Source organism: Cryobacterium sp. 10I5 (assembly GCF_035019865.1).
Lineage (GTDB): Bacteria > Actinomycetota > Actinomycetes > Actinomycetales > Microbacteriaceae > Cryobacterium > Cryobacterium breve_A.
Window position 1 is genome coordinate 1 of record NZ_JASJVI010000023.1, and the last position, 45,883, is coordinate 45,883.

At 64.8% G+C, this 45,883-nt stretch carries 37 protein-coding genes, 1 tRNA gene and 1 pseudogene; 19 read left to right on the forward strand and 20 right to left on the reverse strand.

Annotated features, from left to right (window positions below):
* Positions 1 to 60: 60 nt before the first annotated feature.
* The 7 genes from pknB to QN350_RS08310 form a co-directional block, all read right to left on the reverse strand.
* Positions 61 to 1,758, reverse strand: a complete 1,698-nt coding sequence (gene pknB, locus QN350_RS08280) for a Stk1 family PASTA domain-containing Ser/Thr kinase (RefSeq protein ID WP_322138508.1) — start codon at positions 1,756 to 1,758, stop codon at positions 61 to 63.
* 79 nt (positions 1,759 to 1,837) lie between these two features.
* The gene (locus tag QN350_RS08285) at positions 1,838 to 3,571 is read right to left on the reverse strand and encodes a protein kinase domain-containing protein (RefSeq protein ID WP_323516102.1); all 1,734 of its coding nucleotides are present in this window, start codon (positions 3,569 to 3,571) and stop codon (positions 1,838 to 1,840) included.
* On the reverse strand, positions 3,568 to 5,019 hold the full coding sequence (locus tag QN350_RS08290; RefSeq protein ID WP_322138506.1) for a penicillin-binding protein 2: 1,452 nt from the start codon (positions 5,017 to 5,019) through the stop codon (positions 3,568 to 3,570). The genes QN350_RS08285 and QN350_RS08290 overlap by 4 nt, the downstream gene beginning before the upstream one ends.
* A complete protein-coding gene (locus QN350_RS08295) occupies positions 5,019 to 6,419 on the reverse strand; it encodes an FtsW/RodA/SpoVE family cell cycle protein (RefSeq protein WP_323503227.1) in 1,401 nt (466 codons plus the stop codon). The genes QN350_RS08290 and QN350_RS08295 overlap by 1 nt, the downstream gene beginning before the upstream one ends.
* Complete coding sequence (locus QN350_RS08300; RefSeq protein ID WP_281533579.1) at positions 6,412 to 7,641, reverse strand: PP2C family protein-serine/threonine phosphatase; 1,230 nt, start codon at positions 7,639 to 7,641, stop codon at positions 6,412 to 6,414. The genes QN350_RS08295 and QN350_RS08300 overlap by 8 nt, the downstream gene beginning before the upstream one ends.
* A gap of 4 nt (positions 7,642 to 7,645) precedes the next feature.
* Entirely contained in the window at positions 7,646 to 8,269 is a 624-nt protein-coding gene (locus QN350_RS08305; RefSeq protein WP_322138504.1) for an FHA domain-containing protein, read from the reverse strand.
* Positions 8,266 to 9,030 (reverse strand): DUF3662 and FHA domain-containing protein, encoded by a 765-nt coding sequence (locus tag QN350_RS08310; protein WP_322138503.1) that lies wholly within the window; start codon positions 9,028 to 9,030, stop codon positions 8,266 to 8,268. Before QN350_RS08310 ends, QN350_RS08305 begins: the two co-directional genes overlap by 4 nt.
* A 281-nt stretch (positions 9,031 to 9,311) precedes the next feature.
* On the opposite strand from QN350_RS08310, the gene QN350_RS08315 reads away from it, so the two are divergent.
* A tRNA-Leu gene (locus QN350_RS08315) sits at positions 9,312 to 9,395 on the forward strand.
* A gap of 243 nt (positions 9,396 to 9,638) precedes the next feature.
* Here QN350_RS08315 and QN350_RS08320 read toward each other — a convergent pair.
* Both QN350_RS08320 and QN350_RS08325 read right to left on the reverse strand, forming a co-directional pair.
* Positions 9,639 to 11,408: a hypothetical protein gene (locus tag QN350_RS08320; protein ID WP_322138502.1), complete on the reverse strand. Its 1,770-nt coding sequence runs from the start codon at positions 11,406 to 11,408 to the stop codon at positions 9,639 to 9,641.
* A complete protein-coding gene (locus QN350_RS08325) occupies positions 11,405 to 12,286 on the reverse strand; it encodes a hypothetical protein (protein WP_322138501.1) in 882 nt (293 codons plus the stop codon). The genes QN350_RS08320 and QN350_RS08325 overlap by 4 nt, the downstream gene beginning before the upstream one ends.
* A gap of 137 nt (positions 12,287 to 12,423) precedes the next feature.
* Here QN350_RS08325 and QN350_RS08330 point away from each other — a divergent pair, with 137 nt between their 5' ends.
* Complete coding sequence (locus tag QN350_RS08330; RefSeq protein WP_322138500.1) at positions 12,424 to 12,702, forward strand: helix-turn-helix transcriptional regulator; 279 nt, start codon at positions 12,424 to 12,426, stop codon at positions 12,700 to 12,702.
* A 1,409-nt stretch (positions 12,703 to 14,111) separates the two neighbouring features.
* Positions 14,112 to 14,639: a hypothetical protein gene (locus QN350_RS08335; protein ID WP_322138499.1), complete on the forward strand. Its 528-nt coding sequence runs from the start codon at positions 14,112 to 14,114 to the stop codon at positions 14,637 to 14,639.
* 82 nt (positions 14,640 to 14,721) lie between these two features.
* Here QN350_RS08335 and QN350_RS08340 read toward each other — a convergent pair whose 3' ends face one another.
* Entirely contained in the window at positions 14,722 to 14,967 is a 246-nt protein-coding gene (locus tag QN350_RS08340) for a helix-turn-helix domain-containing protein (RefSeq protein WP_322138498.1), read from the reverse strand.
* A gap of 96 nt (positions 14,968 to 15,063) precedes the next feature.
* On the reverse strand, positions 15,064 to 15,924 hold the full coding sequence (locus QN350_RS08345; protein WP_323516104.1) for a hypothetical protein: 861 nt from the start codon (positions 15,922 to 15,924) through the stop codon (positions 15,064 to 15,066).
* 137 nt (positions 15,925 to 16,061) lie between these two features.
* Here QN350_RS08345 and QN350_RS08350 point away from each other — a divergent pair, with 137 nt between their 5' ends.
* Positions 16,062 to 16,376, forward strand: coding sequence for a hypothetical protein (locus tag QN350_RS08350; protein ID WP_322138496.1), 315 nt, complete (start codon positions 16,062 to 16,064; stop codon positions 16,374 to 16,376).
* On the forward strand, positions 16,366 to 16,743 hold the full coding sequence (locus tag QN350_RS08355; RefSeq protein WP_322138495.1) for a hypothetical protein: 378 nt from the start codon (positions 16,366 to 16,368) through the stop codon (positions 16,741 to 16,743). The genes QN350_RS08350 and QN350_RS08355 overlap by 11 nt, the downstream gene beginning before the upstream one ends.
* A 16-nt stretch (positions 16,744 to 16,759) precedes the next feature.
* Here the strand turns inward: QN350_RS08355 and QN350_RS08360 are convergent, their stop codons facing one another.
* Together QN350_RS08360 and QN350_RS08365 are read right to left on the reverse strand one after the other, a co-directional pair.
* Complete coding sequence (locus QN350_RS08360) at positions 16,760 to 17,536, reverse strand: hypothetical protein (RefSeq protein WP_322138494.1); 777 nt, start codon at positions 17,534 to 17,536, stop codon at positions 16,760 to 16,762.
* 113 nt (positions 17,537 to 17,649) lie between these two features.
* Positions 17,650 to 18,042, reverse strand: a complete 393-nt coding sequence (locus QN350_RS08365; RefSeq protein ID WP_322138493.1) for a hypothetical protein — start codon at positions 18,040 to 18,042, stop codon at positions 17,650 to 17,652.
* 1,407 nt (positions 18,043 to 19,449) lie between these two features.
* Between QN350_RS08365 and QN350_RS08370 the strand changes: the two genes are divergently transcribed.
* The 6 genes and pseudogenes from QN350_RS08370 to QN350_RS08390 all read left to right on the forward strand — a co-directional run bounded on the left by QN350_RS08370 (position 19,450) and on the right by QN350_RS08390 (position 27,506).
* The gene (locus QN350_RS08370; RefSeq protein WP_322138492.1) at positions 19,450 to 19,842 is read left to right on the forward strand and encodes a helix-turn-helix domain-containing protein; all 393 of its coding nucleotides are present in this window, start codon (positions 19,450 to 19,452) and stop codon (positions 19,840 to 19,842) included.
* 34 nt (positions 19,843 to 19,876) lie between these two features.
* Positions 19,877 to 20,956 carry a DUF3039 domain-containing protein gene (locus QN350_RS08375; RefSeq protein ID WP_322138491.1) on the forward strand — a complete coding sequence of 360 codons (1,080 nt, stop codon included), beginning with the start codon at positions 19,877 to 19,879 and terminating at the stop codon, positions 20,954 to 20,956.
* 81 nt (positions 20,957 to 21,037) lie between these two features.
* Positions 21,038 to 21,658, forward strand: coding sequence for a hypothetical protein (locus QN350_RS08380; RefSeq protein WP_322138490.1), 621 nt, complete (start codon positions 21,038 to 21,040; stop codon positions 21,656 to 21,658).
* Between the two features lie 215 nt (positions 21,659 to 21,873).
* A complete protein-coding gene (locus QN350_RS08385; protein ID WP_323516106.1) occupies positions 21,874 to 25,158 on the forward strand; it encodes an RHS repeat-associated core domain-containing protein in 3,285 nt (1,094 codons plus the stop codon).
* A 1,482-nt stretch (positions 25,159 to 26,640) separates the two neighbouring features.
* A pseudogene (locus QN350_RS19975) lies at positions 26,641 to 26,784 on the forward strand (RHS repeat-associated core domain-containing protein); the annotation flags it as partial.
* A gap of 593 nt (positions 26,785 to 27,377) precedes the next feature.
* A complete protein-coding gene (locus QN350_RS08390; protein ID WP_322138488.1) occupies positions 27,378 to 27,506 on the forward strand; it encodes a hypothetical protein in 129 nt (42 codons plus the stop codon).
* Between the two features lie 264 nt (positions 27,507 to 27,770).
* Here the strand turns inward: QN350_RS08390 and QN350_RS08395 are convergent, their stop codons facing one another.
* A complete protein-coding gene (locus QN350_RS08395) occupies positions 27,771 to 29,096 on the reverse strand; it encodes a ferredoxin reductase family protein (protein WP_322138487.1) in 1,326 nt (441 codons plus the stop codon).
* Positions 29,093 to 29,311 carry a hypothetical protein gene (locus tag QN350_RS08400; protein ID WP_322138486.1) on the reverse strand — a complete coding sequence of 73 codons (219 nt, stop codon included), beginning with the start codon at positions 29,309 to 29,311 and terminating at the stop codon, positions 29,093 to 29,095. Before QN350_RS08400 ends, QN350_RS08395 begins: the two co-directional genes overlap by 4 nt.
* 316 nt (positions 29,312 to 29,627) lie before the next feature.
* Between QN350_RS08400 and QN350_RS08405 the strand changes: the two genes are divergently transcribed.
* A complete protein-coding gene (locus tag QN350_RS08405; RefSeq protein WP_322138485.1) occupies positions 29,628 to 30,176 on the forward strand; it encodes a DUF6611 family protein in 549 nt (182 codons plus the stop codon).
* A gap of 25 nt (positions 30,177 to 30,201) precedes the next feature.
* On the opposite strand, the gene QN350_RS08410 is transcribed toward QN350_RS08405, so the two are convergent.
* Both QN350_RS08410 and QN350_RS08415 read right to left on the reverse strand, forming a co-directional pair.
* Complete coding sequence (locus QN350_RS08410) at positions 30,202 to 31,917, reverse strand: ABC1 kinase family protein (protein WP_322138484.1); 1,716 nt, start codon at positions 31,915 to 31,917, stop codon at positions 30,202 to 30,204.
* Between the two features lie 37 nt (positions 31,918 to 31,954).
* Positions 31,955 to 32,524, reverse strand: a complete 570-nt coding sequence (locus QN350_RS08415; RefSeq protein ID WP_281533575.1) for a PadR family transcriptional regulator — start codon at positions 32,522 to 32,524, stop codon at positions 31,955 to 31,957.
* A gap of 224 nt (positions 32,525 to 32,748) precedes the next feature.
* Between QN350_RS08415 and QN350_RS08420 the strand changes: the two genes are divergently transcribed.
* The 5 genes from QN350_RS08420 to QN350_RS08440 all read left to right on the forward strand — a co-directional run bounded on the left by QN350_RS08420 (position 32,749) and on the right by QN350_RS08440 (position 39,372).
* A complete protein-coding gene (locus QN350_RS08420; protein WP_281533574.1) occupies positions 32,749 to 34,053 on the forward strand; it encodes an MFS transporter in 1,305 nt (434 codons plus the stop codon).
* Complete coding sequence (locus tag QN350_RS08425; RefSeq protein ID WP_322138483.1) at positions 34,050 to 34,826, forward strand: TIM barrel protein; 777 nt, start codon at positions 34,050 to 34,052, stop codon at positions 34,824 to 34,826. Before QN350_RS08420 ends, QN350_RS08425 begins: the two co-directional genes overlap by 4 nt.
* Positions 34,827 to 34,836: 10 nt before the next feature.
* Complete coding sequence (locus QN350_RS08430) at positions 34,837 to 35,814, forward strand: sugar kinase (protein WP_322138482.1); 978 nt, start codon at positions 34,837 to 34,839, stop codon at positions 35,812 to 35,814.
* Between the two features lie 18 nt (positions 35,815 to 35,832).
* Positions 35,833 to 36,903 carry a D-2-hydroxyacid dehydrogenase gene (locus QN350_RS08435; protein WP_322138481.1) on the forward strand — a complete coding sequence of 357 codons (1,071 nt, stop codon included), beginning with the start codon at positions 35,833 to 35,835 and terminating at the stop codon, positions 36,901 to 36,903.
* A 66-nt stretch (positions 36,904 to 36,969) separates the two neighbouring features.
* Complete coding sequence (locus QN350_RS08440; RefSeq protein WP_322138480.1) at positions 36,970 to 39,372, forward strand: excinuclease ABC subunit UvrA; 2,403 nt, start codon at positions 36,970 to 36,972, stop codon at positions 39,370 to 39,372.
* Positions 39,373 to 39,422: 50 nt separating this feature from the next.
* Here the strand turns inward: QN350_RS08440 and QN350_RS08445 are convergent, their stop codons facing one another.
* Entirely contained in the window at positions 39,423 to 39,833 is a 411-nt protein-coding gene (locus QN350_RS08445; RefSeq protein ID WP_322138479.1) for a nitroreductase/quinone reductase family protein, read from the reverse strand.
* A 60-nt stretch (positions 39,834 to 39,893) separates the two neighbouring features.
* On the opposite strand from QN350_RS08445, the gene QN350_RS08450 reads away from it, so the two are divergent.
* A complete protein-coding gene (locus QN350_RS08450) occupies positions 39,894 to 40,919 on the forward strand; it encodes an aldehyde reductase (RefSeq protein ID WP_322138478.1) in 1,026 nt (341 codons plus the stop codon).
* Between the two features lie 126 nt (positions 40,920 to 41,045).
* Here QN350_RS08450 and QN350_RS08455 read toward each other — a convergent pair whose 3' ends face one another.
* Both QN350_RS08455 and QN350_RS08460 read right to left on the reverse strand, forming a co-directional pair.
* Positions 41,046 to 43,565 carry a glycoside hydrolase family 65 protein gene (locus tag QN350_RS08455; protein ID WP_322138477.1) on the reverse strand — a complete coding sequence of 840 codons (2,520 nt, stop codon included), beginning with the start codon at positions 43,563 to 43,565 and terminating at the stop codon, positions 41,046 to 41,048.
* Positions 43,562 to 44,371, reverse strand: coding sequence for an HAD-IA family hydrolase (locus QN350_RS08460; protein WP_322138476.1), 810 nt, complete (start codon positions 44,369 to 44,371; stop codon positions 43,562 to 43,564). The genes QN350_RS08455 and QN350_RS08460 overlap by 4 nt, the downstream gene beginning before the upstream one ends.
* A 256-nt stretch (positions 44,372 to 44,627) precedes the next feature.
* On the opposite strand from QN350_RS08460, the gene fucO reads away from it, so the two are divergent.
* The gene (gene fucO, locus QN350_RS08465) at positions 44,628 to 45,767 is read left to right on the forward strand and encodes a lactaldehyde reductase (protein WP_322138475.1); all 1,140 of its coding nucleotides are present in this window, start codon (positions 44,628 to 44,630) and stop codon (positions 45,765 to 45,767) included.
* The last annotated feature ends 116 nt before the right edge of the window (positions 45,768 to 45,883 follow it).

Sequence of the window (45,883 nt, forward strand, 5' to 3'; positions counted from 1 at the left end):
GCCGTCGGTCAGCTCCGCTCAGACCGACGGCTCACCCGCTTTCGCGGGCCGGGTCGTGGACTACTTGGCGCAGTATGTGAGTGCGACTTCGGACTTCTGTTGCACGTCGCCGGGGGCCTGGGATTGCTTGGTGATGGGTGAACCCGGCTGGCTCGCACAGCTGGTGTCCGGGGTCGGCATCGGTACAAGCTGGACGCTCGGGCTCTGCAGGAGTTCACTCGCTGCCGTCAGAGACTGGCCGACGAGGTTCGGCAGGGTGACGAGGCCGCTGGAGATGAAGAGATTGATGGTGTCGCCGGTCTGGGCACTCGCTTGCAGAGCCGGGTCGGTGCGCAGCACGAGGTTGGGTGCGATCGTCGCCGAGTTCTCCTTGGTGATCGACCCTGGCAGGAGCCCGAGAGCACTGATCGCGGACTGGGCGTCGGCGGTCGGCAGGTTCGTGACATCGGGCACGGTCACGGGCTGCGGACCCGTTGAGACGTAGACCTTGATCACATCGGTCGGCTGGGCGATCGTTCCGGCCGGCGGATCTGTACGGGTGACCTTGTCCTTGGGCACCGTGGCGCTGGCCTCCTGGGCCATGGTGGCCGCGAGGTCCGATTCGATCAGGGTGTTCTGGGCGGTCTCGTAGCTCTGGCCGACCAGCGAGGGCACCTTCCGGGAGCTGTCCGGAAGGTCGCTGCTCGGAGTAAGGCTGAAGGCCCAGATCATCACGGAGAGCACGATCACGATCACACTGAGGATGCCGGCCCAGATCCAGATGATGGGAGGTCGTCGCTGGGTGCGCACCATCGTGGCGTCCTCGGCGAGCTGTTTGAGGGCGAGCTCGGATCCGGAGGTTGCCGTCGGCGGAGTGCCGAAAAGGCTCGCGGTGGCTTCGTCGACGGGGCGGTGCAACGGAATCACGCCCGACCCGGCGATCTCGACATCCGTTCGGAATTCAACGGCACTCTGATAGCGGGCGAAACGGTCCTTTTCGAGGGCGCGCATCACGACGACGTCGAGGGCCGGGGACACCTTGGGGTTGATCGAGCTCGGTACTACCGGGGTCTCGCTGACGTGCTGGTAGGCGACGGCGACCGGGGTGTCGCCGCGGAAGGGCGCACGGCCGGCGAGCATCTCGAAGAGGACGACGCCCGTGGAGTACAGGTCGGTGCGGGCGTCGACGGATTCGCCCTTGGCCTGTTCCGGGGAGAAATAGGAGGCGGTGCCGAGGATCGCGGTGGTCTGTGCGACCGTCGTGGAGGAATCGGAGATAGCTCTGGCGATGCCGAAGTCCATCACCTTGACCTGGCCGGTCTTGGTGATCATGATGTTGCCCGGCTTGATGTCGCGGTGCACGACGCCCGCGCGGTGCGAGTACTCGAGCGCCGTCAGTACACCGTCGATGATGCGCACGGCCTCGGTGGCCTGGACAGGGCCTTCGCGGATGATGTCCTTGAGCAGGCGTCCGTCGACGAATTCCATGACGATGAACGGAATCTGCGACTCGAGGCCGCCGGGTTCTCCGACGGTCTCCTCGCCGGCATCGAAGACGCGCACGATCGTGGGGTGCGCCATCCGTGCTGCAGCCTGCGCCTCCTGGCGGAAGCGGGTGCGGAAAGCGGGATCGGCCGCGAGGGAGGACTTCAGGAGTTTGATAGCCACCGTGCGGCCGAGCCGCGCGTCGGTGCCGATATGGACGTCGGACATGCCGCCGCGACCAATGAGTGCCCCCACTCGATAGCGGCCTGCGAGCAGGCGGCCTTCATCACTCACAGACTCACTCCCACTCTTGTCGACCAGCGTCCCCGGTCACCCAGATCTTGGCTATTTTACCTGAAGTACCCAAGCTCGCTTACGGGGCGACCGTGACCGGCGTTGAGGACGGTGACCAGCCGGAAGCAACCTGGCCGCAGTAGTACAGGAACTTGACCGTCACCGGCCCCGGCGCCGCGCCCGCGGTGACCGTTGCGGTGGTGACATCGGCAGGCGTCGGGTTCGCTGACGCTACGGCGCCGCCGGTGGCCTCGAGCTTGTACCCGGCCAGCGTCTGCCCGGCAGGGCAGGACTGGGCCGCCCAGGTGTACGTGACCGTGCCACCGGGGGCGACGGTGACCTTGTCCGCCTTCGGGGCTGCGGTCGGGGTGTCCGGGACGAGGGCCGGTGCGTAGACCGTGACGGTGATCTTCTCACCCTTCTTGACCGGGCCGGTCGGGTTGACCTTGTAGACCGTGTCGACAACCTGAGTGGCCGGGTCGACTGAGGCGTTACCCGTGACGACGTCGGCGACGAAGCCCATTTGCTGGAGAATTGTGCGGGCCTCCCCGCTCGTCTTCCCGAGGAAGTCGGCCTCGGTCACCTCCGCCGTTGTGGGCGTCGGTGTCGGTGTCGGCGTCGGCGTGGTCGTCGGTGTCGGAGAGGGTGTCGGCGTCTTCGATGGCGTGGGCGCCGGGGTGCTCGACGTGCTCGACGTCGTGACCGGGGTGTTTCCGCTGTTCTGCTGGGAAACGAACGCGATGATGCCACCGATGAGCACGAGGGCGAGGAGCGCGATCAGTGCGATGAGAGGCCAGGTCCACGGGCTGCGCTTCTTCTTCGCTGCCTCCTCGGCCTCCGCCGCTGCCGTCGACGCGCGCGTGACAGGGGGCAGGCCGGAGGGAAGCAGCGTGGTGGCCTGGGCGTTCGCGCCGGCACCGGGCATCAGCATGGTCGCCATGGTGGGGGTGACCCCGTTCATGACGGCAGGAACGGAAGCGGCCGCGAGTGCGACATCACCGCGGCGCAGGGCCGTTGCAGCCCGCGCGAGGTGGGCCGCAGAAGCCGGGCGATCCGCCGGGTTCTTGGCGAGACACGAGATGACGAGGTTGCGGACCGGCTCGGAGACGGTGTCCGGCAGGTCGGGCGCGATTTCGTTGATCTGCGCCATCGCGATGGCGACCTGAGACTCTCCCGTGAACGGGCGGCGTCCGGCGAGGCACTCGTATGCGACGATGCCGAGTGAGTAGATGTCCGTCGTCGGGGACGCCGAGCGACCGCTCGCCTGCTCGGGCGAGAGGTACTGCACGGTGCCCATGACCTGGCCGGTTGCGGTCAGGGGAACCTGGTCCGCGATGCGGGCGATGCCGAAGTCGGTGATCTTGACGCGGCCGTCCGGGGTGATCAGCAGGTTTCCGGGCTTGATGTCCCGGTGTACGAGTCCGGCGGCGTGGGCCGCGTGCAGGGCGGATGCCGTCTGCGCGACGATGTCGAGGACCTTATCGGTCGGCAGGACGTGCTCGCGTTCGAGGATTGTGGACAGGGCTTCGCCGGGAACGAGTTCCATGACGAGGAACGCGCTGCCGTCTTCTTCTCCGTAGTCGAAGACATTGGCGATGCCTTCGTGGTTGACGAGAGCGGCGTGACGGGCTTCGGCGCGGAAGCGCTCGAGGAAGCCCGGGTCACCGAGGTACTCGTCTTTCAAGATCTTGATGGCGACGGTACGACCGATTACGAGGTCGACGGACTGCCAGACCTCGCCCATTCCGCCGATGGCGATCCGGGACTTCAGTTCGTAGCGTCCCCCGAAGGTGAGCCCTGCTGTGGGTCTCATTTGTTCAGCACCGCCTCTAGTACCTGCTTTGCAACGGGTGCGGCGAGCAAATTGCCGTACCCCTTCTGGCCAAGACCTCCGCCATCCTCGACGAGGACGGTGATCGCGTATTTTGGATCTTCTGCGGGAGCAAAACCGGTGAACCAGAGTGTGTATGGCTCGTTAGTTCCGTTCTCGGCCGTGCCCGTCTTTCCCGCCACGTTGACCCCGTCTATTCTTGCATTGCTCGCCGCGCCATCCGCGACGTTGTTGACCATCATCTGGGTCATCGTGGCCGCGGTTGCGGCGCTGATCACCTGTTTCACTGTCTTCGGCGTAAAGCTTTCGAGCGGGCTGAGATTGGGGGCGATGATTTCCTCCACGAGGTTCGGCGCCATCTGCATTCCGCCGTTCGCGATTGTCGCCGACACCATCGCCATCTGTATGGGCGTTGCGCGCACTTCGTACTGTCCGAACGCCGACAGTGCGGTCTGTGCGTCGTCGAGGACCGTGGGGTACACGCTCGTCGCGACATCGAGGGGTACCGAGTAGCTCGTGTTGAACCCGTACTTCTCGGCCATCTCCCGGATGGCCGTCGACCCGAGCTGCAGCCCGAGCTCGGCCATGGGAATGTTGCAGGACAGGCGCAGCGCGGTGGCGATCGTGACCGTGTCACCGCCGCCGCAGGTGCCGCCGCCGGAGTTGATCACGATCGACGAGCTGCCCGGCAGCGTGAAGGTTGCCAGGTTCGGGAAGGCACTGTCGGGGGTGAACTTGCCCGATTCGATCGCAGCGGATGCGACGACGAGCTTGAAAACGGACCCCGGAGGGTTGAGCGCATCGATGGAACGGTTGATCAGTGGGTTACCCGGATCGCTCACGAGGCTCTGGTAGGTGTCGGTGACGGCCTGGTTGTCGTGCACGGCGAGCAGGTTCGGGTCATAGCTCGGCTTGGACACCATGGCCAGGATCCGGCCGGTCTTCGGCTCGGTGACGATGACCGAACCGGTGAGGTTCCCGAGGGCATCCCAGGCGGCCTGCTGGGCGACGGGGTCGATCGTGACCTCGACCGATGCGCCCTTGGACGCCTGCCCGGTGACGAGGGAGTTCATCTGGTCGAAGAACTGGGAGTCCGAGGTTCCGCTGAGTTCGCCGTTGAGTGCTCGCTCGAGCCCCGTCGCGGCACCGTTGATGGGCAGGAAGCCCGTGACGGGGGCGTAGAGCGCGGCGTTGCTATACGTGCGCAGGTACTTGTAGTTGTCGTCTGTCGGGACCGACTGTGCGATCGGGGTGCCGGCGACCAGGATGGAGCCGCGCTGGACCATGTAGCTGTCGTACAGTGTGCGGGTATTGCGGGAGTCCGCGGACAGGCTTTCGGCCTGGAAGACCTGGATGATCGTCGTCGAGGTCAGCAGGGCGACGAACATCAGCATGACGACGATGCTGACGCGCTTGAGTTCGCGATTCATCAGACCACCAGCCGGGGTTGGTTACGAATGGTGTCGGACAGGCGCAGCAGGAGCGCGACGATGATCCAGTTGGCGACGAGCGATGACCCGCCGGCCGCAAGGAACGGCGTTGTGAGCCCCGTGAGCGGAATGACCCTGGTGACACCGCCGATCACGATGAAGCACTGCAGGGCGACGACGAAGGAGAGCCCGACGCCGAGGAGCTTGCCGAAGTCGTCGTGCCCGGCGAAGCCGATGCGGATGCCGCGGGCGACGAAGAGCAGGTACAGGGCCAGGATCGCGAACAGCCCGGCGAGGCCGAGTTCCTCGCCGAGGCTCGCGATGATGTAGTCGCTCTGCGGAACCGGGGTGATTTCGGGGCGCCCCTGGCCGAGGCCGGTGCCGAGAAGCCCGCCCTTGGCGAGCCCGAACAGGCCCTGGACGAGCTGGTAGCTGCCGCCGTCCGCGTTGTACACGTCGGGGTTGAGCGCATCGAGCCAGTTCTGGAACCGGCCGTGCACGTAGTCGAGGGTCTGGCTGGCGATGATCGCGCCGCCGATGAAGAGGGTCATGCCGAGCAGCACCCAGCTGAGGCGGCCGGTCGCGATGTAGAGCATGACGAGGAACAGCCCGAAGTAGAGCAACGCCGTTCCGAGGTCACGCTGGAAGATGATGACCGACATCGACAGGGCCCAGAGCACCAGGATCGGACCGAGGTCGCGCAGCCGCGGGAACTTCATCCAGAGCACCCGGCGGCCGACCATCGACAGGCTGTCCCGGTTGCGGACCAGATACCCGGCGAAGAAGATCGCAAGGGCGATCTTCGCGATCTCACCGGGTTGGAAGGTTGCGAAGGAGCCGATGCCGATCCAGACCCTGGCACCGCTGACCTCGCGGCCGAGGCCGGGGACGAGAGGGAGGAGGAGCAGGACGACCGCGACGAACCCGGACACGTAGGTGTAGCGGAAGAGGACCCGGTGGTTGCGGATGACGAGCATCACCGTGATGGCGCAGGCGATCGCAAGGCCGCTCCACACGGTCTGGCGCACAGCGGCGCTGTTCCAGCCGGCGTCTCCGTTGGCGATGTCGATGCGGTAGATCATCGCAATCCCGATGCCGTTCAGGAGCGTCGCGATCGGCAGGATGAACGGGTCGGCGTCGCGCGCGACGAAGCGCAACACGATGTGCAGGCAGAGCACGAGCCCGGACAGCCCGGCGCCGAGCACGACGAGGGTCGTGTCGATGTGCCCGAGCGCTCCGAGCTGGACGAGCACGACGGCCGAGGCGTTGATCCCGCACGCGACGATCAGCAGGAACAGTTCGACGTTCCGCATCTTCTGCGGCAGGTGCAGTCGCCTCGTGCTGCCGGGCTTGGACCTCGGCGCGCGCGCGGGGGCATCCGCTGCCCGGGAGTTACTCATTCTTGGCCTTTGTCAGGCGATCGATCACGAGGCGGGCCTCATCGAGCGAAGCGGCGCTGATGGTCTGCTCGACCTGCTGCCGGTCGTAGACCCGCAGGTCTGTGACCTGGAGCGGGGTCTCTTCGTAGACGGAGTGGAGGGAGATGGGCCCGAGGTCCTGTTGCACGCCGCGGAAGATGGCGACCGTGCTGCCCTCGACGCCGACGTAGTAGCGGGTCTGGGTCCACTGGTAGCCGAGGATGCCGCCGCCGACAAGCGCGACGATCAGCAGGATCACGCCGGCGAGCCACGTGGCCTTGCGACGGCGGGCGCGGCGGGCGTCCTCCTCGATGAGTTCGGTGAGGTAGTCCTGAGAGTCGGGTTCGAAATGGGTCTCGCGAACGGGGTGCAGGCGCAGGCTCGACATCCGCAGGGCGCGGCTGCGTCCGGGCTCCTCCCCGAAGGCCAACGGGGCGGATGCCGACCCGACGACGACGGGGGTGTCGACGCGTTCGTCCGGCGCACCGATGTCGACGACGACGATCGTGACATTGTCCGGGGCTCCGCCGTCGAGGCTCTCCTTGACGAGACGATCGGCGACGCCCTGCGGATCGAGTTCGCTCGAGAGTGCGGCGGCGATGCTCGTGTTGGAGACGACGCCGCTCAGTCCGTCAGAGCAGATCAGCCAGCGGTCGCCTGCAAAGGTCGCGAGGATCGAGGTATCGATCTCGGGGGCGGCCTCGACGTCGCCGAGTACGCGCATCAGGACCGAGCGGCGCGGGTGCACCATCGCCTCCTGCTCGGTGATGCGGCCGCTATCGACGAGACGCTGTACGAAGGTGTGGTCGATCGTGATCTGGGAGAGCTCGCCCTCGCGCAGCAGGTAGATCCGTGAGTCGCCGATGTGGGCGATCGCGACCTCGTCGTTCAGCACGATGAGGGCGCTGACGGTCGTGCCCATTCCGGTCAGCTCGGTGTGCTCGTAGACCGTCTCTGCGAGGAGCGAGTTTGCCGCGATCAGGGCGGCCTGGAGGGCGAATTCTGCGTCCTGCGGGCTCTGGAAGTCCCGGTCGGCCTCGATGATGCGCTTGGTGGCGATCGCGGAGGCGACGTCGCCGCCGGCGTGCCCGCCCATGCCATCGGCGACGAGGAACAGGTGCTGGCCAGAGTAGCCGGAGTCCTGGTTGTTGGACCGGATCCTTCCAACGTGGGACGCGGCCGCGCTGTGACTGACTGTCGCCATGGACCTACCGCCGAAGCTCGAAGCTGGTCGCGCCGATCTTGACGGTGGTGTTCAAGGGGACAGGAGTCGGAACCGCGAGGCGAACGCCCGCGAGGAAGGTGCCGTTTGTCGAATCGAGATCCTGGATCATCCACTTGTCATTCCACAGCATCAGCCGGGCATGGTGGGTCGACGTGTAGTCGTCGCGAATGACAAGACTCGAATCGGCGGACCGACCGATCGTCACAGAATCGACGGTCAGGGGGAATTCGGTGCCGGCCTTCGGGCCGGAGGTGATCACGAGCCTGGTCGCGTTCTGGGCGGTGGCCTTGTCGCCGGGGCCGAGGTCACTCTTCGCGGCCTGCGCCGAGAACTGTTCCGTCGGTGCAGCAGCGGATGCCGGCGGCGGCTGGACGAAGGCGGGGGCGGGGCCGGCCTGCATCACCGGCGCCGCGGCCGGAATGGCAGAGGGGAAAGCTGCGGCGAGTCCCGCGGACGCCACGGCGGGGGCGCCATCCTTGGGCTGCTTGCGCACGCGCTGGCCGAAGAGGTCGCTGCGGAGGGCATAGACGATGCCGAAGATGAAAAGCCAGAGCACTAGCAGGAAACCGAGCCTCAGGACGAGCAGGGTCAGCTCGCTGACATTCATGCGGAGGGCCCCCAGAATCCGCCCATGTCGTGGCGCTCGTGTGGTGCGGCGGGAAGGTCGGTGCGTTGCCCTGCGGAGGCGGCGGGGGCATCCGCGTGCGCCTGGGCGAGCACCCGGAAGACGATGCGGGTGCGGCCGATCGTGATGACCGAATCCGGTTCGAGGATCGCCTGCTTGACGGGGACCCCGTTGAGCTGGGAACCGTTCGTGGAGCCGAGGTCGCGCACCTGCGCACGGGCGCCGTCCCAGGTGATCTCGACGTGGCGGCGGGAGGTGCCGGTGTCGTCGATCGTGATGTCGGCATCCGTGCCGCGCCCGATGACCGTTGTCGACTTGCGGAGCGGGTACCGCTTGCCGCCGACGTCGACGACGGGCGTCCAGGTCACGCTGCCCTTGACGGTGGACGAGTCGATCTGGACCATGCCCTCGCTGAGGCCGCGGTCATCGGAGAGGCTGATCGAGATGCCGCCGGCGAACTGGTAGCGCTGCTCGTTGCCGTGCTGCTGGACCAGGTCGGTGAGCTCGTCGATGAGCGCCGGTCCGAGATTGGTCATGCGCTGGAAGTCGGTGTGGCTCATGCGGACGGTGAAGCGATTGGGCGCGAGGATGCGGTCGCGGGACACCACAGCTGCCTTGGTGTCGAGTTCGCGACGCAGCGCGGAGGTGATCTCCACCGGCTGAAGTCCCGACTTGAACGTCTTGGCAAACGCACCGTTTACGGCGCGCTCAAGACCTTTTTCAAAGTTATCCAGAATGCCCACAGGTCTCCCGATCCGATCCTTTCGGCTATCAGCATGTTACTTGCCTCGCATGTCAACTTGCCCGCCGGGCACATGGGACGGGGAATTGTCATCCTACGGGAGGCAGCTATGCGTACGGGTTTGGCCGGATTTCCGTCCGGCCAGGAGGCAGTCTTGCACGACTCGAGTTCCCGAGGGTCACGAGACCGTAAACGAGTGGATGCTGCGCGCCCCTTCCCGCCTCGCCCGGCGACCGGACGAATGGCATTCGCACCCCGAATAGTGCTAGCCTCTCTAAGTTCGCGCGAGTGGCGGAATTGGCAGACGCGCTGGCTTCAGGTGCCAGTGTTCGAAAGGACGTGGGGGTTCAAGTCCCCCCTCGCGCACAGTGGGTTGATTGCCAAATAGGTTGAATCTATTTGCGAAACCCGGTCGGACAAGAAAGGCCCCCGAGAAATCGGGGGCCTTTCGTCATTCCTGGCGCTTAGGTTGCCTCACGGCGAAGCCGACTCACCACGCAAAGGCCATTCGGGCACGAAAAAGCGCCCCAGCGGACTCGAAGAGGTGTTTTCGAGCGTGCTGGAGCGCCGTGTATTGCGAGTGAAAGTGTCGGTGGACCCGGGCCGGGCCTAGGTCTTGGCTGGTGACGTCTGGAAGTCGTCCCAGGCGGCGACGCGCTTGTCCTTGCGGTTCTTGCGCCTCTTCCGGAGCAGGAGTTTCCGTGCCTTGCGGTCGGCGCGTTCGTCGTCGGTCTCGGGCCGGAGCATGTCGTCGCGGAACTTTTGCAGTTTCCGGAGGTTGCCGGCGACGACGAGGATGCTCACGAGTAGGTATTGGGCGGTGGAGCCGCGGACGCGTCGCCGGCTGGAGTCGCCGATGGCTTCGTGGGAGCTGTCTTTGAGGAAGCCGTTGGCGCCTTCGATGGTGTTGCGGTCGTGGGAGTAGATTTCCTGCCACTCGTTGCTGCCGTACTGATAGTGCTGGGCGAGCTTCGCGCCGACCTCGAACGGGACGCTCACCGAGGTAGCATTAGTGCAGATTGTGTCGGGCTTGACGGGCGGGTTATAGATGGTCGTCAGTGCGTCGTCGACCTTGGCGCAACCGTTCTCGACGAGCGGGCAGCTGACGGTTGCGCCGGGCCCTCGGGCTGGGCACATCATCGGGACGCGTCCCTTGGCGTCGGGCTTCTCCTTGGGGCGCAGCATGTACTGGCGGCGTTCCACGATACGTTTCCGCCAGGTGGCGGCGTTGATTTCCTTCGCACGGTAGAGGAGGGTCGCGTTGATGAGGCCTTCGGGCATTGACGGGCAGTACAAGGCGCCCTCGACCTGGATGGAACCTGCATAGCCGTTCTTGAGGCCAAGCTGGAGGTCGAGGTAGTCGGTGACGACAAGGTAGCCGAGCTTGCGAAGTGGCATGTGCAGTTCCTCGGTCTTCGCGAAAGCGAAGTACCCGCGGTCGCCGGTGGCGCGGCCCGCGGGGTGCCCTCTCTCGGCGACGCTCTCGAAGATGTGGCGCGCGGTGCGGATGAGCGCTGTCCCCGGGATGTTAAAGCCGATGCCCGCGACGAGGAGCGGGTACCCGGGGAGGGTCTTGGGGTCGTGGTTGGTCTGCACGGCGATGGTCAGGTCCCAGCCGAACACGGACTTCACCGACTTCGTCGAGTCGTTGGTCTCCTTGTGACTGCTGGTACGGCGGTACCAGCCTGCGTCGGACTCAATGGCCACGTGCGTCTTGGACCGTGGAGCGCCGCGCTTCCCGTAGGCGGGAACGACGGTGGCGTCCACGCAGAGATCGCCCTGCCACTGGCTACGGGCCGCTTCGGGCACGAGCTGGAGGGTGGCTTCAATCAAGGCGTTGCACACCCAGTCCAGGCGCGCCTGTTTGACCTCGCTGTTGGCCTCGATACGGTGTCGCAGCGTTTCTTCGTATTGTTCAGGGGTTGAGAACTTCCACTGCTTGCCCGGCTTCGGGTCGATGGCGTCCAGAGCTCGGTGCAGGGCCCGCCAGAGCGGGAAGTACCAGCCCTTGGCGGACTCCCTCTTGCCCCACAGGTCGAGGTGTCGCAGGGACTTCCCGCTCAACCGGTCGGAAGCGATGGTCGCCATCTCCTTGACGAACAGGGCGCTGCGCTCGGTGCTGAGCAGCAGGAAAAGGATGAGCACCGTGCGGGTGCTGGCGACACTCTGACGTCCGCCCGGCGCAGTCTTCACCCGGTCCGCAGCTCGCCAGGCGTCAATTTGCTCGGCGACTTTGGAGTCGTCGACGAGCTTGCCGATGAACTCGACCTGGCTGTGGGATATGCGGCTGGCGTTGCCGGTGAATCCGTGCTTGGGCAGCGTCCGTCGGAGCTGCTCCATGACTGTCGAAGACACCGGCGGCGCGGGTGTCGCCGTCATGGTCGCAGCTCCCCGCGGAAGAGGACCTTCAGGTCGGAGGCCTCGGGCATCCGCACGAACGGCGCGAGCCGTTCGAACGTGCTGAACGTCTTGACGCCGAGCGCTTCGGCGAGGGCGACGATGGGTGTCCTGGCCTCGAGATGCCCCACAATCCACGTGGACCGCAGGCGCTCCACGGTCGGGAACTCGCGGCCCTTCGCCGTGGAGTTCAGAAACTTCTTCACGTAGGCGACCGCGTTGTTGGGGCGCTCGTCCTTCACGAACAGGTAGTCCACGACCAACGGCCCCCGCAGGAGTTGCCGAATGTCGTCCTCCCAGTCGGCCAGGCAGACGACCGTGCGCGGGCTTGCACCCGTCACGGTGACGAGGACGCCGTCCGCTGTGGAGTCCACGTCCTCGACCTTGAGGTGCACGATCTCGGCAGTCGTCAAGGCGCAGCCCGCGGCGAGGGCGAGCAGCACCATCCAGTTATGACGGCGCAGCGCGGTGGACCGCGTGGCGGCCTGACTGCGGAACCGAATCATCGCCGCCGAAGAATACGGGGCAAAGGGATTCGGGCGCGGCTTCTTCCCTGCGTCGCGGCGCACCGGGTCGAACGAGTGGAGCTCGCCGGCGATGCGGAGCAAGCGCAGGCGCTCTGCCCGCGCGACGACAGGAGAGAAGCCTCCCAACTGGCGTGCGGCGAACGTCTCGATGTGTCGTCCGCTGAAGACGATGCTTCGCTCGAGCGGGAGGCAGGCCGTCTCCGTCGTCCAGACGGCGAGCCGGGACACAGCGGTCAGGGCTTTGCTGGCTTCGGCGCTGCTTGTCGGCGCGAAGTCTGCAACGGCGGACCGGGTGAAGTCCGCGACGTCGTCCCAGAGGCGTTTGGGAATCATCGGAGTGAAGTTCTGAATGGTTTGGGCGACATTCGCGTCCAATTGCAGATTACTATATGCGTTATGTATATCGTCGACAAGGGCCAAAGCCTCGGGTGTCATCGGGCACCCCGCGTTCCGTGCTCTACGCTCGTCCTATGTCCAGGCCCGCCCGACCCATTCCGCACGACCTCACGGACAACTGGCCCGAAATGTCCTCGGTAGATCCCGTCGGGGAGGTCGCCCGGCAGTTCGCTCTGAACGTGAAGGCCGCCATCGGAGACCGAAGCATCCGCGGTGCGGCCCGCGACGTGGGCGTGGACCCCTCGACGATGATGTCCGTACTCAACGGCCGCTCCTGGCCCGACCTCGCCACCATCGCCAAGCTCGAAATAGGCTTCGGCGTGGACCTCTGGCCGGGGCGGCTCGACAAGTAGGCGCGGGAGGGAGTCCGTCGAGGAGCTCGTCTTGGGAGAGAGCCGTCGGGTGGATGTCGATTGGGGTGGTGAGTAGAGTTCCATCGCCCGTATCTATGCGCGCGTACGAACGGAGGTGCGGATCTCTGAAGAAGCAGGTGGTCAGTTACTATTTCGGAGGTTCTTTCGCACCTCGATTGCGATCCTCTGGCGGGAGCAAGTCGAGTGGCCCTGCCATGACGGAAGACCTCGCACGTCGCAAGGCCACTTCGCCCTTTCATGGCTGACGAGTGATGAACGTAGGCAAGCGGTGACGCAAGGAGCGATACGCTCAACCTAATGTCCTCCTCATCGCCTGACCCGACCTCAACTGCTATCGCGTTTGGCACTCTCATTACCACTGGCTTAGCCGCAATAGCAGCCTTAGTGAGCGTGGTCCAACGGTGGCGCAGTAGAACCAGCCCCCGGATGACACCGAAATGGACGTCCCTCGCTCAGTCCTTCGGCGGAAGAACCTGGCACCTCCAGGTCATCAACAAGGGTTCTGGTGACGCACTGGACGTTGAGGTCTTTCTAAAAGGCATCGTTGGCGCGAGCACTCCTGTCGCTCGCGGCACAAGACTCTCATTCAACGACAGTGTCGAAATCGGCGTGTCGGACTCGGTCACAAAGGGGTCGAGCCCACAAATAGTGAAACTTCCAGCCGGTGCGGAAGAGATCGCGGTGAAAGTTACCTGGCTTGTTCCCCCTCGAAACAAGACGAAGAAAGCCACGTTCACACACTCTTTGTGATTGACGGCCGGGCCTGAATATGCTGCGAGGACCGGGCGACTCTGCGGCCAAAGTTCTGCGCCGCATCGAGCAAGTCGATGAGACTCGGCTTAGCATCGTCGCACCGCGATACCCCGCCCTAAGGGACCCCGACCTCGATGTTCCCCCACCGTGCACTCGGCTAACTCGTCCGGGCACCCAGCACGGCGCCGACCCTGCGTTGACCGTCACCTGATGGGCGCGTCTCTCGCCCATCACGGGTAACCGTAGCTACCGCACCGGCTCGGCTGCCAATCCCAAGGAACGCTCGTCGCGTGCCAGCGCCACGACCAGGGAAACCTCACGTCCCATGTGGCAGTGTCTTCAATGCGGATTAGTAATAAACATCACCGCAATCCAGAGTCCGCCCGTCAAACGGGCTGACTTCGGTGCCATCGGCCCACGCGAGAAAGAGCGTGCTCGAGCTGGGTCTCGCTGCCCCCACCCCTTGCCCATTCAGCATTCGTTCAGGCAACAATCACTAAAACTGACCAAACTAAAACTCAGGAATCGTTCAGACTAGGAAAAGTGCGATGGATGCAGCGAACCCTCAGCGCCGCGCGTTGAATGACAACGTGGTGAGTCGAGAGAGCTCGGGAGCCGCGGGGAGCGGAGTGCCCGTGCCCCTGTTCATGGATGTCGATGGGGGCCTCTGCGCCTTGCCCGTCTACCTCGGCGCAGTGTGGCCGCTTCTAGAGCGAGTTGAACTTGATGCGCCGGAGCCATATCCGTCGCACGTTTGGGTGAACCCCGCGGCAGTGACCGCGTTGAACGAGTTGATTGACGATGGTCTCGTGCGGCCAATCTGGTGCACGTCTTGGGACGACGCGGCCAACTTTCTCATTCCGGCACTTGGCCTGCACGGGGGCGCCTGGCCTGTCGCCACCCTGGGAACGCGAGAGGGTGGGCTGATCCGGGAGGACATCTGGATCAAGACGGAGGCTGTCAGCCGCGTTGTCGCGGATCAGCGATTCGTCATGGTCGACGACTTCCTCGGTGACCCTGGGGACCGGCCGTTGGCGGCTCCACGCCGCAGCATGGAAATAACCTTTGGCGCCAAGAACATGTTGCTGATTGGCACGAGGCCGGAAAGAGGACTCACCGTGGACGACGTTGCACGGATTCGCGAGTTTATCGAGAAAGCGTGAGGCGACGAACTCCTCACCGCCGTGTGCGAAAGGCGGCTCGGAGACCATCGGCAGCGTTCCGCAATTGGGCGTTGCCCGTGTCTCAGTCTTGGCGCTCAGCATTGTCGCCGAGGCTGTAGGAGACGCTGATGGTGATGCCGAGGGTGTTCATGGTGCGAAATAGCCGGGTGACGTAGAAGTTGGGTTTGCCGTTCTCGAGCCCTTGGAGGTAGTTGCGGGAGAATGCGAGCTTGTGGGCCAGGTCCTCCTGGCGGATGCCACGGGATGCGCGGACCGCCTTGATGACCGCACCGAGGTCCCGGAATCGCTTGACGGTCACCGTGTACATGTGTTGTCTCTCTCCGTGCCGGTTTCGCCGGCTACTCAGCCCAATGCAAGCTTATTTGTGCATACGTGCATGCCCGGATATGCGTGCACTGTAGCCTCACGCGTCCCTCAGCCTTGCCCTAACCTCGTCCCCGTCACGCTCGCGTACGAATCGGACGTATCGGGTGAGCGCCTCCAGGGACTCGATGCCGGCGGCGCGCATCAGCGGGACGACCGGTGTGGCCGCTTCCAGATGTCGGACTATCCAGGTTGCGCGTAGCCGTTGCGACTGGGGTTTGACGCCGACGACTTGGCTGCGGTCGATGAAGTTGGCGATGAGGTTCGGGTAGTACGCGCCGTGGTTCTCTCGGAAGACGAACCTTTCTGGTCCGAGGGCACGGGTCCGGTCAACCAAGACCTGCTCCCAGTCGCGCAGAACGGGCACAGCACGCGGTCCCTCACCGTTGATTTGCAGGAGCACGCCGCCCTCGTCAACCGCGATGTCGCGCACGCGGAGTTGGCCGATTTCGGATGCGGCCAGTCCCGCGCCGGCACCGGTGGCCAGCAGAATCCAGGCGTTCGCGCGCCGTGCCGGAGTCGACTGCGTGGAGGCCCAACTGCGAAGCGAGATCAGCTCCGCGCTCGAGTACGGGGCTGCCGGCTCTGACGGCTCGAGCGCGGCGAGTCGCCGGGGTACCTCGCGCGGGTCGAGCAGTACCTCGGACATCCGCAGAAGCTGGCTCCGGAGGTTGCCCCGGGACGCGGGCTTCAATTTGGGACAGCCGACGGCGATGAACCGGGCGACCACGTCCCGACGGAAGACGGCACCACGTTCCAGCGGCAGCCCTGCCGTCTGCCAGGTCCAGGCAGCGAGGCGTGATGCCGCGACCTTCAACTCGGCCACCGTGTATGGGGTGCCGTCGGCCGAATCCGCGACGGCGTCGAGGACGAATTGCTTCACTTCGATCCAGACTGCCAAGTCCAGATTCGGTTCGTAGTCGGAACTTGTCACCGTAACCCCAAAAGCATCATTTGCAGATTAGTATATGCATCGAACATACCTGAGTCCAGAGTGTGTCGGCCAAGCGAACTGGTCGACAGGGAGGGTCGGCGAACATGGACCATGAACCGCAGGAGGTCACCGCCCTGGTGGGTGACGAGGGCGGCGTCTGGCGCGTCGTCACGCAGGGCAGCTCGCACATCCTCGACCTGGACGCTAAGACGGTCACGCGCATTCCTGGCCCAGGTCGGCCGGCCACCTTCAACGACGTGACGCGGCCGCTCCGCACCCTCGAGGAATGCCGCGTCGGGGAGTCCGGACGGTGGACGATGATGTCCGACGACGAGATGACTGACTTCTACTGGCATGTCACCAGCCAGATCCGCCGGATTGAGCGCGTCGAGCAGTCAGGTGCCGGCCATGAGGATTGAGACGGTCTGGCGCGAAATAGAGGCGACCTGGGGGCTGCTCAACCCTGAGGAAGTGTTGAAGGCCCTGAATCTGCCGAAGACCGATGTCGACGTGGTCTCTCGGATGAGAGCGGATGGACAGCTCCTCGCCATCGAGCGAGGACGTGCGTACGCGTATCCAGGCTTCCAATTCGAATCGGGACACGTAGCGCCCGTCGTTCGGGCACTCGTCGTGCTCGCCCATGAGGTGCGCTGGACGCAGAACGAGCTCATCATCTGGCTGTGTTCTCCCTCCGGCTACTTCGGCGGAGATAGGCCTGTGGGGCACTTGAACGAAGCTGACGAGCTCGTCGAGAAGGCGAGGGACGAGGCGACCGTGGAGTGGTGACGGGCCCATCGAACGGTCAGGGCAAGTCCTCCGTCCCGGCAGAGCGACTCACCGGCCGGAGTGGCGTCGCGGTCGACCACACGGTTTCGTAATGATCCCGCAACACTTTCGTTGTTTGTTCTGAGAGATTCGTCATCACGGTCATCTGCCCTCCGCCGAGCGACGTCCCGATTGTCAGACCCTGACCGCGCGATGGAATCACAAGACGGTCGTGCAATAGTCCGGTGGCCGCGAATCTCAATTCAACGCCATTTCGTGCACCGAGGGCATAGGCCAGATGCCTTCTTCGCGGCTCCTTTGCCTGGCCCGCGGCCTTGACGTCTCGTGTTAGAAAGCGAGTCACATTGGAAAGCTGTACAAGGGATACGACTTCGGTCGAGGGGAGATAGGGATCCACGATCATCGCGTTTTCGCGACGGTCAATCTCGGCGAGCAATTTTGCATACGTAAACGGAGAGTCGAGGCGACCAACAACTTCAATCGGCTTTTCCCTGTCGCTGTCAGCTGAGTGGCCGTCCAACCAATCAGCGAACGCTCGCCCAGCTTCGGTGAGCTGTAAGCCGGGGCCATGAGGCTCAGCAAGATGAGAATCCTGAAGATACCCACTCACCGCGCCAGACGCCCTAGCTATTGCAAAAGGCAGGGAGCTTGTCCGTGCACCGAAGGAGCTAGGCGGGCTGGCTGCCGAAAAAGAATCCACTTGGATCAGCGACGGAAAAATCCCTTCGTCGTTCAGGATTCTGATGAAGAGAAGACCGCGGGTCGCGGAGTCGCTACTAAGGGATATTGCCATCCCATGACTATTGCAGCGCGCCAGCAAAAACACAGCATGCTGAGGTCAGCGAAGGAGGTGTCGACTAAGTAATTCGTATCCGAATTGTCAGTCCGGTTTCCGGACCTTGAAATTCAGCTATGGGACTTTTCCAACTCCAGTGCAGCACGAACCTCGACATACCTCGAGAACCCACTAGTTACGGCGGCAATGACCGAGCCAAACGTGACTAAGGGCAGCAGGAAGCGGAGCGGGTCGAGGGAGTCTTTGCCGTCAAGTTGGATCCCGACCGCGGACGAAAAGGCGCTCGCAATCAAAAGGAGCAGCCACCCCCAAAGGGCACCACGAGCGACCTCGGTCGCCTTGGCATATTCGGCAGCTGTAGCTCCGCGAATTCGAAATGCCCAGATCGTAAGGACAATTGAAACAATTAAGGCGGGGACAAAGACCATCACCGTCACGGCAAGAGAATCGCCCGCGGTCGAGTGAAGTCCAGCTTCGAACAAGAGAAGGCCATTGAATCCCACAGGCAGTAGGAAAACTGCCGGGTGTTTGTCTGGGCCAGGATACAGATGGCCAAGACCAGCGCCGAGCGCGCATACGGCAAGCCCCAGCAGTAGGAAGCCTGCGGGGGCCCAGTCATCCGTCGATAGTCGGAGCCATGTGAGGACGCCAAAACCTGACGCGAGAACGGCGGCAGTCGCTATGTAAAGCCAGGCTTTTCTTGGCTGGGCAGGCCCAGCCCTGCGGGTGAAAAGCGACGGAGCCAGTTGAAGGCCGCCTCCTATGAGAAGGCCTGACGCCGTTGCGCCCGCCGCTCGAAGAAACGGGTCAATTCCTGGCAAGAGCATGGAGGCGGAGAGTAGGAGCCCAGAGGCGATTAAAGCCAGCCCGATGACCCGAGGCCAACTCGTAGGTTCGGGCCCGGCGAGCCGACCCCATGAAGCCCGCACTAGGCGGTCCCGCCTTCAGGCGCTGACACGGACGAGGTGACCGCGGTCTCTTGCTGTCGGCCGCGAGGTGATGTCCAGGTAATCCGTGCACCAAAGGAGACTCTCGTCACTACCGGGTACTCACCGGGGACTTCCCGTCTCTGAGCCGCTGAATCCCACGTTGACGCCAAATGGGGAACCGAGAGAGCTAAGACGTCACCTCTGAGCATTTCGGACCGTTGGCCTTCCACGTGCACGTAGTCCGACGTGAGCTTTATGAGCACATCGTGCGCTCCATCCGGTCCGCCGTTGCGCAGCTCCAGCACATCTCGTTCGGGCCAACTGAACTCCCAGTCGATAATGTTTCGTTCGCTGGCGGCAAGCCGGGCTTGCCGGGCCCGATATTCGCCCAGCACCAACGCCGTGCCGCCGAGAAATGCGGCAGCTAGTGCAATCCACTCACTTGGTCCCATATCCAGAACCTAGCGGCCACGGGCGACACGGAGCGTCCAGTAGAGCTCGATGGAGTCTCGCCTGTCGGCAAATATCCGTTTGCGCCCATCGACTCGAGCGACTTCCTCGCGTCTGCGGAGTCGCGAATCTCTCAGCGACTCTGTGTAGAGATTGCCAAAGACGCCAACGGTCAAGGTGATAGCTGGAACCAACGCCATGCAGAGCTCGTTCGCACGCCCCAATTGCTAACATGCCTACCTTCTCGCCAATGGATACGCGGTTAATGCCACTCCGCTGGCAGCGACGGGGCACAGTCTTGAGAGGTTACCCAAGTTCTGGAGAAGGTCGGGCGTCTTTCACGAACTTGTGGTGGGCCTCACCGCTGCGTCGACGAGTTGACAACAGTTGTGGCACCTGTGACACTTGTGACATGCGTCACCGAAAATCTTGTTGATAATTCTTCAACCACGTTGCGCCGCCGAGGCTCTAGTCCTTAGCCCATATAAAACTAACTATCCAAAATTCACTTTCCGGAATGAGCATCCGACAATGACAACGGTCTCCGTATCCGACGTTTCCGCCGACCAGCTAAGAACTCTCGAAAGCACCCGAGATCAGCTTCCTTCCGGAACGCTAAAGAGTGCGCTCGATTCCATGGCCGCTGAATTGCGCAGAGGAGAAAATGTCCTCGTCCTCGCTGAGGGTTCTTCGGTCACGCCATCCGAAGCTGCCCGTTTTCTCGGGCTAAGTCGAACTCATCTATACAAAGTTCTCGATTCGGGCGCGCTTTCTTTTTTCGTCGTGGGGGTGCGAGATAAGAGGATTCTTGGTAGAGATCTAGTTGCCTATCAAAGCCGGATGTTCCACGCGCAAAGCCAGACGGCGCTGGCCTTCGCTGGGGGAAGTGCCTCCGAGGACGCCGCACTCGACGAGATGTCCTAGCTTTTTTGTGCTGGGGGTCTCGTAGGCTGGGCTAGTGAGCAGAGCCCGACGCGTTACCCTCCGATGTATATGTGACGACCTGAAGCAGGACTGGATTGATCCGGCCGACCTGAGGAATGCGGTGGAGCTCCGCCGAGTCGTTGCACGGCGAATAGCCGGCAAAGCCAAGGATTCCGAAATTGGAGACATGCTTCGGCGACTACCTCCAATATCGCGACTGAGGCATCCCATCATTCATGCGTTTGACGACCAGTTCTCTGGTGCGGATGACGCGAGCACGCTCCGCGAAGCCATCAGTGCGGTGTCCGACCGGGCATGGTGGAAGCAGACCTTTTCGTCCCGTTGGCGGGGAGCGGCAACTGTTTTGATTGAGGATGGGTCCCAAACCGTATGGTTTGGGGCTGCGGGATATCACAGAGCGGGTTCGCCTGAAGATTTCTACTCGTGGTTCGCAGATGAATGCGCTGGCAATTCCGATGCGTTTCTTCCCCAGGCTGAAGACCGGGCTTTGGAAGTGGTCGACTGCAAGGTTGCACAGCTCGACGCTTGGAAAATGCAACTTCACCTCTCCGTGCTTATTCTGCTGGCGAATGCCCTGGATACGTCCAATGCCGGTCCGTTGAAAATCCTCCGACCAGCAGCAGAGCTGGATGTCCTCATGGAACTGTCCATTTCCATCGAGACCCTCGAAGAGGCGGGCGAACAATTAACCGAGGCAATTCTGACGATTGCTCCCATGGAAAGAAAATACGCGCACCTGAATAGCGTTGCGACCCGGACGATTCTCGCGTCCGTGCAGCCTGAAACGCTTGAATGGACAGCGGCTCCCCTCGCCGGTGAGGCCATATCCTATCGAGTGCTTGTAGACCAGACGACGAGTGCACGTGCTCGCCAGACCAGGAGTGAGGGACGCCTGGCTGCGGGAGATCTTCCCGGTGTAGTGAGAATGGGGACCATCGCTCACTACACGCCGGTCACAGGACTAACCGAAGCGTCACTCGAGGGAAGCGCGGTGCGGGCGGTGTGTGGTCACTGGTTCGTGCCCATGCACGACCACGAGGCACTCCTCGTGTGTCTGACGTGCGCGAATGTACGCGATAGCCCTTCGGCCTAAATTATCCACAGGTGCTCCTGGCAGCAGGACCACGTGCCGCACGCGACGGCGCTGTCGGTGCTGCCGGATAGCCTCAGAAATATGACTCCACGGGATTCCACACAGGTCGACACGCGTGCCCACAAGCTGTTCTATGTTCCCTGGACGGACGAGATCGACAATTTCATCCCGGGCGCCGAATTCGGTCGGCTCGTTGCACGAGACGCACGCCTCCCGCTTCAAGTGGCCGTCACGGTGAAGAACCAAATCCCGGACCTGCTCAAGGGCGTGGACTTCGTCACAGAGAAATCGTCCGGGCGCCTCCGAAACCAGGCGCGCGTTGTAGTCCTGCTTCACCCCAGCCTCAAACTTCTCTCTCGAGCGCTTCCCAGCGACAGCGCCAGCAAAGTCGTCGTCGTCGAGTTCCCCACCGTGCCTCTTCACGGCTGGGCAGCTGCGAGCGGGGCGTTCAACGTGGCCACGCGCGAGGTACCCGCTCAGCTCGGCGAGGCGGAGGTAAAGCTGTATGACCGGATCCTCTGGAACCGAAACAACGGGTGGGCCGACGCAGCCGGCAAGCGCGATGCGCTCCACGACCTTCGTCAGCTCCGTGCGGTAGGCCGACTCGACAAGGACGGGCTCATTGGGTTCATGGTGAGCCGCAAGGGGTTTGAAGCTGTCGTGCGGCTGGGGAAGCTTGTCGACAGGGTGCTCGGGGAGTAGAGATTTGGCGTGGGGAGGTGCGGAGCGACTCGACCTCGCGTTCAGGAAATTGGAGCATTTGCGAGTTGAAACCAGCGAGCCATCGGGTTGAGTAGAGCAATCCTCAGTTTTACCCCTGATGAGAGCCATATAATTGCCCCCGAACTGGGGTGAGCGGAGATTGTCAGTCCGTCTTACGGTCGAGGCGTGCCGCACGGTACGTGCACGGTCGATTCGTGTTCTACGGTGAACACGGAACATTTGGGGGGCTCATCGTGGCTGTTTCGAGGGTGTTCTTGTCGAGTCTTGTCCTGGTATCGATGGTCGCGGCGGTGGTCAGCGTTCCAGCGACTCGGGCACAAGCCGAGCCGGTGGTCGCCACCGCGCACGTGCGGGCGTCGGCGTCTCATGTTCGCGTTCCGGCGGTGCGCAACGTGTCTTCAACCGCGAAGCAGTTTCTGGTCCCGATGACCTTGCCGCCCGCCTCAGGTCCCGACGGCTCCAAGTCGGGCAATCGGGACGTGTCGATGATGGTGTCCCGGCACCTGACTGACTTCAGCGCCTTGGGCTGGAACCCAACCAACGGGAACATGGTGCTGACCGGGCAGCTGCTCAACGTGCACGGGGTCGGCCGGGATCTCACCGTCGGTTGGCGGTACAACTCTCTAAACGATGCGCGCCCTACACTTTCGGTCGGCGGGGCAGAGACCGCCCTCACCGTAGCTGCTGACAATACCGTCACCTACACCGCGCCGGACGGCGGCACATACGCTTTCGTGCCGGCTGGGACGGGGCAGTGGACAATGCCTCCCGGGCTGAATGCGACCATTACGACGTTCACGACGACGACTGTCACTATCCGATTCAACGACACCGGTTTCACGAACGACTATGTGTACGACGGGTCGAAGTTCGCCCTCAAGTACGCCAACGACCAGAACGCGACGGCTCCGAACCGGATCACGTATACCTACAACGCTTCCGGTTTGCTCGCTCAAATCGACGACACGGTTGGCGGGCGCCCGGTGAAGTTCTTCTACGAGGACCCGGCGAATCCCGGGCAGCCGTCTCGAATCACCGACGATGCGCTGAGCCGCACGATTTCGATTGCCTACGGCGGTCCGAGTGGCGCGATGTCCACGATCACCGACGCAACGGGTGCGACCTTGGACTTCGGATACGGGGCGCCCAGCAAGAGGATCACCACGGTGACTGATTCCCGCGGCACCGTGACGACACTCGCGTACGACACGACGACCAAGCAGCTCGTTCAATCCACCTACGCCGCCGGTGCCCCCGAACAGAGCATCTGGCAGTACGGGTACTACACAGTGCCCGTGGAAGGGTCGTTCGCTCAGATCTCGGACCCGAACGGCAAAATCACCACCTACCGCTTGAATCCCCTCGCTTCGAACCAGGTGATTCAAATTCGAGGCCCGGAGGGAACCTCCACGCAGCTGTCTGCGGACGCGCACGACAACCAAACGAGCTTTTCCGCCGCGGGCGGCAACGGTGGGACCTACACATACAACACTGCGAACTCTCTGACCAAGGTGACCTCCTCGGCGGGCACGGGAGGAACCGGTGGCGAGATCTCGTTTGCCTATCCGGCCAATACCGGCAACCCGCTCTCCAACTACCAGCCCAGCTCCACGACCAGCAGCGAGGGCAACGTCACCACCAACACCTACGACAGCAACACGAACAGGCGACACCAGACCCAAGCTCCCGGCGGACTCGGCGGGACGCCTGTCGTCGCCTACCAAGGTGACCTCGCCGGAACGAATTGCGGCGCCAAAAAAGGCGAAACCTGCACATCCACCGACGGCAAAGGCAACGTCACCACGTTCGCCTACGACGCGAAGGGCAACCCGTCGACGATCACCCGCCCTGCGCCCCTGGGCGTCATCACCAACACCTACGATGATGCGTCCCGCCTAGTCATCAGCGTCGACGGCAAAGGCCAGACGACCCACTACGACTATGACGACGACGACCGGCTGATCCAGATTGACCACGGAGTGAATTGCGCCTCCCTGTGCGTCACCTACACCTACGACCAGGCTGGAAACCTCAGCCAACGTGAGGACGACACGGGAATCACGACCTACAGCTTCGACAAGCTCAACCGCGCCACATCGAAAACCGGCGCCGGAACCACGACCAGCGCAACGTACGACGGCGCGTCAAACGTCCTGACGTACGTGGATGCTACAGGCACCGTGACCTATAGATACGACGGCATGAACCGGGTGACCTTCCTCGCCGAGCCCGGCGGTTCGTGCCCGGCGACCCCGTCCTTCCCGAACGCAACCAAGTGCACCGGCTTTGAATACGACACGGCAAGCCGCCGCACCGCGGTGAAGTACCCCAGCGGGGTGAAAAACGCGAGCGTCTACGATGGCGCTTCCCGAACGACGAGCATCACCGCCACCGACACCGCAGGAACCGTGCTGGCCAGCCGGGCCTACACGTACACGACCAATGGGACCAAGAACGGGGGCCTGATAAAGACCACGACCACCGAGACCGGCGCCGTAAGCACCTACAGCTACGACGCGATGAACCGGCTCACGTCCACTGTCGCCGGTCCCACCACGGAGACCTGGGGCTATGACGCCAACAGCAACCGGACCTCCGCAGTCAAGACCGGGGCGGCAACGGTCTACGCCGCTTTCAACGGCGCCGACCAGCTCTGTTGGACAGCCGCCACTGTGGGCACGTGCGCAACGACACCCACCGGCGCGACGGCCTACGCCTACGACGCGAACGGCAACACAACTGCCGCCGGGCCCGACACGAGCACCTACAACAAGTTCGACCAGCTCACCTCGACCACCCGAACGGGAGCCACGACAGCGTTCGGGTACACGGGCCTCGGCAACGACGAGCGACTCACGGCCGGGTCAACAAGCTTCGTCAACGGGTCCCTCGGGGTCACTCGTCAGACAGTTGCTGGCGTGACCACCTCGTTCATCCGCGACCCCAATGGGTCGCTCGTGAGTATGCGGACCAGCGTCGGAAGCTTCTACTACACGACCGACATCCTCGGGTCGACCATTCTGCTTACGGACAGCGCGCAAACGAAAGTGGCCACCTACGCATACGACTCCTGGGGAAATGTGACCTCGTCGGGTGCGCAGGCCGCGAACAATCCGTGGCAGTACGCTGGCGGATACAAGGACGTCAGCACCGGATACACCAAGTTCGGCGCACGCTACTACAACCCGGCCATTGGCCGATTCACGCAGGTCGACCCGAGCGGGCAAGAAGCCAACCGTTACGCGTACGCGGGATGCAACCCCATCAGTTTTGCAGACCCCTCAGGTCTCTCACTTAACTGGCGGGATATTGCCTCTCAAACCGTCGCGGCTGCGGCGGATCTAATCGCAACGACCGTGATCGGTCTAGCTCTTGCGCCGCTCTGCTTGGGGGTAGTCACATGCATCGGAGTTGCCTTGGCCGGATTGGCGGGCGGGACCATAATTGGCGATGCTACCGCCAAAGCGTTATTCCCGTGAACGTGGCCCGCCCATACCCAAGACGCAAGGACGACTCAAGGAGCAGACCATGTCAAGCCCAGACAAGGACGTGAGGCCCCGCCGGACAATTCGTATGCGACGAGTGGCGGTTGGGCTCTGGACTGTAGCTCTGATTGCCTTGATTCTTTCGATTCTGGTCCCAGGATCGTACACGGCATTTGGTTCCTGGTCAGCAAGATTAGTCGGTCTGGGTGCGTTCGTTGCCGGCGGGCTGTTATGGTATCGATCCGACCCTGTATTCGACAAATCGCGGTTACGGCACGAGCGCAATGAGGACGACGAACAAGACAGCCCGCCCGGCGGCGATGGCTCGTAGCGTCATTGAGCGAAGGGAGCCTGATCGAGGGAACGGCGCAGCGTGATGCTCGAGAGCACTCGTGATGCATCCAATTCTTCATCGATGCTCGCGTCAGCGGTCACCTCCGTTGTGGCAGCCGTTATGCGTACGCGGGGTGCAGCCCGATGAGCGGGAAGGATCCCACAGGGCTATCGCGAGCTAACGCGGCCGCGGCGAACGTTTGGCAGAATCCCTCTGGTCGCCGCAGCAGCAGGAATCGTCGATAGAGGGATCGTCGAAGTTTTGCTACTGCGTTCCCCGCACAATTGATCAGCAACCCATGCGAATAGGAGCGGGGAGAAGACAAGGCATGTCTCGAAAGCAGCTCTTTTACTACTCCATCGCAGCAGGAGTTGTGGCGTTGTCAGTCTTCATTTCATTCCTCCTGAGCGCCATACGCAGGTCACAGCCGCCCTGGGCGGACGGAACAGTCGTTTTTGGGGCTGTGGTGTTGATACTCGCTATCGTGATGATCATCGTAAGCCGACCGTCGAAATGGTGACATCGGACTCCCGACGGATGGCATAAATGTGAGTGCCAAACGCTCTCGTCAATACCAAGTCGCTGCGCTTCGGCGTCGCGTTTTCACTCGGAGGGCAAGGACAGATCCATTGCCTAGCCCCTCAGAGCAGGGTTCCAGACGAGGGCAGTCATGCGGTTGCTTAGATGCTCGGGTACGGATCGGGCGACTCGGGATGGGGCGGGAGCATGACCAAAGACGGAGGGATCTCCTTTAATATACCGCCGGCACCGCCGGGATCCCTGGCGCTTTGATCGCCGCGCTATGCCTATCGTAAGGTCCACGAGAGGATGGAACCTGATTGAGGGAACGGCACAACGTGACGGTAGAAAGGACTCCTGATGCATTCAATATTCGCAGTGTTGTTCGCGTCGGCGGTCATCTCAGTCGTGGCAGCGGCATTCGTTCATTTTTCGAGGCTCCCTCGCGCCAAGGACGGCTCTAGTCGCTCATTACGATTGGTCAGGCGGTGGCTGTACATCTCGGCGTCGGTTGCACTCATCGCACTCGTTGCGCTGGTAGTAACAGGATAAATTGTTGCGTTAGCGCCTGTAAGGACGTCAGCAACGTCAGCACCGGATACACCTAGTTCGGCGCCCGTTACTACAACCCGGCAATTGGCCGATTGACCCAAACCGACCCTAGTGGGCAGGAAGCCAACAGGTACGCGTACGCGGGCTGCAACCCGATCAGCGGGGAGGACCCCACCCGGGGGGCCACCTCGGCAAGAGGTGCTGACGTCGGGTGATCAATGAATGACCGAAGCCACTTGGGCGCCATACTGTGGCCCGCCGGAGTCGGAAGTTCTCATCACCCGAGTATCAGCACTCCCTGCCGAGCTGGCCGGGGGGGGGGGGCGTTGCGTGCCGCACTTTTACAAATTCAAGTCCTGGTGCCGGTGCCATTTCACTTGTCATCGGATACGCTGCTGTCGGCGTGGCGGGCACTATTGTCGGGCTGCCTCGGGTGCGGTACTTGGTGTGATCAAGGGGCCGCAGCAGCTCTCGGTCAAGTCTGGGGCATCAAAGCGGCCACTATTTGCTGATTGGATAGATGATGAGGCTTGTAGTCTTCTTGACAATTGTCGGGGTTCTCATGGGCGTGCCAACAATTGTCTATGCGGTCCGTCACCCTCGCGTCAAAGGGGAAAAATACGCAAAAAGGCGCATTGGCGTTCAAGTGCTTTCGGCAATTGGGCTCAGCTTCCTCGTAGCGGCAGCGGTGATTGCATTCTCCGGGCACAGCTGACGAGTATTTGAGGGGAAGAAGAGGTCAAGCGTGTCGAGGAAGCAACTGTTTCAGCGGTCCATCGCAGTCGGCGGTGTTGTCCTCGCGGTATTCATGTCATCCCTCCTGAGCAGGATTCGCGGCTTCCAAGGGCCCGGAGCGGACTGGACGCTTGTGCTCGGGGCTGCCGTCGTCTTGCTCGCTGTCGTGATGATCATCGTCAACCGGCCCTCGAAATGGTGAAATCGGAATCGCGACAGATGGCATGTCGAGTGCGAAGTTGACGGAATTCAAAAGTAGAGGATTTTCGAGGGGACGGCGGAGGATCCGCGCAGATGCGGGCTGAAAGCGACGCGGGAACGTCAGGGATACAAGGCTCTTCTCGAGAAAGGCAATCAACCCACAGTGGGTTGATTGCAGAAATGCACAACCCGGTCGGACAAGAAAGGCCCCCGAGAAATCGGGGGCCTTTCGTCATTCCCGGGCGCACACTAGTCGTCGCGGCTATCAGAAGGCGAAGACCTCCTCGTGCAGGCGGGCAGGCGGATGCCCGGCGTCCTTCAGTGCCGAGCGGACGGCCCGGGACAGGCCGCGCGACGCGCACACGTAGACGTCACGAGCAGCCACGTCGGGCACGAGCCGGGTCAGGTTCGCGCCGGTCATGTCGTTCCGGGGATCGGACGAAGGCCCGATCATCCACACGATCGAGGCACCGCGCAACCGGGCGATTTCCTCGAGTTCGTCGCGGAAGATCACGTCATCCGCCCGTGAGGCCCGGTAGAGGAGGGTCAGCGAGCCGTCACCGACCTCGAGCTCTTCGAAGAGGGCGCGCATGGGAGTGATTCCCACGCCGCCGGCGATGAGCAGAACGGATTCACGCGTGCGTTTGCGTTGCGTCATGGCCCCGTACGGCCCCTCGGCGAGCACGCGCGTGCCCGGACGGAGGGAGTGAAGCGAATGGCTGCCGTTCCCGAGAGCCTTCACAGTGATCCGAAGCAGGTCATCGCCGGGAGGCGCAGACAGGGAGAAGGGGTGCGCGGAACGCCAGACCCCCGGCGCCAGAAATCGCCAGCGGAAGAACTGGCCGGCTTCGACGCGCAGCTCGTCGATATGCCGCCCGCGCAGAATGACGCTCACGACGCCGTTCGCTTCGGGCACCAGACGTTCGATCCGCAGCCGGTGGCGCCAGGCGTGCTCGAGCGGCTTGAGAACGCGATAGCGCAGCACAAGCCCCAGGGCGAACACGAACAGCAGGGTCCAGGCGATCTGGAACCCGGGCCTGCCTGCAAGGTCGGGACCGGCCAGTTCATGCGCGAACGACAGCGCCAGGGCGAGATAGCTGAGCAGGTGGATGCCGTGCCACGTCTCGTAGGAGACCGAGCGGCGGGCTGCCCGGACTGACATGACCGCGATCACGCCGAACAGGACCGTCCCGATGGTCGCCGCCACCAGCCCGGGCATGCCCAGGACGGCGAGGGTCGCCGTGAAGGCATCCGCCCAGTGACTGAGCATCCAGGAATGCACGGCTGCGACCGCATGAATCGCCAGGACGACGATAAAGACGCGACCGCCGACGCCGTGCCAGCGAGCGAGCCGGTCCGCGCCGATCGAGCGTTCGAGAAACGGCGCGCGCGACATCAGCACGACCATCACTGTCACGACATATCCGGCCAGGAATCCCGCGGTGTGAGCGAGGATGGCCGAGCCGAACTGGAGGGGCGGTCGGAGGTCGATGAAGGCGAGTGCCGCCGACAGGACGGCGCCGATCACGATCAGGGCCTTGATGAGCGCGGCCGAAATGAGTGGCCGCTGCGATTGTCGATGACCCGTCACGGCTGGCTGTCCGGCACGATCGCAGGCGCGGCCGGTGAAACCTCCGGAGCTGCTGCGACCATTGCCGCCGCTGACGCGGTCATCACGACAACGACGGCCAGGGATGTGAGCCAGTTCAGGGCGGTCCACGCGCTCCGGGAGACGCGGGAGGCGTTCACTCTGTGGTGGGGCGCAGCCGGTCCGCGGGTGCGCCGGTGGGCCGGAACTGAGGTCATGGTCCTTCCTCCAGGGTGAGATCAGACGAGCGGAACTTTCCTCATCGTGCGACCGAAGGTGATGACGGTGCTGCGATGCGTCTTGGAACAAAACTGGGTTCAATTGTGGTTCACATCCCGAAATTCCGGCAGTCACCGGGTAGATCCACACGAGATTTACAGGTTCGTGAGAATCCCTCATGTTGGCACATCCTGCGCACCTCGAGCGCAGATCGCCGTACTTCCGGCGTAGTGAATCCGTAGGTAAACACCGTTTCGCCGCATGGATTCCGTAAGGACGGAGTGGCTCGCGTCGCCACGGGATGACGCTGGATGGGTGAACAGCGCTCGAACGGACCCCTCGGAACTCACGCTCAGTCGGTGGCTCTCGCCGCTCCTCGACGGACGCTGCCGGTGGGGTGGCTACACGGTGTCGGCCGGTCGTTACGGCAGTACGAGTCAGCGGCTCGTGTTGTATCCAGCGGGGATCTCCGCGCGGCAGCGCCGGCGGGTTCGGGTGTGGCGCGGCTGGATGGTGCTCGGCCTGGTGGCCGTGTTCGGAGTGTTCGCGACGCTCGTTGAGGCGGGTGCACCGAGACTCCTGGTGATCACGGCCTGCATCGGGTTTTACGTCGCGAGCACGGTCGCCGTCGCCCGCGCGGCCGGATCGATTCGTCGAGGCGTCCTCGAGCTGACGGTCGTGAGCTCGAGCCTCACCCCCGACACGCGGCTCTCCGCCGAGTCCCGTTATCTGGCGGGGCTCGCCTCGACGCTGCTGATCGCCGAGGAGTCACTCGCCTGCGGAGCGTCGTCTCCCGCGGATCACGAACTGGTGTGGTCGTCCGCGTACGCCGACGCCCAGCGCCACCTCGGCGCCGGGCGATGATATCGGCCGGGACTTCCACAGCTCCTTAGGGCAGGGGGCCTCGGCGGGCGACGGCGCCGGCGAGTGTGGCGTGCAGCAGCGGAAGCACGGACACGGCCATGAGCACCGTTCCGAAGACGGCATCGTCCGCACGGAGCAGGATGCCGCCGATCAGCAGGGCGGTGAAGAGCACCGCAGAGATGATCCGTCGCCCGGTTCGCTCGAGGCTGCCGAGGCGGCGCTCGATCCGAGGCGTCTGCACCGTGAGATTGCCTTCTTCGACCCGCGTGATCAGGGTGTCGAGCCGCTGGGGCAGCCGCCCGATGATGCCGGCCGCCGACACGGTGCGCTTCACGAGATCCTGGACCAGGTTCCCGCCCTCTGCCCGGATCAGCTGGGCCGAGTACGGCTCGACCGCGTTCCAGATATTGAAGGCCGGGTCGAGCGAACTGCACATGCCGCTGGTCAACGACATCGCGCGCACGATGAGCAGGAAGTTCTCCGGCAGCTGGACCGGCAGCGTGCGCACCACATCGCCGAATTCGTTCGCGAAAGCGCGGAACTCACGAGGATCGACTTCCTGCAGTTCTGCGAAACCCATTCCCCCGAAACGGGCGAACAGGGCCGTCAGCGCCCGTTCGAGTTCCGCGGTGTCCGCGGACGGCAGGAGGACTCCCACCTCGCGGATGCCGTCCACCATGCCCTTGCCGTTGCGGGACGCGGCGGCGATGAGCAGGTTCCGGAGACCCCGGCGCAGGGCATCGGGTACTTCGCCCATCATGCCGAAGTCAATGAACGTGAATTTCCAGGCCCGGCCGGGGGCATCCGCTGTTGTGGCGGAATCCTCGCTCGCCAGCGGGGTGACGAAGATGTTGCCCGGGTGGGGGTCGGCGTGGAAGTAACCGTTGACGAAGAGCTGGTCGAACATGACCGCCGCGAACTCATTGGCGACTTCGGCCGGATCGATGCCCGCCGCCCTGAGCCCATCGACGTCGTTGACCTTGATGGCGGTGACGTCCTGCAGGGTCAGCACGCGCCGCGTGGTGCGTTCCCAGACGAGTTCGGGCACGCTGACGCGGGCGTCGTCCGCGAAGTCCCCCGCGAATCGTTCCGCGCTCGCGGCTTCGTGCAGGTAGTCGATCTCCTCGAGGCTGGTCACCGCGAACTCCTCGACGAGGACGGGCATGTCGACCCGATCCGAGACGAGGCGAATGTGGCTGAGCCAGCCGGCGACGCGGCGCAGGGCCCGGAGGTCCACGTCGACGATCTCGCCGATACCCGGACGCTGAATCTTCACGACGACGTCGAGCAGACCCGTCTCGGCAGCATCCATTTCCGAGAGCCGCGCACGGTGAACCTGGCCGAGGGATGCCGCTGCGAGCGGAGTCGGATCGACGAACGAGAACGCGCGCTCGAGTGTCACACCCAATTCGGCCTCGGCGAGGGCCCGGATGGCCGGGAACGGTACGGCAGGGACCTCGTCCTGCAGTCCCTCGAGTTCCTTGGTGATCTCGGGCGGCAGCACGTCGAGCCTGGACGACATGAACTGGCCGACCTTGATCATGAGGCCGCCCAGGTCGACCGCGAGCACGTGGAAGCGTTTCGCGATGTGCTGGAGCCGTGCGGAACGATTGCGCGCCGAGAGCCGCGCGAGCCCGATCCGCGGGAGGAACAGTTCGTACCACCACGTCTGGGCCAGGTAACGAGCGGCAAAGCGCAGGATCCTGCGGTAGCGGGCGCGCATGACCCGATCGTCGGTCATCTGATTTTCTGGACGCCGGCGTTCTTCGGGCACCCGCTCAGTCCTGGGCGAGGATGGTGTACAACTGGCGACGTGCCTCGTCGAGGACGGCGACCGCTTTGTCCACTTGCTCCGGACTGCCGGAGCGCCCGACCTGCGCGGCCGCCTGGGCCAGGCCGATTCCCGCCTTCGGCAGTGCGGTCGCCCGGCCGCTGTCGCGGGCACTCGGGGCCTCCCACGGGGCGGAGGTGTCGGCAGCGGCATCCGCTACCGCGCGGCCCTCGTCGGTGAGCGCATAGGTCTTGCGCCCGTTGGCTTCTTCGGCCGTGATGAAACCCTCGTCTGCGAGGAGCTGGAGCGCCGGATACACGGAGCCGGGGCTCGGCTTCCACGCGCCCTTGCTGCGCTCCTCGATCTCGTGGATGATCTGGTAGCCGTGCATCGGCTGCTCCAGAAGGAGCGCGAGCACCGCGGCACGGACGTCTCCGCGTCCGACCCTCGTGCCGACCTTCTGTTCGAACTGGCCGCGCAACTGCTCCATCGCTTCCCAGATGGCGTTGCCGGCCCACCCTTCGCCCGGTCCGCCCTTGCGTCCCGGAAATCCGTCTCCCATAAATGAACCACTCATGATGACCTCCTCAGCGCCGTACCAGAGCTCGACGATACCTAACGATATAACGTTCAGCGCTGCGATTGACCTGGACGTCAGAGCGGCGCGCCCACCCGCATCGCGGGTTCTCGGCTCGGGTATTCCGGAGCGTAGGCTGAATTCCGTCAGGGCAAACAATGTTCCATCCAACGGAACAGGCGCTGTTGTGCCCTGCGGTACGTCTCAAGGAAGAGATTCAGTTCATGAGCGAGAAACTCGCATCATCCCGGTGGTCACGGCTCATGCCGGTCATCTTCATCACGTACAGCCTGGCCTACCTGGACCGGTCCAACTACAGCCTGGGCGCCGCAGCGGGGATGGCGAAAGACCTCAACATCACGGCCAGCGCTTCGGCATTCCTGGCGGCGCTGTTCTTCCTCGGCTACTTCTTCTTCCAGGTGCCGAGCGCGAGTTACGCCCAGCGTCGAAGTGCGAAGAAGCTGATCTTCTACGCGCTGATCCTGTGGGGCATCCTGGCCAGTTGCATCGGCATCGTCACGAACATCTGGGTGCTGTTCGTCATCCGGTTCGCGATCGGTATCGTCGAGGCGGCCATCATGCCCGCGATGCTCATCCTGCTCAGCAACTGGTTCACCAGCGGTGAACGCTCCAAGGCCAACACCTTCCTGATCCTCGGCAACCCGGTCACCGTGCTGTGGATGTCCGTCGTCTCTGCCTACCTCGTCAGCAGTGTCGGCTGGCGCTGGATGTTCATCATCGAGGGCCTCCCCTCGATCATCTGGGCCTTCGTCTGGCTGCGCATGATCGACAATTCCCCGAACGACGCAAAGTGGCTGTCCGCGGGCCAGAAGAAGGACATCAACGACGAATTCGCCAGGGAACAGGTCGGACTGCACGCCGTGCCCAACTATCGCGAGGCATTCAAGCAGAAGGCCGTCATCCAGCTGTGCATCCAGTACTTCTTCTGGAGCATCGGCGTCTACGGCTTCGTCATGTGGCTCCCGTCGATCATCAAGACCGCCTCCTCATTCGACATCGTGATCATCGGCTGGCTCACCGCCATCCCCTACCTGCTCGCGACCGTGCTGATGGTGGTCGCCTCGTTCTTCTCCGACCGGCTCCTGAAGCGGAAGCTCTTCATCTGGCCGTTCCTCCTGGTAGCGGCTGTCGCCTTCTACGCGTCCTACCTCGTCGGAACGTCCAACTTCTGGCTGTCGTTCATCCTGCTCGTGATCGCCGGCGGCGCGATGTACGCCCCATACGGGCCCTTCTTCGCGATCGTCCCCGAGATCCTGCCGAAGAACGTCGCGGGCGGCGCGATGGCGCTCGTCAACAGCTTCGGCGCACTCGGATCCTTCGCAGGCGCCTACTTCGTCGGCTTCCTCAACAACGTGACCGGGTCGAACGACGCGTCCTATATCTTCATGGCGCTGTCACTCATCATCGCCGTCGTGTTCACGATCGTGGTGAAGGCCGTCTCGACGCCGGACTTCAAGCTGCAGGGCACGATCCCCGCCGCATCGACCAGCGCACCGGCCCTCCAGTGAGCGGCTCACGGCGGGTGTTCGTCAACACCATGGTCTACAAAGAGGCCCTCGACGCATCCACCACGGTCCAGGCCGACCTGGTCGCCGAGGTTCGGGAACTCGGGGCCGACGGAATCGAGATCCGCCGAGAGTACCTCTCGGCCGAGCCTGCGGCCCGGCACGAGGAACTTCGTTCGATCGCCGGCCTGGCGACCGAAGCCGGACTCGAGGTTTATTACTCCGTTCCCGAGTCGCTCTTCGTCGACGGGGAGACGTCGTCTTTCCTGCCCGGATACCTCGAAGAAGCGGCGATGCTGGGGGCTCTCAGCGTCAAACTGAACATCGGCGATCCCGGCGACGAGCTGACAGACACCGGGACCCTCTCCGAGATCCTGCGGGCGGCCTCCGCCCGGGTCACGATCGAGAATGACCAGACCGCCCGGAACGGGCGACTGGATGTCGTGTCTGCCCTCCTCCGCGACCTTCGGGCCCAGGCCGTTCCGATCGGGTACACGTTCGATGTCGGGAACTGGCTCTGGGCGGGCGTCGACCCGGTCATCGCGGCGCGGGAACTCGGACGCCATGCGACGGTCTTCCACCTCAAGGACATCGACCGCCTCGGTGGTCTGCACTCCGTGCTGCTCGACGAGGGCGACGTCGACTGGCGTTCCGTGCTCGGCGAGATCGGCACCCACGTGCCCGTCGTGCTCGAATACCCGATCCCCGATCGGGCCACCGTGGCGAGCGAACTGGCGAAGGTCCGCCGGGTCCTCGCCGAACAGACCATCGACTGAACGGAACCAGATGCCCAGCACGGTCCAGCGGGACTTCGACGTCGTCACCTTCGGCGAGATCATGGCGATGTTCGTCGCCGACGAGAGCGGTCCGCTCGCGCGGGTCGAACGATTCACCCGGAGGCTGGCCGGCGCCGAATTCAACGTCGCCGTCGGTCTGCGGCGGCTCGGCCACAGCGTCGGGTTCATCACCCGCCTCGGTGCGGACCCGTTCGGTGAATTCGCCCTGCAGCAGCTCGAGGCGAACGGCATCGACGTCGGCGAAGTCGACCTGCACGCGAGCGAACCGACCGGGTTCCAGCTCAAGAACCGGCCGGGAGAGGACGAGGACCCGCTCGTCGTCTACTTCCGGTCGCATTCGGCGGCACGCACGCTCGAGCCGACCGTGGCGACAGCGGCCTACGTGCGCCGCGCCGGGCACGTGCACCTGACCGGGATCCCGCTCGCGCTCGGCTCCGGGCCGCGGAACCTCGCCGCCCAGGCCGTCGATGTTGCACGTGAAACCGGTGCGACCGTGAGCTTCGACCCGAACCTCCGCCCCAGCCTCTGGGCAGACACCGCCGAAATGGTGCGCACGATCAACGAAATCGCCGTGCGGGCCGACTGGGTGCTGCCCGGTACGAGCGAAGGGCGCATCCTCACCGGGGAGACCACCCCGGCCGGGATCGCCCGCTGGTACCTGGATCGCGGCGTGAAGGTCGTCGCGGTCAAGGCAGGCTCCCACGGCGCCGAACTCTTCGCTGCGGACGGGACGCACGCGAGCTGCCCGCCGTTCGCGATTTCGGTCGTCGACACAGTCGGTGCGGGCGACGGCTTCTCAGCCGGGTTGCTCAGCGCGGCCCTCGACGGGCTCCCGCTCGCCGAGTGGGTGCACCGCGCCGGCGCGGTCGGCGCCCTCGCCACGACATCACGCGGTGACCAGGAGGGCCTGCCGGACCGGGCCGGACTCGCTACATTCCTCGAGGCGCATGCGCCCGCATCCGTATGACCCAAGGAGACTGACACCATGAACACCGCCCCACTCGTCCCACCCGAAACGCTCCGCGTCGTCGTCGCAACACCACTGACCGAGGAGCTCTGTCTGCTGATCGAGCGGGCGGAACCCCGCATCGAGCTCGTGCGCGACCAGGGCCTGCTGCCGCCGATGCGCCGCCCGGCCGACTACCGCGGCGACCCCGCCTTCCGGCGCACGGTCGAACAGCAGGCCGACTTCGAGCGGATGCTCGACTCGGCCGACGTGCTCTTCGGCATCCCCGACGTGAACCCGGTCGCACTCCGACGAACGGTGGAGGCGAATCCGGGACTCCGCTGGGTGCAGGTGATGGCGGCGGGCGGCGGCTCCCAGGTGAAGTCCGCGGGCCTCGGCCAGGCCGATCTCGACCGGGTCGTCTTCACGACCTCGGCTGGGGTGCACGGCGGCCCACTCGCAGAGTTCGCGATCTTCGGCATCATGGCCGGCGCCAAGCAGCTGCCCGTGCTCCAACGCGACCAGCGCACACACGCGTGGCCGGAACGGAGGGCGCTCGGCCAGGTGCGCGACCAGACGGTGCTCGTCATCGGTCTCGGCGGGGTGGGGCGCGAGGTCGCCCGTCTCGCCAAGGGGCTCGGGATGCGTGTGATCGGGACAAGCAGGGACGACCGGCCCGTTCCCTTCGTCGACGAGCTGATCAGCACCGATGACCTCGCTGCCGGGGCCGCCCGCGCCGACGCGATCGTCGTCGCCCTGCCCGGAACGGCCGCGACCCTGAAGCTCGTCGGCGAGAACGTCTTCGGCGCGGTCCGGCCGGGAACGACCTTCGTCAGCATCGGGCGCGGCACCGTCGTGGACGAGGACGCGCTCATTCGCGCCCTCGAGTCCGGCCGGATCGGCTTCGCTGCCCTGGACGTGTTCGCCAAGGAACCGCTCGACACCGCAAGCCCGCTCTGGGAGTTCCCGAACGTGGTGATCAGCCCGCACACCGCCGCCCTCGACGCCGACGAGGAACGCCGCATCGCCGAACTCTTCGCCGACAACGCGACCCGCTTCCTCGACGGCCTCCCCCTCCGCAACGTCGTGAACACCGTCGAGTTCTATTGAGTGGATTTTTCCCGGACCTGACCGCCGTTCGGATCGCAGTCAGGTGCGGAGACTAGGGTCGAACGGATGCGTACTCCGACCTCGTCCTTGCAGCCCGTTTCGCCAGCCTCTGGATTCGTGCGTGTGCGTGGAGCCAGGGAGAACAACCTGAGGGACGTCGACGTCGACGTGCCCCGCGACGCAATCGTCGCCTTCACGGGCGTCTCCGGTTCCGGCAAGTCGTCGCTCGCCTTCGGCACGATCTTCGCCGAGGCCCAGCGCCGCTTCCTTGAATCGGTGGCCCCATACGCCCGCCGGCTGATCCAGCAGGGCCACACCCCGCAGGTCGACGAGATTACGGGCCTCCCTCCCGCCGTCGCCCTGCAGCAGCGGCGCGGCACGCCGAGTTCGCGGTCCACGGTCGGCACCCTGACCACCCTGTCGAATTCCGTGCGCATGATGTATTCCCGTGCGGGTACATACCCGGCGGATGCGCCCAGGCTCGAATCGGACTCCTTCTCGCCGAACACCGTGGCCGGGGCGTGCCCGCGCTGCCACGGTCTCGGTATCGCGCATCTCCCGACGCGCGCGAGCCTCGTGCCGGACGGGACCCTGAGCATCCGCGAGGGCGCTGTCGCGGCCTGGCCGGGCGCGTGGCAGGGCAAGAACCTCCGAGACATCCTGATCACCCTCGGCTACGACGTCGACGTGCCGTGGAACGACCTGCCGGAAGAAGCCAGGGACTGGATCCTCTTCACCGAGGAGCAGCCCGTCGTTGAGATCACCCCGCAACGCGACCGGATCGCCAAGCCGTATCAGGGCCGGTTCTGGAGTGCGCGCAGCTACATCCTGCACACCCTCGCCGACTCGCAGAGCCAGAGCCAGCGCGAGCGCGCGCTCCGGTTCGTGGAGTCCGGTCCGTGCCCGGTCTGCGACGGAACCGGACTCACCCCGGCCGCCCTCGCCGTGACGGTGGCCGGGCTCTCGATCTCCCGGCTTGCCGGACTGCCGCTCACGGCCCTTGCCGAGACCCTCCGCCCGCTCACGCAGGCCGGGTCCACCGGACGCGGTGAGGCATCCGCGGGTGTCGAAGCCACGATCAGCCGCGACCTGCTCGCACGCATCGAGGTCCTGGTCGACCTCGGCCTCGGCTACCTCAGCCTCGCGCGCTCCACCCCGACGCTCTCGCCCGGTGAGATGCAGCGCCTCCGGATCGCGACTCAGCTGCGGTCGGGCCTCTTCGGCGTGGTCTACGTGCTCGACGAACCCTCAGCGGGACTCCACCCCGCCGACGCCGAACCCCTCCTCGTCGTGCTCGAGCAGCTCAAGTCCTCCGGCAACTCCGTCTTCGTCGTCGAACACAACATGGACGTCGTGCGCGCCGCCGACTGGGTCGTCGACGTCGGTCCCCACGCCGGAACCGGCGGTGGCGAGGTGCTGTACAGCGGTCCCGTCGCGGGGCTCGCCGAGGTCCCGGAGTCGGTGACCAGGCGGTTCCTGTTTCCCGGTTCCGACACAGCAGATGCCGTGCGCCCGGTGCCCGCGCGGAGGGAACCACACTCGTGGCTCGACCTGCGGGGGGTCAGCGTGCACAACCTGCAGAATCTCGACGCCGCGTTCCCGCTCGGACTCCTCACCGCAGTCACGGGCGTGTCCGGCTCCGGAAAATCCACCTTGATCAGGCAGATCGGCGTCGATGGCCCCGTTGACCGGCTCGTCACCGTCGACCAGAAGCCGATCGGACGCACCCCCCGGTCGAACCTCGCCACCTACACCGGCCTGTTCGACGCGGTCCGCACGGCGTTCGCGGCCACACCCTCCGCCCGCAGTCGCGGCTTCGGCGCCGGGCGCTTCTCCTTCAATGTCGCCGGCGGCCGCTGCGAGACCTGCCTCGGTGAGGGTTCCGTCACCGTTGAACTCCTCTTCCTCCCCGGTAGCTACGCCGTGTGCCCGGCATGCCACGGTTCCCGCTACAACCCGGAGACGCTCGAGGTCGACTACCGTGGCAAGACCATCGCCGACGTCCTCGGCCTCAGCGTCGACGACGCCGCCCGGTTCCTCGCGGACGTGCCCGCGGCCGCCCGCAGCCTCGAGACGCTCCGTGAGGTCGGCCTCGGCTACCTTCGCCTCGGCCAGCCGGCGACGGAACTCTCGGGTGGAGAAGCCCAGCGCATCAAGCTCGCCTCAGAACTCCAGCGCGCCCGCCGCGGCCACACCCTGTACCTGCTGGACGAACCGACAACGGGCCTGCACCCGGCGGATGTCCAGCTCCTGCTCGCTCAGCTGAACCGGCTGGTCGACGCGGGCAACACCGTCATCGTGGTCGAACACAACCTCGACGTCATCGCTGCGGCCGACTGGGTGATCGACCTCGGCCCGTCCGGAGGGGACGCCGGCGGGCGCATCCTCGTGGCCGGTCCGCCTGAGGTCGTCGCCGCCTACCCCGAAAGCCGGACGGCGCCGTACCTCGCCCGCCGCCTGAGCAGCTGAACGGAGTTCGAGCCTACGAGAGTCCGCCGTACGTCAGGAGTCCGCCGGTTTCAGGCGTGCCGTGTCAGCCGGAGAACGGGGATCCGCCGCCCGATGGCCCGCTCCTGGTAGTCGGCGAATCCCGGCGCCCTCGCGACGATCTTCGCCCAGGCTCGCGCGTGTTCGTCGCCGTCCAGATCGGTCGCCGTGACTCCGACGGTTCCTTCGGCGGTCTCGATCATCGTGTCCGGGTGCTTGAGCAGGTTGAAATACCAGGCGGGGTGCTGGGGCCGACCGCCGGCGGAGGCGACCACGAGCCAGGCGTCCCCGTCGCGGATGGACATCACCGGGCTGACGCGCTCTGCGCCCGTGCGCGCCCCGGTCGTGTGCAGGAGCACGAGATTGGACCCGAAGCCGGCCGTGGTGACATGACCGTTGTTCTCCCGGAACTCCGAGATGATCTGTTCATTGAAGTCGCTCATTAGACTGTCTCTCGTCGATGAGTCGCCGGTGCAGGGATTTTATAACGGGATGAGGATCTCATGAATGGCGAACTGGTTCTGGTGACCGGGGGGTCTGGCTTCGTCGGTGCGCACTGCATCGTGCGGCTCCTCGCCGCGGGCTACCGGGTGCGCACGACGGTGCGCTCCCTCGCCAGGGAGCCGGAGGTGCGTGCGCTGGTCACCGCCGGCGGGGCGGATGCCGGCAGCGCCCTCTCATTCACCGTCGCCGACCTGCTCTCCGACGCCGGGTGGGCGGAAGCGGTCAACGGCTGCGCCTTCGTCCTGCACGTCGCCTCCCCCTTCCCCGGACGCCAGCCTGCCGACGAGAATGAGCTCATCGTGCCCGCCCGCGACGGCGCACTCCGGGTGCTCCGGGCCGCGCGGGATGCGGGCGTGCAGCGGGTCGTGCTGACCTCCTCGTTCGCCGCAGTCGGATATGGCGCCCAGCATCCGGACCGCCCGTTCACCGAAGACGACTGGACGGACCCGACCGCAGCGGTGAGCGCATACGTCAGGTCGAAGACCATCGCCGAACGTGCGGCCTGGGACTTCGTCGCCCGTGAAGGTGGCGCCCTCGAGCTCACGGTGATCAACCCGGTCGGGATCTTCGGCCCCGTACTCGGGACGGACCTCTCCAGTTCCGTCGAGCTCCTCCGCGGACTCCTGACGGGTGCTGTGCCGGCCGTGCCGCGGATCGAGACCAACATCGTCGACGTGCGCGACGTCGCCGAGCTGCACGTGCGCGCGATGACGAGCCCGCTTGCGGCCGGCGAACGGTTCCTCGCCGTCGCCGGACCCCCGATGACCTTTCCCGGGATCGCCGCACTGCTGAGGTCGAACCTCGGTGATGTCGCGCGGCGGGTACCCCGCCGGGTGCTGCCGACCTGGCTCGTCCGGGTCCTCGCGCCGTTCAGCGCCCCGCTCCGGCAGGTCGCCCCGCAACTCGGCACGACGAGGAGCGCCTCGAACGGCAAGGCCAGGCGGATGCTCGGCTGGGAGCCCCGATCCAACGAGGAGGCCATCCTCGCCACCGCGGAGAGCCTTGTGCGCCTTCGGCTCCTCTGACCGCCGGCGCCCGGCTCCCCAACCCACCCGCAGTGAACCAATTCGACGGAGTTTTTGCGTTCTAAACCGGTTTGGGAACCGTCTCAGGTGCGGAAAACACAAAAACTCCGTCGAATTCGTTAGGGGTCAGTCGACCTGGTCCATGAAGTCGGTCAGGTGCGCGATCGTCGGGATCGACGAGGTGATCACGGTGCCGTCGTCGCGACGTCCGCCCTCGATCGCGGCCGGCGACGGTGCCCCGGGAGTGCGGGCGCCCTGGTGCTCGAGCGGGACGATGACGGGCTGGCCGAGACGGACGGTGAACGCCGGCGCCCCACGCACGGCGAGCTTCGCCTCGACGCCGGCCTCGACGGTCACCTCGACCTCGTCCTGCCTGAGGTCGATCCGGAGCCGGGTGCCCTTGAGCGTGATCCGGAAGGTGAGACCCTCCCAGCCTTCGGGCAGCCGAGGGTCGAGGGTGACCCGGCCGTTGTGGTCGCGCAGGCCGCCGAATCCGTAGACGAGGGCGCTCCAGACTCCGCCGGCGGATGCGACGTGAACGCCGTCCGCCGCGTTGTGGTGCAGGTCCGCGAGGTCGACGAACAGCCCGGAGGTGAAGTACCGGAGCGCGAGCTCGTGGTACCCGACCTCGGCAGCGATGATCGACTGGACCACGTCGGACAGGGTCGAGTCGCCGGTCGTGAGCGGGTCGTAGTAGTCGAAGTCGGCGAGCTTCTCCTCCGGCGTGAACTGGTCCCCCTGCAGGAGCAGCGCGAGGACGACATCCGCTTGCTTGAGCACCTGGAAGCGGTAGATCACGAGCGGGTGGTAGTGCAGCAGCAACGGCCGGTTCTGCGGAGGCGTCTGGGACAGGTCCCAGCGTTCCTTCTCGAGGAACTGCGCGTCCTGCGGGTGGATGGCGAGGCCCTTGTCGAAGGGAATGTGCATCGCCTCGGCGGCGAAGGCCCACTCGGCGACCTCGGTGTCCTCGAGGTTCAGCCGGGCGACCATGGCGTCGTACGCCTCACGGTCGATGTACCGCAGCCGGCGGACGGCGGTCACTGCGTTCCGCAGGTTCGAGCGCGCCATGATGTTCGTGTACAGGTTGTCGTTGACGACCGTCGTGTACTCGTCCGGCCCGGTGACGCCGTGGATGTGGAACACGTCGTTGCCGTGCCCGTTGCCGCGCCAGAAGCCCAGGTCCGCCCACATTCGGCTCGTCTCGACGAGGATGTCGATGGCCTCGCGGGCGAGGAAATCCTCGTCGCCGGTCGCGGCGACGTACTGGCTGAGCGCATAGGCGATGTCGGCGTCGATGTGGTACTGCGCCGTGCCCGCCGCGTAATAGGCGGACGACTCGAGTCCGTTGATCGTGCGCCACGGGAACAGGGCGCCGAGCTGGTTGAGCTCCGTCGCGCGGTCCCTGGCCTTGTCGAGCATCCCGTGCCGGAAGCGCAGCGCATTGCGGGCGGCGTTCGGTGACGTGTAAGTGAGGAACGGCAGCACATACACTTCCGTGTCCCAGAAATAGTGGCCGCCGTAGCCGGACCCGGACACACCCTTCGCGGAGACGCCCTGTCCGTCGGCGCGCATCGAGGCCTGGGCGAGCTGGAACAGGTTCCAGCGCACGGCCTGCTGCAGCACGGGCTGCCCGGGAAGCTGCACGTCGGTGCGCGCCCAGAAATCGGTGAGCCATTCCTGCTGGCGGGCGATGAAGGATTCGACGCCCTCGTCCCGCGCCCGGTCGAGGGTGCGGTCGCAGCGGTCGGCGAGCTCGTGAGTGGGCACGCCCGCGGAGGTGTGGTAGCTGAGCGTCTTCGTGATGTGGATCGAATTGCCCTGCTTGGCCTTGATCGTGTACACGTGCTTGGCGAGGTCGTCGCCGATCGCCGAGGACTCGACGTACTCGTTGGCGGTCTCGATCGCGTGGTCGGCGGCGCAGGCGATCGTCATGGCCGAGTTCGTGCAGCGGAAGCCGAGGATGTACCGGCCGCCGGAGGCACGCTTTAAGCGCGGCTGCAGCACCCGATCGGTGAAGGATTCCGCCTTGCGCGGGTCCCAATCGGTCGTCATCGAGCCCTTGGGCCGGTCGTACTCGCTGATGCCGTCCTGGCGGTTCAGGATCTGGCTCGAGATCACGACGGACGCATCCGCGTCGAGCATGGTGACTTCGTAGTCGATGATCGCGAGGTGCCGGTCGGTGAATGACACCATGCGACGGGAGCGGATCAGGACGCGCTTGCCCGATGGCGTGCGCCAGACGAGGGAGCGCGAGAGGATGCCGGTGGTGAAGTCGAGCCGGCGCTCGTAGCTGAGCAGCTCGGCGAGGGTCAGGACGAGCGGTTCGTCGTCGACGTAGACGCGGATCATCTTGGCGTCTGGCGCGTTGACGATCGTCTGGCCGACGCGGGCGAAGCCGAAGGCCTCTTCCGCGTGACGGATCGGCCAGGTCTCGTGGAAACCGTTGATGTAGGTGCCGTGGACGTGGCCGTCCCTGCCCTCGTCGACGTTGCCGCGGAGGCCGAGGTAGCCGTTGCCGACCGCGAAGAGCGTCTCGGTGCGACCGATGTCGGCTCCGGAGAACGCCGTCTCGACGAGCGCCCATTCGTCGACCGGGAAACGATTGCGGTCGAGAGGGTCCAGGGTGACCTCTTCCGTCAGGTTCATGCGGTGGCCTCTCGAGTTGCGGTTTCGGGTGACGTGCTGAGCTCGGACGGGCGGGGCACCAGTTGATCGAGGTCTGAGACGACGATATCGGCTCCGGCGTCCAGAAGGGTCTGCGGGCCGACACCGCGGTCGACTCCGAGAACCAGCCCGAAATCGCCGGCCCGGCCGGCCTGCACCCCCGACTCGGCGTCTTCGACGACGACGCACTCCGCGGGCGTGAGACCGAGCAGCTCGGCGCCGAGTTCGTAGGTGTCCGGCGCGGGCTTCCCGGCGAGCTTGCGTTTGGCGGCGAGGTTGCCGTCGACGAGGATGCCGAAGCGGTCACGGATGCCCGCTGCCCCGAGGGTGAGCTCGCCGTTGCGGGAACTCGTGACGACCGCGACCTGCAGCCCGGCCTTGACCACGTAGTCGAGGAAGGCGAGCGAGCCGGGGTACGGCGTCACGCCGTCTTCCGCGAGGGTCTCGTTGAAGGCCGCGTTCTTCCGGTTGCCGAGGCCGCACACGGTGTCCTGCGTCGCGGCATCCGTGGGGTCGCCGTCTGGCAGGCTGATGCCGCGGGAGGCGAGGAGACTGCGCACGCCGTCGTAGCGGGGCTTGCCGTCGATGTACTTGAAGTAGTCGGCATCGCTATACGAGGGGCTCACCCCCTGGTCCTCGAGAAAGGGGGTGAAGAGCCGTGACCAGGCGACCATGTGCACGTCGGCGGTGGGAGTCAGCACGCCGTCGAGGTCGAAGAGCACGCCACGCAAACCGAGGAGTCGGTCGCGGGCCTGGGCGGGCGAAAGTGGAAACGGCGAAGAAGTCATAGACGGGAGCTCTTCTCGATAGATGCCTGGAACTGGAGGCGCCGGGGAACGGTTATGGACTGTATTCGCCCGGGTGTCGACATCTCGGCGGCGGTGGCGAGGATCGCGAGCGACGCCTTCCCACCGGGTCCGGGGTGGGCCAGCGCCTGAGTACAAAACAAGCCTATGCCCTGTGCCTCCGGCGAGTAGACTTTCTCTAAGTGAAACGATTCAACGTTGAACGCACACAGAGAGAAGTCAGACAATGATCACTCGCATGATCTGGAACCAAACGGCGCATTTCGGCGCAGGGGCCATTAGCGTCATTCCCGGTGAAATAGCCTCCCGTGGCTTCACCAAGGCCTTTGTGGTCTCGGACAAAGTGCTCGTCGCGACCGGCGTCACCGGCAAGGTCACGACCCTCCTCGAGGATGCCGGAATCCCGTATGAGGTTTATTCGGACGTCACCCCGAACCCGCCGATCGAAGCGGTCAAGCGCGGCGTCGCGGCCTTCGCGGCTTCGGGCGCCGACGTGTTGATCGGCATCGGCGGTGGCTCGCCCCAGGACACCTGCAAGGCCATCGGCATTATCACGAACAACCCGGAGTTCGCGGACGTGCGTTCCCTCGAGGGCGTCGCGGCCACGAAGCGGGCCGCCGTTCCGATCATCGCGGTGCCGACCACGGCGGGTACCGCATCGGAGACCACGATCAACTACGTGATCACCGATGTCGAACGCTCGCGCAAGTTCGTCTGCGTCGACCCGCACGCGATCCCGGTCGTCGCCGTCGTCGACTCCGAGATGATGTCCTCCGCGCCGCGCTCGCTCAAGGTCGCCACCGGCCTGGACGCGCTCACCCACGCGATCGAGGGCTACACGACCAAGGGCGCGTGGGAACTCTCCGACCTCTTCCACCTCAAGGCGATCACGATGATCGCCGAGTCGCTCACCGCGGCCGCCGACGGCGACCCGGTCGCTGCGGACCGAATGGCCCTCGCCCAGTACATCGCGGGCATGGGCTACTCCAACGTCGGCCTCGGCCTCGTGCACGGAATGGCCCACCCGCTCGGCGCCTTCTACAACGCCCCGCACGGCGTGGCCAACGGCATCCTGCTCGCCCCCGTGATGGCGTTCAACGCCGACGCGACCGGCGAGCGCTTCCGCGACATCGCTGTGGCCTTCAAGGTTCCCGGCGCCGCAGAGCTCTCGCTCGAGGATGCCCGCACTGCGGCCGTCACTGCCGTCACGGCGTTCGCCCGCGGCCTCGGAAACCCGACGACCCTGCGCGAAATCGGTGCCAAGCAGGAGGACCTCCCCGCGCTCGCCCAGGCCGCCTTCGACGATGTCTGCACCGGCGGCAACCCGCGCGACGTGACCGTCGAGCAGATCCTCGCGCTGTACACCTCGATCTACTAGCCCGGCGAGTCACCTTCCCGGTCGAGAGTCACCCGTATACCGGGCGCTCTCGACCGGAAAGGTACGCCTCGGGTTGGTGGATTCAAAACAGGAGCGGCCGGTATACGGGTGACTCT

Excerpts from the sequence above, each read along its gene's own strand:
- QN350_RS08285 (WP_323516102.1), bottom strand. The coding sequence starts at position 3,571 with ATGAGACCCACAGCAGGGCTCACCTTCGGGGGACGCTACGAACTGAAG.
- QN350_RS08290 (WP_322138506.1), bottom strand. The coding sequence starts at position 5,019 with ATGAATCGCGAACTCAAGCGCGTCAGCATCGTCGTCATGCTGATGTTC.
- QN350_RS08295 (WP_323503227.1), bottom strand. The coding sequence starts at position 6,419 with ATGAGTAACTCCCGGGCAGCGGATGCCCCCGCGCGCGCGCCGAGGTCC.
- QN350_RS08300 (WP_281533579.1), bottom strand. The coding sequence starts at position 7,641 with ATGGCGACAGTCAGTCACAGCGCGGCCGCGTCCCACGTTGGAAGGATC.
- QN350_RS08305 (WP_322138504.1), bottom strand. The coding sequence starts at position 8,269 with ATGAATGTCAGCGAGCTGACCCTGCTCGTCCTGAGGCTCGGTTTCCTG.
- QN350_RS08320 (WP_322138502.1), bottom strand. The coding sequence starts at position 11,408 with ATGACGGCGACACCCGCGCCGCCGGTGTCTTCGACAGTCATGGAGCAG.
- QN350_RS08325 (WP_322138501.1), bottom strand. The coding sequence starts at position 12,286 with ATGATTCCCAAACGCCTCTGGGACGACGTCGCGGACTTCACCCGGTCC.
- QN350_RS08330 (WP_322138500.1), top strand. The coding sequence starts at position 12,424 with ATGTCCAGGCCCGCCCGACCCATTCCGCACGACCTCACGGACAACTGG.
- QN350_RS08340 (WP_322138498.1), bottom strand. The coding sequence starts at position 14,967 with ATGTACACGGTGACCGTCAAGCGATTCCGGGACCTCGGTGCGGTCATC.
- QN350_RS08350 (WP_322138496.1), top strand. The coding sequence starts at position 16,062 with ATGGACCATGAACCGCAGGAGGTCACCGCCCTGGTGGGTGACGAGGGC.
- QN350_RS08355 (WP_322138495.1), top strand. The coding sequence starts at position 16,366 with ATGAGGATTGAGACGGTCTGGCGCGAAATAGAGGCGACCTGGGGGCTG.
- QN350_RS08360 (WP_322138494.1), bottom strand. The coding sequence starts at position 17,536 with ATGGCAATATCCCTTAGTAGCGACTCCGCGACCCGCGGTCTTCTCTTC.
- QN350_RS08370 (WP_322138492.1), top strand. The coding sequence starts at position 19,450 with ATGACAACGGTCTCCGTATCCGACGTTTCCGCCGACCAGCTAAGAACT.
- QN350_RS08380 (WP_322138490.1), top strand. The coding sequence starts at position 21,038 with ATGACTCCACGGGATTCCACACAGGTCGACACGCGTGCCCACAAGCTG.
- QN350_RS08390 (WP_322138488.1), top strand. The coding sequence starts at position 27,378 with ATGTCATCCCTCCTGAGCAGGATTCGCGGCTTCCAAGGGCCCGGAGCG.
- QN350_RS08400 (WP_322138486.1), bottom strand. The coding sequence starts at position 29,311 with ATGACCTCAGTTCCGGCCCACCGGCGCACCCGCGGACCGGCTGCGCCC.
- QN350_RS08410 (WP_322138484.1), bottom strand. The coding sequence starts at position 31,917 with ATGACCGACGATCGGGTCATGCGCGCCCGCTACCGCAGGATCCTGCGC.
- QN350_RS08415 (WP_281533575.1), bottom strand. The coding sequence starts at position 32,524 with ATGAGTGGTTCATTTATGGGAGACGGATTTCCGGGACGCAAGGGCGGA.
- QN350_RS08420 (WP_281533574.1), top strand. The coding sequence starts at position 32,749 with ATGAGCGAGAAACTCGCATCATCCCGGTGGTCACGGCTCATGCCGGTC.
- QN350_RS08430 (WP_322138482.1), top strand. The coding sequence starts at position 34,837 with ATGCCCAGCACGGTCCAGCGGGACTTCGACGTCGTCACCTTCGGCGAG.
- QN350_RS08435 (WP_322138481.1), top strand. The coding sequence starts at position 35,833 with ATGAACACCGCCCCACTCGTCCCACCCGAAACGCTCCGCGTCGTCGTC.
- QN350_RS08440 (WP_322138480.1), top strand. The coding sequence starts at position 36,970 with ATGCGTACTCCGACCTCGTCCTTGCAGCCCGTTTCGCCAGCCTCTGGA.
- QN350_RS08445 (WP_322138479.1), bottom strand. The coding sequence starts at position 39,833 with ATGAGCGACTTCAATGAACAGATCATCTCGGAGTTCCGGGAGAACAAC.
- QN350_RS08450 (WP_322138478.1), top strand. The coding sequence starts at position 39,894 with ATGAATGGCGAACTGGTTCTGGTGACCGGGGGGTCTGGCTTCGTCGGT.
- QN350_RS08455 (WP_322138477.1), bottom strand. The coding sequence starts at position 43,565 with ATGAACCTGACGGAAGAGGTCACCCTGGACCCTCTCGACCGCAATCGT.
- QN350_RS08460 (WP_322138476.1), bottom strand. The coding sequence starts at position 44,371 with ATGACTTCTTCGCCGTTTCCACTTTCGCCCGCCCAGGCCCGCGACCGA.
- fucO (WP_322138475.1), top strand. The coding sequence starts at position 44,628 with ATGATCTGGAACCAAACGGCGCATTTCGGCGCAGGGGCCATTAGCGTC.